Here is a 57,671-nt window from a genome sequence, read left to right as displayed (position 1 = left end):
CAATTGCGAGGACTTCCCCCTTGTTCACATGAAAGGAAACCCCACGGACAGCGTAGATATTCTGTTTTTTTGAATGAAAATGAACTTGCAGGTCATTAACTTCTAGTAATTTTTTCACATTTATCACCCTTTCATTGAGTAAAAGAGTTATTTTCTGAATTTCGGATCCAGTGCATCCCTCAGACCATCACCCAATACATTAAATGAAAACATCGTTAAAGAAATAAATAATGCGGGAAAAAACAACCTCCATATTTCACCTGTTAATAAAGTAACGAGACCTTCTGATGTCATCGTTCCCCAGCTCGCAAGCGGTACAGGAACACCTAGTCCAAGAAAGCTTAAAGTGGCTTCCGCAAAAATTGCACCAGGAACAGATAATGTCATGCTCACTATTATAGGGCCCATAGCATTTGGAATAAGGTGCTTAAACAAGACCCGAAAAAAACTCCCTCCTAATACTTGGGATGCCAATACAAATTCAGATTCTTTCAATCTCAGTATTTCACCGCGAACTAGACGCGCCATTCCAATCCATCCCGTTGCAGCCATGGCAATTATAATAGTGAGTAATCCAGGCTTTAATACGACCATCAATAAAATTGTCACCAGCAAATGAGGCAGTCCATAAAGTATATCTACGATTCTCATCATCACTTCATCAGTTTTTCCGCCTTTATACGCTGCGATTCCTCCCCATATAATTCCGATTATTAAATCCAAAACTACTGCTGTTATACCAATAAAAAGGGAAATCCTTGCTCCTATCCAGGTCCTGGAAAATAAATCTCTACCTAAATCATCCGTTCCAAACCAATAGTCAAATGATGGAGGGAGATTGGAATTTAGCAGATTTTGGTCTGAATACGAATAGGGAACCAACATTGGACCTATAATTGCCATTACAATCAAAACAATATTAATGGCAAGTCCAGTCATAGCAAGCTTGTTTTGTCTCAGAATGCTTATTGCATCTATCCAAAATGATTCACTAGGTTTACTATCGGCCTTTTCTTCTTTGTTTTTTTTCTTTAGAACAAAAAGATCGTCTGGCACTTGCTGCATCATCTATCCCCTCCTTTTGATAAGTTTTATTCTTGGATCGATCAGAACGTATGCAAGGTCGACTAATATAATAAAGAATATTAATATAGCACTATAAAAAACAGTCGTTCCCAAAATTAATGGATAATCTCTATCAGTGATGCCCTCAACAAAATATTTCCCCAAGCCTGGAATACCGAAGATTTGTTCTATGACAAAGCTTCCAGTCAATACTGTAGCTGTAATGGGACCAAGTATTGTTACAACTGGAATCATTGCATTACGAAGTACATGCTTAAAAATAAATCTGAAACCAGTCACTCCTTTAGCCATGGCAGTTTGAATATAATCCATCGAAAGTACTTCTAAAATACTTGATCTAGTAAGTCGTGCTATATAGGCCATCGGTGTAACAGCAAGAGCAATGCTTGGCAAAACGGAGTGTTTCCATGTACCCCATGTTGCGACAGGGAACCATTGCAGCTTTATAGCAAAAAAATTGATTAATATTGTAGCAAAAATGAAGCTGGGGACGGAAAGGCCAAGTATGGCAATAATCATAGAAAAATAGTCAATTGCACTATTGTGACGAAAAGCTGCGAGAATACCTAAAACGATTCCAAAGAATGCAGCTATGAGAATGGCTTGAATACCTATCATGGCCGAAACAGGAAATCCGTTAGCAATTAATTGGTTAACTGTCTGGTTATCCCATTTGATTGAAGGACCAAAGTCCATCAATAATGCTCCCTTTAGATATTTAAAATATTGAATAAACAAGGGATCATTAAGTCCATAATGCTCTTTTAAATTTTCAACTACCTGCTCTGGAATACGATTTTCACTTGTAAAAGGATCTCCGGGTATCGCGTACATCAATAAAAAGGTAAGCGAAATAATGACAAATAAAGTTAAGATAACACTAATAATTCTCCTGGTAATAAATTGCCGCATATTCCCCCTCCTTTATGATTTTAGGAAAAAACAACTGAAAAAGTGTACTCATTGTACACTCTTTCAGCATTCTAGCCGCTTAGCGTGCCACCATTTTTACTACTTAACACTTGCCTCCCGGAAATCAATTGCCTGAATTGTATACTGATAGACTCCTTCGATATAGTCCTTTTGCAAGTAAACTTTTGTACGGTAATAAAGTGGGGAAATTGCCATTTGGTCTATTAGAACCTTTTCTGCTTCGACCAAATACCCCGCTCGCTTCTCCAGGTTCAATTCCGCTTCTGCTTTTTCCATTAATTGATCGTAATCAGGAATAGAAATGTTGCTATAGTTATAGACATCCCCACTCATGAATTGTCCCATTAAATTGCTTGCATCATCATAGTCTGCGCCAGTACTGTACAAAGCTAATTGGTACTCACCGGCTTGAACATTTTGAACAAATACCTTACGTTCCATCGTTTGGAGCTCTGTATCAATTCCTAAGTTTTTCTTCCACATTTCCTGCATTGCTTGAGAAAGTTTATTGTAAGTATCGTCTGTATAAAAAAGCAGATTAATTTTTGGCAATGTAGAAAGTCCCAGTTCTTCGAGTCCTTCTTTCAGAAGTTGTTTTGCTGTGTCTAAATCATTATCCTTAAACAAGGAGTCTCCAGCTAATTCCCTGAATTCTCCTGCACCACTACTCAATCCTAATGGTATTAAACCAAGAGCGGGAACTTCTCCTCCCTGTGTCACTTTTTCGACCAAAAGTTTTCTATCAAGGGCAAGACCTAATGCTTTACGGATTTTTTCATTTTTAAAAATTCGATCCTCATGATTAAATCTTATATAAGCTAAACTTGCGCTTGGCGCTGTTTTTGCTTCACCTGAAGCGATTAATTTACTTCTTATTGAATTTGGGATATTGGCAGAAAAATCGAGCTCGTTCGATTGGTACATAGCATATTCAGTATTTTGTTCATTCACCATTACCCACTTTAACTTTTCAAGCTTAACTACATCATTGCCCCAATAATTTTCATTTGGAACCATAATTAATTCTTGGCCGTGTTTCCAACTCTCAATTTTAAAAGGTCCGTTAGAAACAAAGGTTTCAGCTTCAGAAGCCCACTCTGGATTTGCTTTATCCGTTTTTTCATGGATCGGTAATAATGTAAAGAAAGCAGTTAAACCTAAGAAAAAGGAAGTAGGTTTTTCTAAAGTAACCTCCAGTGTATACTCATCAATAGCCTTAACTCCCAGCTGTGCCGGATCCTTTAATGAACCTTCATTGTATGCTGCTCCATTTTTAATAAAGAATAAGTTACTGCCAAGAGGTGAAGCTACTTCTGGACGTAAAACCTTCTCCCACGAATAGACAAAATCCTTAGCAGTCACAGGGTCACCATTTGACCATTTAGCATTCTTATTAAAATAGAAAGTATAAACAGTTCCATCATCAGAAATGTCCCACTTTTCTGCGACACCAGGAACTATGTTTCCTTCTTTGTCCAATCGGACCAAACCCTCGAATAATTGATTTGAAATATCCCCTGCAGTCTGGTTATCAATCAAAGCTGGTTCAAGACTAGGCGGTTCACTTAACGCATTGACTGTGATAACTTGCTCTTTATTAGAACTGCTTGTTTTTTCTTCATTCTTTTCTTTATTTGCAGGAGTATTAACTTGACTATTATTACAGGCACTAAATACTAATATCAGTACACAAAGTAAGCTGAAAAATGATAAGCGTTTCCCATAATTAAGCATTGTGTTTCCCCCTATTATGTTCTAGACCCGAAACCTCATCAATCCAAGTAGACCTCTTGATATCTATAAGCAAAACCTCCTACTGTTCTCAATATACATTACCCCTCTATAGTATATGTGGGTGCATCATTAAAATAACTTTTAATAACCATTAAAGGATGGTCAAGAAAATATAAATAGAATTTTTAAAATTAGAATTGTAGGTTAATACATACAGCGATAAATAAGCTTATAAAAATTGATTCAGTTAATCCCTAAGTTTTTTTCTTCTATTTTTTTAAAGTGTTTTTTAAATTGATAAAACAAAAAAGCTCCCCTTGTATATAAATCAATCGCGATTGAAATCCATATTCCCGCTATCCCCATGCCGAAATGTATTCCAAAAATATAAACTCCGATTATCCTAATCACCCACATGCCAAGTGCGGTGCTGTACATCGGACTTTTTGTGTCGCCGGCCCCCTGAAGTGCACCTGCTAAAACTAAACCCACTGCCAATGCAGGCTGTGCAAAAGCATCAATTTTTAGCGCGGTTACAACCATGCTTCTAGCATGTAGGTCTGTAGTAAACCAGGAAGCAAACCATGGAGATAAAAAGAACAACACCAAGCCAATTAATGACATAAATCCAATTGCTAACCCCGTAGTTAAAAAACCAAATTCATATGCCTCCCTATACTGTCTAGCACCGATCCTTTGGCCAACAAGGGTAGTGGCTGCTATTGCAAGACCGTAACCCGGCATATATGAAAATGTTTCAATATTCCCTGCAATTGTGTGGGCAGCATACGTTTCTGCCCCTATTTTCACGATCAGGCCAAAATAAACCACCTGGCCAAGACGCATAATTAGTCTCTCAATTGCTGCAGGTGCAGATAATGTTAAGATAGCAAATAAATCTCCTTTGGAAGATTCGCCAAAGAAAGAAAAAGAAACCGGAGATTTTTTTATATGATGATACAACGCAGCTGACCCCAAAAGCCTTACAATGACAGTGGCCCACGCGGCTCCAGCTAGACCAAATCCATCCAACTTAAATATGCCAAAAATCAGGACATAATCTAGACCAATATGAATTAAGTTGATCCACCAGCTTACTTTCATAGGTGTTTTAGTATCCCCAGCAGCCCTTAATATGCTACCAAAATTGTACATCAATGAAATAAAGACAGATGGAATTCCAACAATCTGTAAATATATGGACCCATCTCTTAAAACATCTGATTCTGCGCCCATCATTTTAAGCAACGGCTCACTAAAAAAGACGGAAATGATACCGAAGATCATTCCCGCCAAAATAGAAATAAAAGTGGATTGCCTGGCAATCGATTTTGCTTTTTCGATGTCTCCTGATCCGATGCTCCTGGCAATTAGCGAAGAAGTTCCCACCCCTATTGCCATAAAAATAGCAATATAAACGGCTAAAACTGCATTCGCTATCCCAACAGCTGTCACTTCGTTTAAACCAAGTCTGGCAACAAACAGGGTATCCACAAAACCTACCACCATTTGTAAGGTATTCTCAACCATAGCTGGAATAGCTAAAGCTAAGATGGTGCTAACCTTTTGTTTCGTACTTTGTATACCCGCCGTCTCTTGTTGAGCCACCGAAAATCCCTCCCGGTTTTCTTTCTCTCTCACTTTTTCAGCAATCTCTGGAAGGTAACTAGGACCTCATCAATGACTTCAGTATCTCCTTCATTTATCCTTTCTAGGACGCAGCTTTTTAAATGTCCTTCAAGAAGAAGACTTGCAACGCTGTTTAAAGCAGATTGGATGGCGGATAATTGAGTTATCACATCGTCACAGTAGGTATCATTTTCAATTAATCTTTTAACCCCGCGAATTTGTCCTTCAATCCGATTTAGCCTTGAATCAAGGTTCTTTTTTATTTTTTCTGAATGATGGCTCTTTCTATGATTTGTAGAGCAACCAGTGGGTGGCAATACTTGTTCATTAGCCGCCTCTACACCCATGCCCATTCCCCCTTATACCTGACTTATATTTTCAATTAGCTCTTCCTTTCCGAATCTCTTTAAAAATTTATGGAAAGGCTCTCGTTTCTTTCCTTTTTCCCCATATACCCTAATAATTTCTTCGACTGTAGTATAAAGTTCTTCAGGATTTAGATTTTCCTTAAATAAGCTTCCTGCCTCGGCATCCTCTCCTTTTGTTTTTCCGCCAATATAAAGATTATATTGATTCCCATTTATTTTCATAACTCCAATATCATTAACCAAAGGCTCTCCACAGCCAACAGGACAGCCGGTGTATGCTGGTTTTAGGGTAAACGGAACAGGTTTTCCGGCAATTCTCTTATTAAGTTCGATTGCGACAGGCATTCCCTCTTCCTCTGCACCTTTACAAAAGTTGCAGGTTCTAAGGCTCTTTACAAAATTGCCGACTGGGTAGCAGTGTAACCCGACCGACTCAAAATCCGTAATAATTTCATCCTTTTTACTGTCAGGAATATCAATATAAAGCTGCTGGAAGGTTGTAAGCTCTAGCTCCTGGCCTTCCTCCATATATTTTGCAAGTATTCGAAGCTGATTAGCAGTCAGTTTGGACCCGAAATCAATGCCACCATTAACAGCGACTTTTATTTTCTTTTCGTTGTTCAATTTAAAACTCCCTTTCCTAAGAAGTTTTTTCAAGTAAATTACTATGGCAGTGACAAGATACTGCATGGCCTGCGCCTAGAGATTCTTGTTTAGGCATTTTACTGTTACAAATATCCTCCTGGTATGGACATCTTTTTACAAATGGGCATCCTGCTGTCTCTTCGGTTGCATCCACTTCACCATCTAGAATTAACTTTTCTCGATTTTGGATAAAGTAATTTAGATCTTTCACTACCGAAACTAGTGCCTTTGTGTAAGGATGTGAAGGCGACTGGATGATTTTCTTGGTGGGCCCGACCTCGATGATTTTACCCTGGTACATGACAGCAATGCGGTCACACATATAACTTGCTGTCGATAGGTCATGTGTAATCAGCATCATGGTCAAGCCCATTTTCTTCTTAAGTTCGAGAAGGAGGTTTAAAATACCTGCTCGGACAGAAACATCAAGCATAGAAGTAGGTTCATCAGCTGCAATAAACAGTGGTTCCAGAATCACAGCTCTTGCTATAGCAATCCTTTGCCTCTGCCCGCCACTAAGCTGATGTGGAAACCTCTCCATATAGTCTTCAGCCGGCCTCAGCTCAATTGATTCAATCGCCTCTTTGACCCTTCGGACTTTCTCATCATATGGCAGGTGTTTTTCGTGGGCATTGATTGGTTCCATTAAAATGTCCATTATTGTCATACCAGGATTGAGAGTATCATATGGATCCTGAAAAATCATTTGCATTTTGCTTCTCAGCTTGTTTGTCTCTGAATCAGTTAATTTACATAAATCTCTTCCTTCAAAAAGGATTTCCCCGCTGGTTTCCTTCATCAGGCGCATCACCATTCGCGCTGTTGTAGTTTTTCCACAGCCGCTTTCCCCGATGATCCCTAGAATTTCCCCTTTTTTAATCTCAAAGCTAACGTTATGGACGGCGTAAACATTTTGCAATTTCCGGTTTAAAATCGATCCAGTTTTCTTCACAAACGTTTTCTTCAAATCTCTTACTTTCAGTAAAATTGAATTATCCATTTTCCTCCTCCTCAAGAAAGCATGCGGAAAAGTGGCCATTTTTTACTTCCCTGAACTCAGGTGTTTCTTTTCTGCAGCGGTCAAAGGCAAACGCACATCGAGTATGAAACCTGCAACATTGTGGGATGTTTACTAGATTAGGGACACTGCCTGGTATCGAAATCACTTCCCGATCAGGATCGGACAGGTCAGGAGTCGCTTGTAATAAAGCCTTTGAATAAGGATGTCTTGTATCATTCAATATATCCTCTGTTGATGCAAGCTCAACAATTTTCCCTGCATACATGATTGCAATTTTGTCGCAAATAGCAGTAACCATCGGCAAATCATGTGAAATTAGGATTACTGATAAATCCATCTTTCTCTGAAGGTTTTTAATTAATGCTATCACCTGTGCCTGGGTTAATACATCTAGTCCTGTCGTTGATTCGTCGGAAATTACCAGTTTGGGAGAACAAGCAAGAGACATGGCAATGGCAACGCGCTGCTTCATCCCTCCGCTGAATTCGTGGGGATAGCTTTTCCATCGGTCACCATCGATACCGACAAGCTCAAGTAGGGTCTTCGTCCGTGCCAGTGCTTCTCTTTTGCTTACTCTTTCATGGAGCAAAATGGCTTCCATAATTTGATCGCCTATTGTATAAACGGGATTTAGTGCATTCATCGCACTTTGTGGTATGACAGAAAGATCCTTCCATCTTAAAGAATCTAGTTCAGAATCGGAGGCTTTAAGCAAATCCCTGCCATTTAAATGAACACTTCCAGCCACCACTTTTCCGGGAAACTCTATTAATCTTAGAATCGATTGGGCAACGGTCGTTTTCCCGCATCCCGACTCTCCAATCAGTCCAAGCATTTCTCCCTCTTCAACAGAGAATGAAACGTTTTCTACAGCACGGGCAATTCCCTTTTCGGTTTTAAAGAAAGTCGAGAGGTTCTCTACAGTTAATACAGCAGTCATATGCTAACGCCCCCTTCTCAGTCGCGGATTCATAACTTCTTCCAATGAATAGCCAGTAAAAGCAAATCCTATTACCAATGTGGTGATGAGTAAGCCAGGAGGAAGTATCCACCAGATCCATGCATCCGTCAAGAACGCTCCCCTTGCCTGGGCATAATATAAAATCGTTCCCCAGCTCTTTGTAAAAGGATCTCCTAGACCCAAAAAGCTTAGAGAGGCTTCAATTAAAATAGAATGACTTGCTGCTAATACAAATTGGGAAAGTGCAATTGGGATAACACCCGGCAAAATATGCCGGCCTAATATGACCTTAATATTTGTGCCGATTGATTTGGCGGCTTCGACATACCCTTTTGTTTTTAGCGTTAATACCTGTGATCTTATAACCCTTGCTGGACTCGCCCAAGAAATTAAGCTTATAACCAAAATGATATTCCAAAAACTTGGACCAATAAAGGCTGCCAATAAGATCATAAGAGGCAAAAATGGGATAACAAGAACAAGGTCTACTAATCTCATTAAAAGAGCATCTACTTTTCCGCCGTAATACCCTGATATTACACCGATAAGGCATCCAAGAAGAATCGAAATAAAGGCAGCAAGGACACCAATTAATAATGAAATTCTAGTCCCATACAGCAATTCACTTAAAATATCCTGTCCTACGTCATTGGTACCCAGGAGAAATTGACTGTTAGGTTTCGTAAATGGTGTTCCCACACGTTCAGTCGGGTCAAATGGTGCAAGTAAAGGAGCGAAAACAGCTATCGCCAAAAATATAATCAAAAGTCCTAATCCGACTATACCGATATTATTAGATGTAAGTACATGCCAATACTTTCTCCATTTTTTATTACCCATTTCGGCTTCCCACCTTCGGATCAAGTAAAGGGTATAGTAAATCCGCCAAGAAATTGGCAATGACAACACTGAAGGTAATAATCAGGAATGTCGCCTGAATCAGTGGGTAATCTCTGCTTAGGACCGATTCAAACATTAATCGTCCTACACCCGGGTATGCAAAGACCGTTTCTATTACAGTTGCCCCGCCCAAGGTAAACCCTAAACTAAGCATAAATACAGTAGCCACCGGAAGCAAAGCGTTTCTCATGGCATGCTTATACTTAATAACTTTTTCTTTTACGCCCTTTGCTTTGGCCATCATAATATAGTCTTCCCCAAGAACATTTAGCATCGAATATCTCATAATCATGAAGGTGCTTGTTACTGAGATTAATATAAGAGTTGTTAATGGTAATATAAGGTGTTTACTAATATCAATGAATCTATCCATACCCGAATAGTTCGACCAGGCACTTTCAGCTCCGAAAACAGGGAGCCATCCTAATTGAGCTGAAAAAATAGAAACTAAAATCATACCGACCCAGAAGGAAGGCATTGCACTTAGAAACATAAAAACTGTCAATAAATTCGCATCAGTTTTAGTCCCTCTGCGCCAGGCTGAAATGGCTCCAAACATTACTCCTAGAATGGTTGAGAGGACAAGACCGAGCCCTGTTAGAAGCATTGTCCAAGGTAAGCGCTCCATAATAATCTCTGAAATCGGTCTTTTTTGCTGATAGGAGAAACCGAATTCTCCTGTCAGAATATTTTTTATATAAGTTACGTATTGTTCAAATATGGAATCATTAAGTCCATGCTTTTCCAAGATTGCTTCTTTCTCAGCGCTGGACATTAATCCAACATCCTCACCTGCCAAAAATACGAGGGGATTGCCTGGCATAAGCCTAGGCAGAAGAAAGTTCAATGTCAGCATTAGGAAGATAACAATTGTGTATTGCAAAAGCTTGCCTGCCATAAATTTCCCCATTATTCTGCACCTCCTGCTAGTTTAGGAAAAAATCCCGTAAAAATTTTTACGGGATAGATCCTTTATTCCTTAAAAATCAAAATCATCCTTATCGTTCGTCTTCTTTTTCCTTTTTAATAAGAAGAAAACTATAGCTGCTATTACGATAAGTACGCCAAAAATTAAAATCCCGTTATTATTTTCTTTTACTGAATTGCTGTCATTAGACGTTTTTTCATCAGAAGATTTACTTTCCCCACCGGAATTACTGTTATTCCCAGCAGCATCTTCACTTCTTTCCCCAGAGACAAATGACAACTTATTGATTATCCCTTTTCCTGTTTGGAAAACAAAACCATCATATTTTTCAGGGTTATAAGCATTGACGATTTCCTGATAATAGAGAGTAATAATTGGTGCTTCATCTGCTACCATTAATTGCAGATCATTAATAAGCTCTTGTCGTTCCGTCTCATCAAATGTCGCTCTTAGTTGGTCCGACAGAGCATCAAATTCTTTGTTTTTATAACCACCGATATTTACAGCACCAATTGCAGGATCTGAATAAAACAACTCGACTATCCGATCAGGGAAAAGCTGCATCGTGTTTGACCAGCCGAATACTCCCATATCAAAGTTTCTTCCCTTGCTAACATCGTAGTCAGGCCACATTAAACTAATAATGGTTGTGTCTTCCATGGCTTTTACAGAATTTTTGATGCCTATCTCATTTATAGCTTCAGAAATCAGTTCTGCAACACGGATTCTAATTGGATTGTTAGAGTGGACTAGTGTTGTGAAATTTATTTCATTTCCTTTTTGGTCTTCCCTGAAACCGTCTCCATTGGTATCCTTGAAACCAGCATCATCAAGGATTTTCTTTGCTTTTTCGGGATCGTAAGAAGTTTTTACTTCACTATTGTATGAAGGTGATGATGGATGAATAAAACCTGGGCTGCCGACTTCTGCAAATCCTAAAAGCACGATATCAACCAAACTTTTTTTATCTATTGCAAGATCAATTGCCTGTCTGAAAGGCTTTTCTGTCATAGGATATTTTTCAGAATTCAGCTGGAATAATGTGGTGCTGAATCCAGCCCCACGTGAAATCTTTAAGGAGGGGTTAGACTCGAATTGGCTAACAAGCTCCGGAGATATATTTGATGAAATCGCATCAATTTCCCCAGATTTCAATGCATTGTAAAGTGCTGTAGTATCTTTGATGATTGGAAATATGATTTCTTGAATAGGCGGAGCTTCTTTAAAATAGTCCTTGTTAGCGGTCATTTTATAATATTGATCAGCTTTATGTTCACTTAAAATGTATGGCCCACTTCCTATTGCATTGGTTTCACTATCTGGCGCTGAGATTTTAGACCAAATATGCTCTGGTAAAATTGGTACATCTGCAAGAGGTTGAATCAAGAAGTTTGGATCGGGTTTTGTAAGAATCATTGTAAAGTCTGTTTCATTTTCAACAGTTAATGAGGCAACGTTTTTAAGAGGGTTGGTGAATCTTGATTTAGGATATTTACTAAAATAATCTACAGTAAACTTAACATCATCAGACGTAAGCATTTCTCCATCATGCCATTTAATATTATCGTTCAGCTTAAAACTGTACTCCAAACCGTTATCACTGACTTTATACTCTTTTACGAGCCACGGAACTGGTTTGTTATCCTTATCAAGTTGCAATAGTGTGTCGTACAGTAAGCTTACTAAGTCAAGACCTGGATAACCGGTTTGATAAGTATAAGGGTTTAACGTGCTTTCATCACTAAGAATTCCAATTTTTAAGGATTCTGCTTCTGATTTAGCAAAACCGTTTCCTGCAGAAGTAATAACAAAAAGAGCGATTATAATAAGTGATACTAATTTTCTCATTTTTTCCAGCTCCCTTATTTATTGTTAAACTATTAATTCCTTTAAGTGGAAATTCCCTTCTCTCCGATAGGCTTCCGCAAGAGCGAAATGACCATGAGTGGCAAGGCCATGATAAACATGAACAGCTTTATCTAGAACTTGATGTATAGCTCTTCCTTTTTCCTGAAAGTTGGTTAATTTGGAGAATCCAGGATACAGAAGTTCAGCTGCTTTCTGATCAAGCATTTCATCAAAATGCATGCCACTGAATTCCAATTGACTTTCAAGCATATCCATTGCACGTTCTTTTTTCTCCCATACTTCTGTAATGTCAACGACAGTATTAGGATGGTGCGGTGTCATGTAGTAAATGGTCGGAATCGGATGAGGGTCTAATCCTGGAAGTTCATCTAATGCAAAATCTCTGCTGGAAAGGGCGATGGACTCGAGTAGCAAAGTCATTGCCGGACGACGGTCGGGGTCCAAATCGTGAAAGGAATGTTCGGGATCTTGGGTAATGATGATGTCAGGTTTAACCTCTCTAATAATTTTTATAATTTTTTTCTTGGATTCAACGCTTAAATCAACGGTGCCATACTGGAAATTCAGAAATGTAATATCCTTTACTCCAAGTATTTCTGCTGCATTCCTAACCTGTGGTTGACTAGTTTCTCGGCACAGCATGATAGATGCAAATGATTCCCCACCATTTAGAACGTTCTTAGCAAGTGCACCTCCGCACTCCACAACTTCCATTCCATAGACCCCAAGAAATAAAACTTTCTGTCCTTTTGCCATTCTTTTCCCTCCTCATAAGTACTTTACCCCGCTACGGTATATTCCTGGAGTAATTAAAAATAATCTTACTACCATATTAACCTTTTGTAAATACTAAATATTTAGAATATTTTAATAATTATTCTTGAATAGAAATCTTTTTTTTAAGAATGGCTTGTCTTGGAGTGACATATGATGTACCAATTAAAGGAGGTCGAAGATGAATGAACGAATTTCACTATTTTGTAGTAGGGACGCTTTTACTTGTGACTCTCATTTCCATCATACTTTCATATCAATATAGAACAAAGATGCAGAGTATGACACCCATGGTTATATCTATGGCTATATCAATGAATATTGGTGTAACCTCTGGGATTCTTTTTGGGTTTATATATCAAGGAGATTTATTCCTTTCTTCCCTTATTTCCGTATTGATCGGAATTTCGGTAGGTGTTGCTGCAGGATTTGCATTTGGTATACTCCCAGTTATTGAGGGATCTATGGCTGGAATGATGGGCGGAATGATGGGTGCAATGCTTGGTGAAATGATTTCAAGACTCCAAGCAGTTTCTCTTCTAAATATATTTTTGACTATTACAGTCTCTACCTTATTCCTGTATTTAATTCTTTCCCAACAAAAAGCAACCGAAGATACTAGGGTTTTTACCAGTTGGCTTTTAAAGCCTATCTTTACACTCATTGTTTTAGTAGGATACTTTTATTTTGGCAACCAATTAAATAAAGAGTCGGTTATTTCAAAAGAATCACCAATACATGAGAATCATTCCCAAATTCCTACTGATAACAAGGATGAGCAATTAAACCGAATAAATATTCAAGTTAATCCCTCAAATTTTTCCTATTCTCCAAGTAGAATCAATTTGTCAAAAAACAAAAAAGTCTTGCTTACCTTTACTAATCACGACTCCATTGAGCATGATATCGTGATAGTAAAAATGCCGACATTGCCTAATACCGACCAGGAAAACATCTCATCCCATGGTTCACATGATTCACATGGAGATGGACTACATTTACATGCTAGTCCACATGAGGAGGGCAACATTTCTTTTACTCCTACTGAAACTGGTACATATGAGTTTTATTGTTCCCTGCCAGGGCATAGAGAGAATGGAATGGTCGGGATTATCGTAGTTGAGTAAGTAAGTTAATTCATTTTCAATTATGAATATAAGAACTTGATCTCACTAAATATTGATAAATGTGGTTTGACCCGTTGATGCGATACCAAAATTCTTTGCCTCATGCCTAAATTGAAATTAATAAATATGGAATTTACTTATTGGCTGATACACTAAGGGCCACTGCTATAGAAAATAAAACAGCCTTCCTTGTTTTTGAAGGGAACAAGGAAGGCATAAAAGGGTTATGACTACTTATTTTTTTCGATTAATGCGGTTGATCACCATCCACAGCAATAATCCGATTCCAAGCAATATAAGGAACAGCCAAAAAGCCTGACCGAACCAGAAACGCATATGATGGTACATCATTTGCCTTCCCATCATCATCCCCATGGAATTTGGCGGGAACCATATCATTCTGACTACGAAAAACAGGAAAAACAAACCTGTTATGGTGGCAAATGTCATTATGATAATCGGCAATAAACGCTTCATTTTTCATCACCACTATTCCATTTTATATCCAATACCCCAAACTGTCTTAACAATAGACTTATCCACTCCAGCTTTTTGCAACTTTTCACGAAGGTTCTTAATATGCGAATCCACAGTCCGGTCCTCACCCATGAATTCAATTCCCCAAATCAAATCCACAAGTTGTTCTCTTGATAAGACTTTTCCCCTGTGCTCGATTAGTGCTGTGAGAATGTCGAATTCAGTCTGTGTCAGGTTGATTCTCATCCCTTCATACATTGCTTCCCTCGAGATGAGGTCAATAACCATCCCCTGATACTTCAAGATGTTCTCTCCAGAATTGGAATGGCCGGTCCTCCTTAGGAGTGCTTTGACCCTTACTAGCAGCTCTGCTTCATCAAAAGGTTTGACAACGTAATCATCCGCCCCTGTTGATAAGCCCGTAACTTTGTCCTGGACAGTACCCTTAGCAGTAAGCATGATAATCGGCAAGTCAGACATTTTGCGGACATGCTGTATTGTCTCCCACCCGTCCATCATAGGCATCATTACATCCAGGATCATCAAATCGTAGTCATCCTTTCGAAGCATGTCAATTGCCTCCTGTCCGTCCTCTGCTTCCTCCACCTGATAGCCTTCCTGAAGCAGATAAAGTTTAACCAGCTTTCTCATTTGTGCCTCGTCGTCAACAATCAATATTTTGTTCATTCGACTCTCTCCTTGGAAGTTTTTAAGTAGATGGTAAAAACAGTTCCTTCATTCAGCTTACTGTTAACCTGAATCTGTCCACCATGGGCTTCGATAATTTGCTTCACCACATAGAGTCCAAGACCTGTTCCTCCAGTTTTCCTTCCCCTTGATCGTTCCACCCGGTAAAATCTATCCCAAATTCGGGAAAGTTCAGGCTCAGGTATTCCTTCCCCAGTATCACAGATTTCTACAACAACAAGGTCCTTTTTGGTCGAGGATCGAATGGTAATTTCGCCTTCAGTGCTGTATTTCACCGCGTTTTCAAGCAGGTTGTAGAAAACCTGCTCCATTCTCTCTTTATCTACTTTTGTTTTTGATAGTCCGTCCTCAAGTACAAGAGTGATCTTCAGTCCTTTTTTTACCACTTCAGGTCTTAGGTTCGTAGCTGTTTTATTAATTAGCTCATTTAGGTTGACCGGCCTTTTATCCAGTTCGAATTTCCCCACCTGAAGCTTGCTCATTTCAAACAGGTCATTAATCATGAAGGATAGCCGCTGTGCCTCTTTATTTATGATTGATAAGTACTCCTCTTTTTCTTCGTCGCTATTTGCCATTCCTTTTTTCAACACATCGCTGTACCCTTTGATGTATGTCAAGGGAGTCCGAAGTTCATGGGATACAGCAGCCAGGAATTCATTCCTGCTATCTTCAAAGTATTGAAGTTGTTCACCCAACTTCTGGATAGATATGCCAAGTTGGGCTACTTCATCCTCGCCTTTGACAGGAATCGTTTGCATATACTTTCCCAAGGACATTTTAGAAGTGGCTTCCTTCATTGCGAGCAATGGGCTGGTCAGTTTTTTTGACAAAATACCGATAAGCCCGAAAGCCAGGAGGATAATCCCAATACTGGCTATTGTGATAAGGGCATTCATGACAAAGACGATTTCTCGGAGGATGTTTGAAGGATAGTACATGTAAACATACCCTTCTTGATCGCCAATAACAGAGACTGAGATGATATAGCGATGGTCCCTCCAATCATCTTCTAGAATATAACTGCTTTTTTTCCTGTTTTCTCCAAGATGCTTCTTCATGTCATTGTCGGGGTCTTTTGAAGCAGCGATGATATTGTTTTCGGAATCTACAATAAGCACCTCAGTTGTGACTCCCTGTTCCATTTCAACCACATGGCCAATCGTTGCCCGGTCGAAGTTTTCTTCTAAAATACGGGCATGATTGTTTCCACGCGTGAGGACATCCTGCTTAATATAATCAATCAAGACATTTGTGAAAACACCATAGAGGACCAAACCAAGCAGTAGAAGGAAGCAGACAAATATCCCACTGAACAAAAGGCCCAATTTAAAAGATATATTCTTCAACCTAGAAGGCATATAAAATTCTCACCCTAACTCAATAACTACTTCATTTTATTTGTATTACTCATTATATAATAGATTAAAAAAATCAAGAAAATGTGGAGAAATCTGATAATCCTAGATTATCGGACGTCGTTCCTTATTCAAGTTGATTCAAGAATCAACTTAGACAAGTCATAAAGTATTGTTTATTCAAGACTAAAGTTCAATGGCTAAAGCATTTTAATAATTTAGCAACTGATAACCAATTATTTTTTTCCACTCTCTGTTTCCTTTAAAACGATCTAGTGAGGCAGAATTGTAGCAAGAATTGAGGCAGTATTTAGAAGAACTAAAATAGAAGAAAGAACATCTTAATTATCTTATATAACGGCCTTTTATTTACAAAGGGTAACTCGAAAAATAATCATATAAAAAAGGGTGTTCAGAAAGTCTAAAATATGACTTACCTGACACCCTGTTATTTTTAAGTTGTTTTATTCAATCGGTGATAGTTCATCCTCTGTTACCCATTTATGATTTTTTACTTCTTCACCATTTGTAGTCAGTGTGAAATCAACCATGTACACTGTTGTTTGTTCAGCAGAATCAATTTCAGCAGTTGCCCCGTCCATTCCCTCCATATGTTCAGCATTTATAGTAACTTCTGATCCAGGTTTAACTGTTTCTTGTCCGACTCCCTCTAACTCTTCATGAATCACCCATTTATGATCTTCCACTCTTTCTCCCCCGGTAGTCGGAGTATATGAAACAGTATAAACCGTTGTGTCATATGCCCCTACAATAGTTGATTCCGCACCTTTCATACCAGGCATATGATCGGATTCAATAATTGCTTTGCTCCCAACTTCATAAGCTGGTGAAGCCGCCTCTTTTAAACCTTCAGGAACTTCACCCGAACCGGACATATCCATATTGCCATGATCCATATCTTCCATATCTTCATCCATATTATCCTGGGTCTCTTCTGTATTGTTAGTACCCGTACTTTCATTTTTTTCTTCATTTGCATTTGCACATGCCCCTAGTAGTAATAAAAGAAATGTCAGCAATACAAATAGCATTAATCTTCTTGTATTAATTCTTAACATTCAATAAACTCCTCCTTTGGCATTTTAGATTATCTTACCCTGAATTAGTAATTAGACACATCAATTCCCTTAATCTTTTATTCCCCATCTGCGAACATTTATCTGAAAGTCAAAATTATTACTTAATAACTGCATAGAAGGCAATCATTTAAAAATTACTAATCAGTATGGTTTTTTCATAGGTAAGGGAAGAAACGAGAATGACTCAGTAAGTCACTCCCATTTCTTGTACTTTTTTCTAGACCTTTTCTAGCGAATAGGTTTCCATTTTCGTAAAAACAGTGTATTGCCAACTACTGAAACAGAACTGAAAGCCATAGCTCCTCCAGCGAGAATTGGGTTTAAAAGGCCGATTGCTGCAACCGGTATCAATATGACATTATACGCAAATGCCCAGAAAAGATTTTGTTTGATTTTTCTCATTGTAGATTTTGATAAGCTAATTGTATCAACTATTCCCATCAAATCACCTCGCATTAAGGTGATATCCGCAGCTTCCATAGCAACATCTGTACCTGTTCCAATGGCAATACCAACATGCGCAGCAGCTAGTGCTGGTGCATCATTGATACCATCCCCGACCATGGCTACAATTTTCCCTTCCTGCTTCAATTTTTCTACCTCGGCTGATTTGTCTTCTGGGAGAACTTCGGCAAGTACCCGATCAACCCCCACCTGATTGGCGATAGCCTCGGCTGTCAATTTATTATCGCCAGTTATCATAATAACTTCTATGCCCATTTTTTTAAGGTGTTTAATTGCTTTTGCAGATGTTTCCTTTACTGTATCAGCAACTGCGATTATACCGGCAAGGTTGTCATTAACTGCTATTAACATAGCAGTTTTCCCTTCACCTTCAAGTTTTTCCATTCGATTTAATGCAGTATCAATAACGATACTATTTTTGTGCATTAACTTTTTATTCCCTATAAATACCTTTTGATCATTTATGTCCACTTGAATTCCATGCCCTGGGATGGCATTAAAATTTTGAGCATCCTGGAGCTGAAGATTCTTCCCTTTTGCTCCATTAATAATTGCTTCTCCAAGTGGATGCTCTGATCCTTTTTCGGCAGAAGCAGCTAATTGCAATAATTCATTTTCACTGTATTCCCCAAATGTGATGATATCTGTTACATCGGGTTCTCCTTTAGTTATAGTACCGGTCTTATCCAGTACAACGGTAGTTACCCGCTGTGCTGTTTGAAGATGTTCAGCTCCTTTAATAAGGAGGCCATTTTCAGCACCTTTTCCAGTACCAACCATTACTGCAGTTGGTGTAGCCAAGCCTAATGCACAAGGACATGCAATAACCAGCACAGCAATAGTGCTGACAAGGGCAGGCGTAAATCCTGCCAGGAAATAAGTTATAGCAAAAGTACCTAATGCAATTAGTATGACAATCGGGACAAAGATTCCAGATATTTTATCGGCAAGTTTCTGAATAGGGGCTTTTGAGCCCTGAGCTTCTTCGACAAGTTTGATAATTTGAGCTAATGCAGTATCCTTTCCAACTTTGGTCGCTTTAAAGGTAAACGCCCCGTGTTTATTTACAGTTGCTCCAATAACTGTGTCGCCTTTTCCTTTTGTAACAGGCATACTTTCACCGGTAAGCATGGATTCATCAACTGTAGTATTTCCCTCGATTATTTCTCCATCTACTGGAACCTTTTCTCCTGCTCGAACAAAAATCAAGTCACCTGTTTGAACCTCTTCTAGTGGAATATCAAGTTCTTCTCCATTTCGTAGGACCTTTGCTGTTTTTGCTTGAAGTCCCATGAGCGTTTTAATCGCTTCTGATGTTTGTCCTTTTGCTCTTGTTTCAAGCAATTTACCCAAAACAATTAAGGTCATAACAATGGCAGCTGCTTCATAATATAAAAATTGCCCTGTACCTAATATCGTGACAATTAGACTGTAAAAATATGCTGCTGATGTCCCCAGTACAACTAAAACAGCCATGTTTGCACTGCCCCCACGAACCGCGTTGAAGGCATCACGGTAATAATGGCCACCTACATAGAATTGAACTGGAGTAGCAAGAAGGAATTGAACCCATGGACTCATATGAAAGAACATCCCATTTCCATATTCCATCGCAAAATCCGATATCATTTGAACTAAGAAAAACACAGATAAGATTGCTCCTACAGTAAATTTTCTGACCTGAGTTTTGTATTCCTTTTCCCTTGCACTGCGTTCATAATCATCATCCCGATCGCCTACTACCCTGGCATCATAGCCGACTTTTTTTACAGCTGCCATGATTTGCTCGATATTTGTATTTCCAGGAATATATTCAATAATTGCTTTTTCAGTTGCTAAATTGACAGCTGCACCAGTAACTCCTTCGACCTTTTCCAACGCTTTTTCAACACGAGTTGCACATGATGCACATGTCATTCCGATGATATCGAGTTGAACTTTTTCCTCTTGAACCCCATAGCCGGTCTTTTTTATTTTAGCAATGACATCATCAACAGTAGCAACATCAGGATCATATATAACAGAAGCTTTCTCTGTAGCGAGGTTCACATTAGCCTTTTGTACACCTGGAACTTTGGCAATGTTTTTCTCGATGCGTGTGGCACACGCAGCACATGTCATTCCAGTGATATTCAATGTGACGTTTTCTCCTGAAGGATTAGTTTGAGTCTTTGCTATAGATTTCTCATCCATTATTCTTCCTCCTTTTTAGATAGAAATAAGGATACATACTATATTTTTAAAAACTGTTATATACCCACACAGGGTATGTATTTTTTTAAAAAGAAAGGGTGTCCCATTAAGCACACCCTTCTTCATAATTAATTCACATCATAACCTTGATCATCAATAGTTTCCTTAATCTTATCCAGGGAAACTTCCGTTGGGCTGTATTCAACATCGACTTTTCCGCTTTCTAGATGAACTTTAACATTTGAAACTCCAGATAATTCTCCTACACTACCTTCAATCGCTTTGACACAATGTCCACACGACATACCTACTACATTTAATGTTACCTTTTCCATTTCTAACAGCTCCTTTACTTTTTTATTAACTTATGAATAGTAACGAGTACTTCATCTATTACATCGAAATCTCCTTGCTCCAGGCGGTCCACTACGCATCCCTTTAAATGTCCTTCTAAAAGAACTTTTGCCACGCTGTTCAACGCAGATTGGGTTGCTGATATTTGTGTAATAACATCATCACAATAAGTGTCTCTTTCGATTAACCCTTTTATGCCACGTATTTGACCTTCTATTCGGTTTAGTCGAACCACAAGCGAGTTTTTCACTTTATCCGAGTGATGACTTTTTCTTTCAAACGCGTAACAATTTACTTCATCAGCGATTAAAGTATTCGTTTTTATTTCAGGATGCATTTAGCTTCCCCCCTTCTACAATTAATATACTATACCCCAGTACCCTATGTAAATATAAATAAATTTAATTTTTGAAAAATATGTAATTAATGTGAACGCGAAACAAGAGAAGCATTGTAGTTGATTTCCAGTTTGCTTTGTTGGCATTGCCTGTCTACTACCTATGTATCATTTTGTACATAAAAAGGGGTTTATCATTTTAGTGTCATTAAGATATTTAGCAAGTTGAATACTCGATTCTGCGAATCCATTTCTTAAACATAGTTGCCATCTAAAAACACTGAAATGTCTTCTACAGATCTGCATAACCGGGTTTATTGTTCTATTACGGGACATAAAGAAAATGAATGATTGGCACTATTACGGAGAATTTAGGAAAAGCCATCCCTCGTTTATTATACAGGGGTGGCTTTTAGGTCATGCTTCACTCTTTTGACAGTATACTTCATGCAATTTTATATAATTTCCTATAACAGGTTACATTTCTATTTAAGATCACTTTTATCCTGACTTCCTACTGTTACCTTCTTCAACAATTTCTTCCCATGTTTTCCCACTATCACTACTTGTATATACATTTAGTAGGTCGGTTGCAAATGAGAGCTCTTTTTTGTTTTCACGGTTTACGGCAATATAAGAGATATTTCCCTCAAAGTATTGGGGCATATTTAAATTACTGAAACTACTATCACTGATATTAATTTGTAAGATTCGCTTGTCACCATTATTTGTTCCTGCAATTATTGTATCATCATCTGAAAATACAGCAGCACTCACACTTAAATCCGTTACTATCTGTTCAAACGAATCCCCATAGTTCTCAGAAAGATAGAGACCCTGATCTGTTCCAATTGCGAATGTTCCCTTTTTGGAAGGATGTGCCGCCATTACTAAAGGAGAGCCGGAAATCCCTTGCAAATTCATTAAATTCCAGGTTTCTCCCTGATTATTTGAGTAGTAAAATCCTTGTTTTTTCATTTTGGAATTAGGTTCAGATGCAAAGACATAGATTTCTTCTGTTTCGTACCCTACGGACAATGCATGGAAATCTGCCTCCCCATGCAAATCAACTACATCAACCGTCTGTCCATTGTCCTTGCTTTTTACAATTCCTAAGGGATTTTGAAGGTTAGAACCAGGTGCTGGGTGTCCACTGCTGTAAAATCCATCCTTAACGGGTGAATACCCCATATAATCATTTTTTGGTCCTTCTGGTATTGACCATGATCCATTAGAGTATACCTTTAAACCATCATGGACTGCTGCAATTAACTTTTCTCCATCTTCTGAATAGCTCAGACCATGCAAGTCAGAAAATGTCATTTTATTTCCTCCGTTATTAGGAAGAAGAATTATAATCACGAATAAACCCATTACTACTAGAAAGAGCCACCCTAAGCCAAACTTTTGCTCTTTGTTTTGTTTCTTCTTTTTAGTCATCGTTTCCTCCTGAAATTTATTATTCCTTTACTTTTGTTACTAATATCCCATAAAGCTGTGCATTTTTTATGAAGCACCGATATTGACAAACGGTTCTGATTTAACAAGAGGGAGATGGGCAAACTTTGAAGAATTGGGTTTCGATCTTCTGTCAAAAGTTCCGTAGGTGGATAGAGTTATAGACTCTATCACAATCGCAAAACTATCAATTTCCGTTTACTTCCTCAGCTTCCCAATAATATTCACTGAAAACTTCCGCAAATGCTTTAATAGAATGATCCAATTCAATGCTATTATTCTCTATTCCTCCAAACTCAAGCAGCATCGATTGGCTGGAAAGGTCCTGATTATATACTCCATTTCCATCATCTTTTGTCTTTACAAAAACACCTCTGCTGATTCCTGGGAATTTCTCTTCTAGCATTTTATTCAATTCTTTGGCTAAGGCAAGATTACTTTCATAGTTTTTATTTTCCCTCCCCACTATAAAAAATAATCTTGCAAACGGTTTTCCGTTGATCATTGTAGTTGTAAGCTTTTTAGGTTGGGAATCCCTGTGAATATCAATAAGATAACTAACAGATGATTCTTGTGCCATTACCTCTTTTACTGTCTCTCTTGAAAGCGTATATGAATCATTGTAATTCCAATTTTTCTTTTTTAATTCCTCTGTAACATTGGACGTGCTATGGCTTGCTCCAATGCCTTTCTTCATTAATTCGTCTCTTAGCTTTTTCCCCACTGCTATTATGTTTTTACTTTCATTTAAACTTACAGCTTCATTTGCGGTCTTCTTTCCAGGCAACGAGGGCAAAAAAGCTTCCCAGCTGTGGGAATGATAAATATATGCCACATCCTTTCCAGTTTTAAGGACAGGGGAAATCCCTTTTTCTTGTGAAACATTTTTTTTGCCTAGCTTCTGTTCTGCCATTTCTTTCTCTTTCAAAAGCACTTCTAACGGGGGAGCAGATTCCATTGGCATTGTGGTAATATCTGTCCCAATTCCTGCGATAGCAATTTCGGTATTAAAGTTGGAAAAACCCGGAACTTCTCGACCAAGAAATGTTCTAATGTCTTCTGGCCAAATATTTGTAAAAGTGAGAAATACTGCTCGGGAGATAGAGTGTGTTTCTTGTTCATTAATAAGTGATCTAAGCGAGCCTATTTCAGTTGCCATGAGACTTAGGATGATATTAGTATGTACCTTTTCGCTAGTAGCTGTAATAAAGGAAGAATTTATTTTTTCTTTAAAATCAAGAAAATTAAAGAAAAATATAATACTAATAATTAAGAAAAAAAGCGCGAAATAAATCGTGTGAACTCTAATTAAAAATATAGTATTTTGATGTCTTTTGTTCATTCGCTCACTCCGTTCTATAACTATCAACTTACTCGATTTATATGACCGGAAAGAGAATAATAGACTAGATTTCCATGTAGACTTTTAGGGTAAGGGCTTTGCCGGCATGTTGGAATTCAGACATCTTGAAGACAAAAAAACAGACACCAAGTGTCTGTTTTTTGGGTTACTATACCATTTGCCGGCATGCTTCTGCACATTTAAAGCAAGCCTCAGCACATTTTTGACAGTGTTCATGTGAATGCTTCTTGCATTCGTTTCCGCAAGCCTCGCAAATATCAGCACATAACTGGCAGATCTGTTTTACAAAAGGACTGTTTGATTGCATAGATTTGGCAGCGAAAGCACAAATGTCTGCGCATTCCCGATCCATTCTTATACATTCTGCCATCATTTTTAAGTCTTCTTCATGGAAACACGCATCATAACAAACATTACAAGCCTCCATACATTCAAGGCAAGCCTGAATACACTGTTCATAAGTTTGGTTATACATGTAATCTCCCTTTCTGTTTTTTTCCTTTCATTTGATAGGTTACCCATGCATTAAGTAAATAAACTGCATATAAAATGCATATTTTTCAAGATGCTCGCATTAACGCTCCGATTTATAAATAAAGTGATGATACAATCACAAAGCAAGTTATATCCAATTATCCCCAATAGAACTCTATTCTATTTTCCTTCTATTTTTGCTTTGGTAGACGCTTCGTATAAAAACAGCCCATTGCAGCATGAAAATAACTGTTACGGTTACTAAAAAAGGCTTTTGTACCCAATTATAACTGCCTAATCTAAAAAAGAAGAGGAAAAATGCAGTGTGCAATACTACTAGAATATAAAGTGTCCCACTTTTCTTTTGAAGGTAGTCCCAACTCCTTTTCCCTAATACTTTTATTGCATAATTATTTGATACTAAAGCAAGCAGAAATAAGTAAGCTAATCCCACAGCACCAACTAGGTTGGCGAGGGTGAAACCCGAATCAAACGAAAGCTGGCCAGTTTCTTGGTTCACCCCAATGATCAGTCTGATCGGTTCCCAGTAAAACCACCCCTGGAATAGTACATATACATGTAGTAAAGCCATGATAAAACACCAAATCCCTAACTCCCTTCTCCATGATAAAAAGCGAATAAATAGGTTATTTAATCTACTTAATGGACCGATCATAATGGTAATGAAGAGAAGAAGAAGAGATACATCGGCATAAGCTCTATTCCAAGCATGCATAGAACTCCATTCAGATCGACTACTTAAGAATAGGTAGACAAGAATACTGCTTGTCAATCCAACAACCATGTGCCTCATAAATAAGTTCATAAAAATTATTCCTTTCTATATTAACAGTCCTACATAATGATTTAAATTGAATGAGATGTGCAAGAAAATCTTAGAAAAAACGCCTTTTTTCTTTAACCTTAAATTTCAGACAAGCATATACACACTCTGGTACGAGCACGAAACAAAAGAAAATTAAAAAGCCAATTTATAGAGCAGGGCTTTTAAATCCCTTCCTGTTTTATCCAAATTTGCCACCTCCTATTTAAACAATCTTAACATTACTTTTTGCAGAAATTTCTAATTATTAATTTGATAAAATAAAACTTTACAAAAATTTCATGGTAACTCATACCCAAATAACTATTTCTAAAAAAACGACGAATTTTCATCCATAATTTCTGCAATTATTTGTATTATGATTTCCTTAAAAAAATTTCAGGAGGTATACAGCATGAAATTAAAGTTACTTTCAATTCTCATTTTCTCCACCCTTTTTATTGCTGCCTGTTCCAGTAGCAGTATGAGTGAAATGGATCATAAAAACATGGAAGAAGAACCTAGCTCTGAAGTAAAAGAAAATTTAGAAGGTCTACAAACTGCTAACGTTACTGAAACACTTACTGGCAATGAAATAAATATTATTGCCAAAGAAGCCAAGCATCAGCTAAGTGAGGATGTTAGTGTAAAAGCACTTACTTTCAATGGTTCTGTTCCCGGCTCCCAAATTCGGGTAAAGCAAGGAGAGAAATTAAAAATAAATCTTAAAAATGAACTGAATGAACCAATCTCTATACACTGGCATGGAATTACAGTGCCAAATGAAATGGATGGCATCCCAGGTGTGACACAAAATGCAGTCCAGCCAGGTGAAAGCTTCACCTATGAATTTACCCCTGAGGATCCGGGAACTTATATGTATCATACCCATCAAAATGCTGTTGAACAAATGGATAAAGGGCTTTATGGTTCATTTATTGTAGAGCCAAATGATAAGTCTTATGATCGTGATTATACCCTTATGCTAGACGAGTGGATGAGCAAGCCAGAAGAAGCTGAATCCAGTATGGAGGGAATGGACCACGGTAATATGGATTCAGACGAGGACAGTGATAAAGAAACTGATTCTGGTGGCATGGATCACGGCGATATGGGGTCAAATGAGAATGAAAGCATGGATGGAATGGAAGAAATGGGCCACGATATGAGTGCTTACGATATCTTTACGATAAATGGCAAAAGCGGTAACAGCATTGAACCATTAAAGGTCAAAGAAGGAGAAAAGGTCAGAATTCGTCTTGTCAATGTAGGGTATATGTCTCATAAAATTCACCTGCATGGCCATGACTTTAAAGTCGCAGCAATTGACGGACAAGAACTAAATAAACCAAAAGAATTGAAGGATCAAGTAATCTCAATAGCACCTGGTGAGAGATATGACATTGAGTTTACGGCAAACAACCCTGGAGAATGGTTCATAGAGTGCCACGGAGATATGGAAGGTTCAAGTGGAATGAATACAAAAATTCAATATGAAAACTCTACTGATTCAGCTGACAAATCTAACAAGTCCGAAGATTTACCTGAATTTTCCTTTATGAATTATGGCGGCTCTGAAAAGGGTGAATTTTCACTGGATCAAAAATATGATATTGAATATAAAATGGATTTAAACACAACGATGGATGGCAACGAAATGGCATATACGATTAACGGCAAAACTTTCCCAGAAACTGATAGTATAAATGTCGAGGAAGGCGATCTTGTTAAAGTAACACTGACCAACAATTCTATGATGGATGATCATCCTATGCACTTGCATGGTCACTTCTTCCAGGTTCTTAGCAAAAATGGAAAACCTGTACAAGGTGCTCCAATCATGAAAGATACGATTAATTTAAAACCTGGTGATGAATATGTCGTTGCATTTAAAGCAGACAATCCTGGTAACTGGCTATTCCATTGTCACGATTTGCATCATGCCACTGCAGGAATGGTGAATATGGTTAAATATGATGGGTTTAAAGTAAACTTCACTCCAGATCCTGATGCAAATAATAAACCTGAATAATAACCTCTTCCGTTAGAGCATTAAAATGTAGAATAAGAAACTGATTTCAAAGAGGAAGCCTACCCGGCTTCCTTTTTTTACTTTCAGTCCCTTCTTCAATCGGTATATATAGCCTTTCACCAATGTGTTTTTCCGATTTCCTCCCTAGTTGGAACCTAACTAGATTTAGTCCTCGCAACTTCTTCTAAACTTACCGGAGTTGTTGATATTGGCCTCTTTCTTTACGAAAGACTGATTTTTCAAGCCACTTTCCGGCAGTCGAAGTCAAATTGCGTTGGCTATCAGGCTAGCCTTTTGAATCGCTTAACAGTTGCTGCCAACAGCACGATTCTTTTATACTTGTCCATTCATCTCCCCGATTAGTTTACTTGTATTTACTGTCCATTTTACTAGCTTCCATGGTATACAAAGCCTCCTTTACTAAGGGGAACCCTTAATTCATTTTGATTCTATAAGTCAAATGTGTAGAAACAATCGAGTTTATGTGACGAATAATTGTATTCATTCATGCAAAAAGCCGCCCTCCAAGATAAGAGGCGCGGCATCCATCCATTACTTCATGATCGTGATCCCATTTGGGACTTCTCCAACCTGAATCGTTTGTTTTACTTCTTTCGCTTCAAGATCTATAATGCTTACCGTATCTTCGAACATATTGGTCACATACGCCGTCTTACTGTCACCGCTCAGCACCACACCATGCGCTCCTTTACCCGTTTCAATTGTGGAAACTGCTGCTTTTGATTTCAAATCTACAATCGTTATGCTATTAGAAGGATTACTCTCTGTTCCCTGGTTGGCCACGTAGGCAAATTGATCATTAGCATCAAGATATACTTGAGCCGGGCCAATACCGACTCCTACCTTCTCTATGTTTCCACTTTCAAGATCAACAATTGCCAGAGCATTTTCAGCATTGAGCGTTGTTACCAATGTCTTCCCATCAGCGCTTATTCCTGTCGTGACCGGAGCGGCACCTACCTGTATTTTGCGATCTTCTTTCATTGATTCGAGATTAATGACACTGACAGAATCCTCACCCATGTTCGCTATATAAGCATGCTTGCTGTCGCTTGATATCCTGAAGCCATGCGGGCCTTTCCCTGTTCCTATTGTATTGACCACAGTGTAGTCTTTGGTATCAATAACGGAAACATTATTGTCCTCATTGTTTGTGACAAGGGCGTATTTTCCATCCTCTGTATACACAACATGGGCCGGATGGCTGCCGACTTCTACTTCTTTAAGTAACTCATCCGTTTCAGTATCATAAAAAAGAGCAAAACCGTTCATTTTCATATCATGTCCTCCATCATCATGTCCGTCATCTCCAAGCTCTCCCATGCTCGGGACAATGGTGGCCGCAACTGATTTTCCATCAGGTGAAACCTGAATATTATGGACAACGCCTTCTGCTTGAATCGTTTTAACAACCTCATTGTTGATAGCATTTACCTTGCTTATTGTTCCCCCTTCATTGGCTGTAAAATAAAACTTGTCTACCTGAGCATTTTTTGATGCTTGTTCTGATTTTTCTTCGACTTGCTGCTTTTCCTTGGCAGTCGCCTCTGTAACATCTTTGGCAGGTTCGGTACCACACCCGGCAAGAAAGATACCTGCTGCTATCACTAAACTTATCCCTCTAAAATAAGATTTTCTCATGATCTGAATTCCTCCTTAATGTGATTACTCCGATAGCATAACCGGGTTCTCCTATCGGAAATGTGATGCACATCACAAAAAGAAAAATATCAAGAAACATTTTAACAATTTCTTGAAATTCATATTTACTGCAATATTTTAATCTACAATATACAATTCCAAAGTTTACAGACTTGGTAAGGTATGGACTTTTCATTGACACTCAGGCTCTTAATCCGCGCAAAAATAACTCGTAACTCATATGCCAGTTCGAGTGTCATTTAAACTTTTTAACCTCAAAACTGAAAGGTTAAAGTAAAAGGTGAGTTGGTTTTAAATAACATGTAAATTAATAATATTAACTTAGTAAACAGTGCAACAAAATAATAAAGATGGCACCCACTTATAGGTACCACCTCCAAGTAATTTAAGAAGAAAAATCAAAATAATTCCTCTTCAATAGTCTCGGCTTATCCATAAGCTCCTTAAAACTGATTGTATCTCCAATTATCTTGGTATCTATTAGAAACAATTGATCCTCAATCTCCTTAATTACCTTTTCTTCCTGGTATACCATCGTACAACCTTTGCAAATCACAGCCGGTGTCTCCGTGATTTCTATTGCCCTTGACCCATCTGGCAGCTCCCAATAAACCTTACTTACTCCTAAAATTGCTCTCCCTCCACACCACTCACAAATCTTGTTCATGATCAATCATTCCCCGCTGGTTCTTTTTCTAGGCCAATTTTGTTTGCTGAAGTTTGTTGTTGAGCTTTAAATTTCTTTTCTTTTAATTCATCTCGTTTTTCCCGCTTATCCTTTAAAGAAGAATGATCTGGATCTTCCTGATATTTTTGTCTTCTATCTAGGCGCTGAAGATCTTCTGGGACGAGATTGAATTTCTTATCATTCATCACAGCGGATATACCAACATTCGATTTATACTTTTCATATTCAGGATAAATAGTCTTGAAATAATCTTCTGCAGTTCCTGATACATAATTTTGAGGCTCTGGATAAGATGTGATGACACCTTCAAAGTTACGTAACACTACTTTGTCTGCACTTTGTGAAATCAGGTAATTAGGTTGTAGAGAAATCTTTCCTCCGCCACCTGGACTATCAACAACAAAGGTTGGAACAGCATATCCTGAGGTATGGCCGCGTAATCCTTCAATAATCTCAAGCCCTTTTGAAACTGGGGCACGGAAGTGGCTAATTCCTTCAGATAAATCGCACTGATAAATATAGTAGGGGCGTACCCTTATTTTTACTAGGTCATGCATTAGTTTCTTCATAATTGGAACACTATCATTTATTCCAGCTAGAATAACAGACTGATTGCCAATAGGAACACCTGCATTCGCCAACATCTCGCATGCTCTTTTAGAATCCTCTGTAATTTCTATTGACGTGTTAAAGTGAGTGTTCAACCAAATTGGGTGGTACTTTTTTAAGATTGAACATAAATTTTCTGTAATTCGCTGTGGAAATACTACTGGTGCACGGGTACCTATTCGAATAATTTCCACATGTTCAATCTCACGAAGTTTTTTTAGAATATACTCTAAAATTTGGTCGTTTATTAATAATCCATCTCCACCAGAAATTAAAACATCCCTTACCTCTTCAGTATTTCTAATATAATCAATTGCTGTATCTAATTGCTTTTTGGGTACTCCCATTCCAATTTGCCCTGAAAATCTTCTTCTCGTACAATATCTACAGTACATTGAACATTGATTCGTTACTAGAAATAAAACGCGATCTGGATATCGATGTGTTAGTCCCGGTGCTGGGGAATCTTCATCTTCGTAGAGTGGATCTTCTAAATCATATTTTGTTTTATAAGTCTCACTAGATATAGGCACAGACTGTTTGCGAATTGGACAATTTGGATCATCAGGATTCATTAGCGAGGCATAGTAGGGAGTTATATTAAGTGGAATTGTTTTTGTTGAGATTCGAACACCTTCCTCCTCTTCAGGTGTCAAATTAATAACTTTTTTCAAATCATCCAATGTTCGTACTGTATTGGTTAATTGCCAAAGCCAATTATTCCACTGTTCTTCAGTAACTCCTTTCCAAAGATCAATTTCCTTCCAATGTCTTTTGGGTTTATATAATGTTTGTTTCATAATTGCCCCTCCTCTATACATTTTCACTCACTATTCAATTTGCAATTTCCGTGCCAACTTGAATTGTTAATTCTAAATGTTGGTGACAAGGGGGTTTATCCGTTGAATACACTTATAGGCTTACGAAAACGCAAAAAAACTGCCAATTAACGGGCAGTTAAATTTCAATATGTTTTTTATTAGTTAGTGAACAGTTTGCACAGTATTTAAACTAATTCATAATTATTTATCGTAGTAATTTATTAAATGGGGAATTTAAAATCGACTAAATATTAATTGTTTTCTAACTGGGGTTAGACACCGCTATGGAACCCAACAAAGCCATATAAGGACGAGATGTAATATTAAAATCTCGTTGGTATTACTTATTTTTTCAATACAAAGTGCTGATTTCTTGGCATTCCCATGCCCAAAAATTGGCATTAGCGGCATTATCCCTGTAAATGGATAATTCTAGTTGTCCTAAATTGTTTAGAAAATTACTCAAACCTATCTTGCTTACTGTTAAATTCGATAAATAGGCGAATGGGATACCCTTCCAACTACATTACATACTCAAACTTTTTTGCTGCTCCTGAAATTATATGACTAATCATGTGGTGGTTAATTCATTAATTTGCATTTTCATTTTTCTTTAATTCAATTTTGACATTGTAGCCAAATTCCATAAACATCTGAATCAAATTAGATCCATCCAAAAGAGTCAGCGGCTTTCCTTTAGCAAATTCCCATGAATCGTTTCCATAATAACTTGTAGTAACTAATATTCCTTTTACTGCACCTTCATCTGCCATTATCCCATTCAACTCGCGAACTGCTGATATAGGAACCACTTGGTTGTAACGTTTTGCTTGAATGATAAATTTTCCGCCACGAATAGGGTCAGGGTCAAAAGCAACGGCGTCAATACCTCCATCACGGGTCGCTTTCGTTACTTTTACCTCAGCACCAACTGCGGAGAAATATTTTTCAAATAGTTCTCTTACTAAGTGCTCAAAATCTTCCCACGGCATAGCTGCTAAGTTGGGAATAGAATTAATCTCAGCTAAGATTTTTTTTGATTCTACAAATCGCTGATCTTCACGGTTAAGTTCAATTATTGGCCTTACTGGTGCTAACTGGTATAAAGCACCCGCGTTTAATCCCTTTAGACTTCGAAAACAATCTTTCGGTATTACCTTTTCTAGATTTAATGCTAAAAACTCATCCTTCATTGCTTGTAGGCTTACAATACAAGAGTGAAAATCTTGACCAGTTGAAGAATCAACCCCATGTATCCATCCATTAAATACAATAAGTTCAGTTGTATTACCATAATCAGCACTATAACACTCGTAAATATTTCGAAGTGTTAATTGGTAAATAATATCCTCGTAGTATTCTTCAAATTCTTTTTTCTTCATCTTTTTAGTAACAATTTCTTTACGAGCTTGTATAAATTTATATTCAATGATGTCTGGAACATTTCCTGGTAGGGGTAAATCAAAATCAATAACCAAAGCTTTTGCTTCAGATAGATATTGGATCTCAAAATTTTTATTTATTCCCTCTGGATAAACAGAAGAATCAATTACTGTACCAAAGTATTTTTCCACAAATGGAGTAATTGAATCCTCATATGCAAGTTTAAATTGTTTTACTGATTCGTTAATCTCCCTTTGTTCGTTAATAAATTCATTTTTTTCTCTTTGATATTCAGTGTAGGCATGATTATATTCCTTTTCTGCCTCATTCATCTTTTCAAGCCTCTTCTTCTTTAAAGATGGGAGAAAAAGCTCAAAAAATTTATCCTCTTTTGGAACATTTACCAACGCAATGAATTTTTCTAAGTTAGGTTCCTCAACTTCGTAAGTTTCCTTACTAAAAAGCTTGTCCCAATTAATAGAATGCTTTCTATTTAATGAGAACTGAAGAAGATTCCGATATTCTTCAATTAGCTCTAGAGATCTTTCGGTATCTGTAATCGCAGAGCACTTTAACTTTTCAATCCTTTTTTGGTTCTTAACTTTCTTTTCTTTATCTTTCCACCGCTGCTTTTGATTTTTAACTTTTTCTTCTAATTCCCAATGGGTCTTAGCTGTTATAACTTTATCTTCTTTTAGATAACGATTGGATATGTGAGTACGAAGCACTGATTAGATAACCTCCGTCATTTTCCAAGTTACTAAAAGTTTAACCATATATTTATAAAATAATAATTATAAAAACGTTACTTATTAAGCAAAAAAACATTAAGTATCCAATCTTTTACTTAAAGTTCATATGCCAAAAATTCTTGTTTGTTCCTTTTATTTATGGAGCTAACTATCAATGGCTATAAATGTAACCTATGCTCCTAATAAGTAAAGGAAAAAGAACAAACAAGATCAAATAATTAGTTTTCAACTTAATTATTTTATTAGTGCTACTTTTAAAACCGACTGTTTAATTAGAAAAGTAAAAAGCTGAAGTTACGAACGGTTATTTCACTGTCCCATAGCGAATCGTTATTTAATTTTAAAAAAGCCCCCCAAAAAGTAGAGAAGATCTTTCCTCTACTTATTTTCATTGATTGGCGAGCTTCAGTAATTTATGAATTTTTCAATGATCTTAAGTATAATTCCAGAAACCCTTTTGCCATTAGTTCTAAATTCGGATTATTTCTACATATTCTGGTGCAAGGTGGCTGGTTAGGACTGACATGGTTTGAGGTTTGATTCGCCTTTATCTTTATTTTCATGGTGACTTTTTTTCAGGTTTTATTATCTTTTCTTCCTCGTCTTTATATTTAAATCGTTCCTTTTCTTTTAGTTCCCATTTCTCCAATACTTTTAGAGCATTTAATTTTTTCTGTTCTAATGTTTGTGCTTTTGACTTACGCATCAAAAAACCCCCTATTACTTTAGTAATAAGAGGTTCTCTAGATCCTTGAAATAGTTTACGTGTATCATTAAATCATTATAAATACTTTAAATCTCCTTGCTATATAAGTCTATATTTTAAAACTTATAACTAATTGATTAAATTACTTTTAATTAGAAAAACCTCTTATTACTTCCTAGGATGTAATAAGAGGAATAAATATTTTAGGTATTAAAATGGATAGATTCTTTCTTTTCCAGGACTTTCACTTAAGTCATTTACAAATTCCTCGAGTAGTTCAAGTGAGGTATTTTTATAAATGCCTATAAAAGTTAATTTTGGTACCTTTCTTAGTAACGACTCTTCTTTATACACATATTTTACACTACCCTGAAAAGCATTTAATAATTCCTTTATTTGACCTACTGATGCATATGGTCTTGATTCAAGGAAGATTTCAAATCGGAAGAAATTTACATTTTTATCCACTCTAACATATACATGATTTTTATGGACAAAAGGAATTTCTTTCTCGGAATTATCAACGATAAAACCCTCAATAATTCGACAGATATCTCTTTTCAGTGTCCATGATACAATTTCTGAAAACGATTGCTTATTATCCATTATCAAATAATCGTATTCATCAAAATCTGCAACTACCAATTCACTGGTGTCAAAACCTTTCAAATATCTAATGGGTATATCTAAGACTACAGCAAGCTTCAGGAGGGTTGTCTGCAAGCCCTCTTCTATCATTAATTCATAATTCTTTATATTAATGTAATTACCAGATGTAATTTGCATATTTTCTCTTAGATACGGAACCGATAAGTCTTCAGAATCCAGATATGCCTTTAGTCTATAAGGCACAGGTAATCTTTCAATTAATTGATGCCAAATAAACGATTGCCTTCTTACAAACACCATGTGTTTCCACTTATAACCTCTACCAATCGGATGAAACCTTAAAAATTTTTCTAGCGTTATTTCCCCCAGCGCAAATTCATTTGCAGCTCTTACTTGATCAGTCTGGTACCCTTTCGGCTCTTTGGACATAGCTCATCACCAAAATAAGCATAGGTCCTTTTATCAAACAAAATCTCCAGTATCATAAAAACATGATAAATCTTCTCAAAAGTAATGATTAGGTTAATGCACTTAAAATATTTCATAACTATATCTTTATTATATATTGGATTCCTCGGTATTAGCTTAAAATGAAATCCAGTTAACAAACTTTATTTCAGCCCCCTTTAGCACTTTATTAAATTAAAGATAAATGGCATAGAAGTACAATTCTACGCTTATTTTCTTTAACAAAGTAAAGCGAAATTGAATTACATGTGTTTAAATTGGTGATACTGGAAATTAGTATGACTGGCCAGGAAAAATTAACAGAGCAGAAAGTTAATTTAATAGCACTTTGCGCAAGTATATTTTAGCACAATATTCTAAATATTTATATTGGAGATTTTAAATCATGAGTAATCTAACAGTTATTAAAAATGAAAATAATTTCGTAGTCCAAACTAATCCCGATTGTTTACCTGAAACCATAATTGCTTTTCTTGAAAGGAGCAATATTTCACCTGGTTATAAAAGAAACATTAGCAGGACTTTAAGATCTTTCGTAGCCGAATATGATATCAACCAATTGAACACTAAATTTCTGTCCATAGAACATTTTAATTCTTATAAAAACACTTTAGAAAAGAAAATAAAAATGGGTAATTTAAAGGCAAGCACTGCCCAGGGTTATCTAAACATTATAAATTTACTATCAAAGCATTTATTTAGAGACAAACAGATCAACTTTATTTTCAAAGCAACCTTAATTGAGAAATCAATAAAAACTAAAGCTAAAAAAAACGTTCCACCTGTTATTAATTCTTTTCTTGAAGATTTATCTTTTCAAAATTACAGCCAACTAAAAAACTATAGAAAAGATATTTTGTACTTCTTTAAATTTTTAGCCGAAGAATTTAAAAGTTTTCCAGCACCAGACTTGCTCCAAGATCAAGATGTAAAAAAAATAGATAAAGAACATATTGATTCATATCATAAATTCTTAGGGAGAAGAGTTTCATTAAATGAAATTTCAACAAGTAGGGCTTTGAATTTACTAAGGTGCTTAAAATTATTCCTTCAATATATTCGAAGACTGAACTTCATAAGTTTCAAATATTCTATACCTGGCAAATTTCAAATTCAGCATACACGAAATAATGAGTATGTTAATACCAAAGAAACCATGAAGTTAATAGATGCTATTTTAAATTATTCAAGGCTACCTGAAAGAAATTTAAGTGTATTTTTAATTATTCTTGATACTGGATGTAGGCCTATAGAAATCACTAATATGAAACTCCAAGATGTATCTACCTCAGAATCAACTATAGTGATCAGAAGTAAAAAATCAGGTCAGAGAAAGCTAAAGTTAAGTAACCTGGTAATGAAAGTACTAAGAAAATATCTAAAATACAGAGAAAAATTAGATTATAATGGGAAAACTTTATTTTTATCAACAAGTAACGAACCGCTCACTGTTAATGCAATAGGTCAAATTTATGCTGCAGCAAATAAAAAAGTATTCGGAGAAGTAAAGTATACAGCGAAAACTTATAGGCATGCATTTGCTACAAATGCACTAGAAAATAAAAATGACCTTGAAAAAGTATCCATGGCGCTGGGACACGCCCGCTTAGATTCAACTTACTATTATCTTGAAAAAAGCATTCAAAGGCTTAAAAGAAATACTCTTCAATACAACCCTGAAACAGTACTAAAGGAGGAAAGTTAACGTGCCCTTAAAGATACAATCCAATATAGATTATGAACAGGTATGTAATGAGTTAGGGATTACTATGGAGACTTTAATGTCACTAACAAGTGCATATACAACGCAAAAAAACTCGGAAAAGGTTACTTTTTTAAAGGTAGCCGATGATTTTATAGAAAATTTAACGTTGCAAGTCAAAAATAAAAAAAGAAGTAAAACTACACTGGTAACATACCTTAATTTCATAAATAGAATTAAAGAATATGTTAACAAAATTGATCCAAATTTAGCTTTGGACCAGTTCAATGAAGTGTTGCTTCTAAAATTCTATTCTACTTTGAAGTCAAGGAGAAGAACCAATAGTCAAACCAACGAGGAAAAGGAAGTTGACAAAACAGAAAACGAAGAGAAAGAAAAATTATCGGATTATACAATGAACAAATATACTGCAATTATTAGAAAGCTATTTAAGTATGCATATATTGTTGAATATGTTGACAAAGACCTATCAGTTAGATTTGATTTTAATAAAACTAAATTACTACCCAGGTATTTTAACAATGAACAGGTTAAGTCAATATTAAAACAGGCTTATAGGAGAACATACGGTTACCGTTGGTATTCTATGATATATTTTATGTTACTTACTGGGTGCAGAATTAGTGAAACAACTAACATTAAAATCAAGGATATTCATTTTGATAATGACATTATCTTTGTAAAAGGTAAAGGTAACAAAACAAGGATTATCACATTATACCCAGAGACTAAAAAACACTTAATTAGCTATTTAGATGATACTGGCTTAACTAATAAGGAAAATTGCAATGGTTTTTTATTTTCACGGGACGAGGATAATGTCAGAAAGAAGCGGATTTCTAATAGGTCTCTTCAATATCAAATAAGTAATATTTTTAAAGATGCAAATATTAATGAAAGTTACTTTACGACTCATTCGTTCAGGCATACATTTGCTGTGAATTGCTTAAAAGCCGGAATGGAAATTCAATTCCTTTCTCAGTTACTGGGGCACACAAATCCGGCAACTACTTCAATTTATACTCAACTTCTTCCTATTGATTTAAAGGAACAAGTAATGAAAAATTATCCATTCCCTATGGAAGCTCTGCTAAAAGAAATTTTATAAAAGGAGTCATAAGTTAGAAATGGAACCATATGTTAAGGAAATTGATAAATTTCTTTTATGCAAAGATTTTACTGATAGTACTAAAAAAGCTTATAAAGACAAACTTGAGCAATTTGGTCAATATCTATCCGACTTAACCGAACAAAAATATGGTGAGCTGCATTTAGAACAAATATTTGAACTGATTGATGTAAACGGTAAAACTGTACGGTTTCTACCCATTAATTCTACTTTATTAGATCAGTTCTTATTTTCGAGGACTGATAAAGGGTATTCTTGGCTTTCAACATGTCACGCTGCACTTAAAAGTTTCTTTAAATATTTATTTATGAACTATGCTTTTGATGACGTAATGTTGGAAATTGAATTTAAATTAAAAAATTATAAACCATCGAGGATACCACCGAGAATACTCAATCGGCATGAAGTTATCAGGCTTTTAAGAAGTATAATCAAACATAGTAGTAATTTAAAAAGAGATTTACTACTTTTCACTCTATTATTATCAACTGGCTCTAGAAAAAATGAAATATTGAACGCCACTGTTGAAAACATAGATTTCGACAATGATCTAATCTTTCTAAAAGAAACAAAAAACAAGCGATCACACTATATAATTTTAAGACACGGTGTTGGTAAGCTAATACAAAAATATTGCGTAGAAAATCAACTATCACATAGTGATAAACTTTTTCCCGACTTATCATACGATTCCGTAAATACACTACTAAATTCATACCTAACTTTTGCGAACCTTCCAAAAGTTAAGGTTCATTCCATGAGACATAGTTTTGGAACTATGATGTTTGAATCCGGTGCTTTAATAACAACCATTCAACAATTGTTAAATCACATTGCTCTATCATCCACTAGAACTTATATTGAACCAAACTACATTAGAAACTTTGAGTTATTCATACCAGAAAACGAGGAAATATACAATAACATCAAATTACCTTGGTGAACTAGGCTGTAGGTATCTCAAAGAGACGAGATGCCTACATTTTTCATTTATCGTTAACTTATTTTTGAATATTTTAAGTAGCTATTTTTTGTATTCAAATTCAAGTTGAAACGGGTAGTATCTTCTCTGTTTATTCAGCGTGGATTTCACCAATAATTCTTCTGGAATAACTCTTGTATAAAATATTTTTTTTATAAATGTTTTAAGAGTTTGATTTACTTCTACAGTATTCATATTCTTTAGGTTTTCTATCGAATGAATAACGCCTTGTATATTTTTTGTTATATTTTCAAATGATGGGTTATTAATTTCATTTAATGAATCCTTTTTCTCTTTCTCTAAGTTCTGCTGTAGAGTTAATAACTCTTGCTTCTTATCTCTTATCTGTTCAGTTGTAAAGATTCCCTCAACAGCAAAGTCTATTAGTCGCTTCTGTTGGCTTAAAACCTCCTTTAACTTCTTTTCAACCTTTACAAGCCTTTCAGTTAATTGATTTTTTAATTTGGTCTCATCGTTTAGCTGAATCAGCCTGAGGCTTTCCGTCAATTTATTTTTATATTCTTGTAGTTCATCGTACACTTCATTTTCTACGAATTCTAATTTAATTCCGCAGTTTTGGCACTTTTCTCCACCAATTAGTAAATATTCACAGCGTTTTATAGTATAAGTACTTGTATTTTTATTATCTTTCCTAATTGTCATTTTCCTGCCACAAACGCCACAAAAAATCAGATCTTTTAACATAGTATATCCTGTTTTGATTGCGGGTTTTTCTCTATGTTGTCTTGCATTCTTTGCTCTTTCAAGACAATCCTGATTAGCTCTTTCCCAATCTTCAGGTGATATAATCCAAGGGTGAGCTTTATCCACTACAATGGTTTCTACTATTTCATACACAAACTTACCATCTTTCTTTTTCCTTTTCCTATCATTAAATACAATGGTTCCTTTATACACTGGATTTTTTATTATTCTTTTTATGGTAGGTAATTCAAAGTGATTGTTCTTTTTTGTTTTATACCCTTCTTGATTTAAAATTTCCCTTATTTTAAAACTGCCTAAACCACTTGAATGTAAGTCAAATATATACCTAACAATTTTAGCTTCCTTATCATTTATCTCCAGCTTCTTGGTTTCATTATTTCTTACATACCCAAATGGGACATTTCCACTAACATGTAAGCCTGCTTTGGACATCTGAATTTTGTTTATTTTACTACGCTTGCCAATAACACCATGTTCATGGCTAGCGATTAAACTTCCTAAATCAAACATTAATCGGTCATTTTCATTATTTGCAAGATCGTATTCATAAAATGGAGTAATAATGGGTTTATCAAAATCTATGCAATATTGTTTAACCGTTTGAGAAATGAGTCCATTTCTTGATAAGCGTGACAGCTCAATACATAAGATCGCATCATAATTTTCAATATTATTAAATAGCCTCTGAAGTTCTATCCTGTCTTCAATGTTAGATTTACCACCACTAATTACTTCACCATAAATATCATATGTACAATTAATAGCCTTGGCATGTTCCACCAGAATCTCCCTATGGTTCTTTAATGTTTCTTCGTTTTCATTTCTTTTCTCCTGGCTGATTCTTAAATAGATTGCTACATGTTTGTGAAAGCTTGTTTTTTCCATAAAAAAAACCTCTTATGCCTTTTTATTAAAAAAGTATAAGCAGGTGAAATTGTTTTTATACTTCCTATAAAAAATACTGTCGGGACTGCATAACCTGAAGTATGTCCCCTTAAGCCTTCAATAATTTCAAGACCCTTTGTGACCGGGGCACGGAAATGGCCGATGCCTTCAGACAGGTCACATTGGTAAATATAATAAGGGCGGACACGGATTTTAACGAGGTCATGCATGAGCTTTTTCATAATCGGGACACTGTCATTGATTCCTGCAAGTATGACGGATTGGTTGCCAACAGGGACCCCAGCGTTGGCAAGCATTTCACAGGCTCGCTTTGAGTCTTCAGTAATTTCGATTGATGTATTGAAATGTGTATTCAGCCAGATTGGGTGGTATTTTTTGAGGATTGAACAAAGATTCTCTGTAATTCGCTGCGGGAAAACAACTGGTGCCCGAGTTCCAATCCTGATGATTTCAACATGGTCGATTTCTCTCAGGTTCTTTAAGATATATTCAAGAATATTATCATTGATCAGAAGACCATCTCCGCCAGATATCAATACATCCCGGACTTCTGGAGTATTCCGGATGTAGTTGATTGCGGCATCAAGCTGTTTCTTCGCAACCCCCATGCCGATTTGTCCCGAAAATCTTCTCCTTGTGCAATAGCGGCAATACATCGAGCATTGATTGGTCACGAGGAAAAGCACCCTGTCAGGATATCTGTGCGTCAAACCAGGTACAGGTGAATCTTCATCTTCATGAAGTGGATCTTCAAGATCATATTTTGTTTTGTGAATTTCCTTGGAGATAGGCACTGACTGCATCCTGATCGGACAGCGCGGGTCGTCTGGATTCATTAATGAAGCGTAGTAAGGTGTTATATTCAGCGGGATTGTTTTCGTCGAAATCCTGACACCCTCTTCTTCTTCGGGTGTAAGATTAATAACCTTCTTTAAATCATCCAGTGTCCTGATTGTATTTGTAAGCTGCCATAGCCAGTCATTCCATTGTTCCTCAGTAACATCCTTCCATAGCTCTATATCCTTCCAGTGTCTTGAAGGCTTATATAAAGTCTGTTTCATCCCAATTCCCCCTAGCTATTTTTATAGCTTTTTATAATGCAAGTTCCGTGCCAAAAGTGACGGATTATTCAGAATTCAGTCAATCCAGTCTCATGCAGGGGTTTGAGAATAATCAGCGAAATATAATCGCAAAAAAAAGAAAATAACCTGCTGAAAATTCGGCAGATTAGAATGTCATAGATTTAGTTTTTTTATTTTATATTGTAGCGTTTGTCTTGGAATGTCGAGGAGGACGGCTGCTTTCTGGACATTGCCGCCAGAAGCATCCAGCGCATCATTGATTAATTGGATTTCAAGCTCTTTAAGATGGTCTCTCAAAACAAATGAAGTACGTGTTTCTTCAGTCTGATGTGTCTGGATGTTTTTCATCATCATTGGCAGGTCCTGCCCGGTCAGCATACTGCCTTCACATACATTCATCATGTATTCAATAGTATGCTTAAGTTCTCTGACATTGCCAGGCCACGGGTGTTTATAGAAAATGGTTTTTACATGATCATCAAGTCCGGAGACATGCTTCCTCAGCTGCTTATTATATTGGTTAATGAAGATATCAGATAAATATAGGATGTCTTCTTTCCTTTGCCTTAGGGGCATCAGTTCGAATGTCAGTACATTCAAACGGTAAAACAGATCCGTCCGCAGCTGGTTTGCTTCCATTGCCTGGGCAGGGTAAACGTTCATCGCAGAAATTACCCTGACGTTGACAGAAATGACATGGGTACTTCCGATTCTTCTGACAGCACCATCCTCCAGGACACGAAGAAGCTTGGCCTGCAGGTCGAAGGGCATCGAATTAAGCTCATCAAGAAAAAGTGTTCCACCATTAGCCAACTCGAATAAACCTGGCCTGTCCACTGCTCCAGTATAGCTTCCCTTTGATGTGCCAAACAAGATGCTTTCAAGCAGGTTTTCTGGAATTGCCGCACAGTTTTGCGCAATGAAAGGTCCAACTGCCCGACTGGAGGCGTTATGGATGGATTGGACGAAAAGCTCCTTGCCGGTCCCGCTTTCCCCATACACTAGAATCGGAGAATCAGATTTTGCAAGTTTCTCTGCCTTCTTTTTAATCGTCTTAAAATGCTTATTGCTTGTAATCAAGTCTCTGAACGTATAGCCAGCTTGCTGTTTAACGGTTTTCCCGCCACGATGCTTTTGACTCTTTTGAATCTCGACCAGGCGTTCAGAAAGCTGTTTGATTTGAGTATAATCCTTTGCAATTTCAACTGCGCCAATCAAGTCTCCCTGCACAAAGATTGGCAGTGTCGAGTTGACAGTGTCAATTTTCCGCCCGTGCAAATTGACGAAGGACTGAGTTTCATTATAGATTGGTTTCTTCGTTTCAATTACTTTCAATAGAGTGCTGGACTGGTTGTTCAGTGAAGGGAACACAGCAAGGAGCGGCTTTCCAATCACCTCATTGATGTCCAATCCATCGTGCCTGGCAGCTACTTCATTATAGAAAATGGTAATACCGTCTGTATTCACTACATGGATTGCTTCGTCAATGCACTTCAATATTGCGCTTAAGATTTCTTCGGTCACATTGGATACTGAATTCATCTCATCACACTCCCATATTGAGTATATGACAGAGTGCCGAAAAACTGTCTTTTCACTGCCCAAATTTTGGCGATTTTGCCAAATCTTTTACCCAAACGTTCATGTTTTCAATTTTATCATAGATAAACACATTATTCACCAGTCTGCCCCGGTATACATAACCCAGTTGATGCAAGGCTGCGTTCATGCCGAACGATAAAGCCCTGGCTATGGAGTAAGAACAATATATGCCATTTTCGATCAGTTCCTCCTCAAGGCGGGCCAGCAGCACCTTCATTAACCCGTGCTTCCTGTGCTCTTTTAATGTTGCACAATCAGTCATCTCTGCATTTTTATAAAAAGAGTCCACTTCTGCTGATGCCGCGCTTACAATCTGACCATCATGGACAAATCCGTAATAAATAGTTCCTTCTTTCATCGTTTTGACGATATACTCTGGATTATTTAACGGTGTGGGATAAATTTGGAAAACTGCTTTGTATAATTCAGACAAGCCTTCTGCATCTCTTTCGTCCATCTTTTTCATAACGTAATCCTTTGGAGGCGTAATGTTCTGTGCTGGCTCTGCCAGATGGTAAACACTTTTAATGATTCCATCCTCTTGAAGCCAATGCGGCGAAGTCCTTCTTTCGTCGCTGAAAAACTTCGAAAAGAACACACAGTCAGAGCCTAGGAAGAATCCATCAATACTTGCTTCAAAACTGAAACCTCGTTCGATCAGCTGTGTAAAATGTTCCTTCCTTGCCTTGATGATTAATTTGTCTGCTTTTTCGCTCTCCACAAGCTTTTCAGCTTGATCCAAAATATGTGGCAAGCTGCCCAAATAATTTTCCACCCTGACCCGCTTATTCTGTGGATCAAGATAAACAGTTAGATTATAGTTTTTTTCTGATAAGGTCATTTTTTTGCCTAAATGCATGTTCATTCCCCCAATTCTTGATATAAGAATTAAATCGTATGAAAAGCCTGGCTTTGGGCCAGGCTTACGGTCAATCCAGTTTGATTGAAACAAGTTTCAGTTCGGTCATTTCTTCTAAAGCGTATTTAATCCCTTCTCTGCCGGTTCCACTCATTTTGACGCCGCCATATGGCATATGGTCTACCCGGAAAGTTGGTATTTCATTGATCATCACACCGCCGACATGGAGGTTTTTTGCAGCTTGCATCGCTTTTTGAAGATCATTCGTATAGACTCCTGCCTGCAACCCGTACTTTGAATCATTAGCCTTGGCTATCGCATCAGCGAAATCATCAAAAGTGTTGATATGAACAACCGGTGCGAACACTTCCTCACAGGAAATTTTATCAGTGAGCTGCGCATTGAGCAGCACAGTTGGCTTCAATATTTGTCTTTCACTATCTCCGCCATATACCAGCTCCGCTCCGTTTTCCACCGCGCCCTGGATCCAGGCTTTTGCCCTGGTCACATCATTTCCGCTGATCATGGCAGCTAAATCTGTTTGCTCATCCAGTGGATCTCCCACCTTCAGTTTACCAGCTTCTTCAATAAACAAAGAAACAAATTCAGCAGCGATCGCTTCGTGTACGAAAATCCTCTGGATAGAGATGCAAACCTGCCCCTGATTAGAAAAGGCTCCCGTAACGATTCTGGGCATTACCTTTTTTAGATCAGTTCCTTCATCAACAATCAAGGCCGAATTAGAACCTAGTTCCAGAGTTACTCGTTTCAACCCGGCATTTTCGCGTATATGCTTCCCAACTTCAGGACTTCCCGTAAATGTGACCATCTTCACCCGGTCATCGGCAATCAGCACATCACCAACACTTTTCCCGCTGCCAGTCACTACATTCAGCGCACCCGCAGGGAGTCCTGCTTCATAGAAATAGGAAGCAATTTTATAGGCTGATAATGGGGTCTGGCTGGCTGGCTTAAGGACTATCGTATTTCCGGCAGCGATTGCCGGCCCTACTTTATGGGCAACAAGGTTCATCGGGAAGTTGAAAGGAGTGATTGCAGCTATTACTCCCAGCGGCTCTCTTACCGTATAGGCGACTCTCCCCTCGCCTCCAGGAGCCGCGTCCATCGGGATTGTTTCACCGTGAAGCCTCCTTGCTTCTTCTGATGCAAATCTATAGGTCATGATGGTACGGTCGACTTCACCACGAGCAGCCTTCAATGGTTTGGAGGATTCCTCCGCGATCAGGCGGGCACATTCCTCCCTGTCCTCCTGGATTAATTCAGCCACTCTCCGCAGGATGTCGGAACGCTTATGTGCATCCATCTCTGCCATCGTCACTGCTGCCCCGGCAGCTGAATCAATCGCTTTAATCACCTCTTCTTTGCTTGCCTCTGCTACATCAGCAATTTTTTCTCCATTAAAAGGATTAAAAAGCGGACGATATTTACCACTTTTAACACCTTCGCCATTAATCCATAAATTCTGTCTCATTGTTTCCCCCTCCTACCGCTGGCAGCATTCAGTGATTGCAGATTCAAGCACATCGAATCCTTCCTCAATTTGATCCTCTGTTATGACCAGAGGAGCTAAAAGCCTGATTACATTTCCATAAAGACCAGCGCTCATTAAAATTAATCCTCGCTGATGTGCTTTTGCAAGTATTTCTCGAACGATTTGTCCGTTTGGCCGATCAGTCTCATCGAAAAATTCGATCGCACACATAGCACCTAAGGAACGGATATCGCCTACTTCCGGAAAACTGTCCGTAAGCTTGCCGAACCTTTGCAGGAACTTCTCTCCGAACAGGTTCGCTCTATCAAGCAGATTTTGCTCTTCTATCATTTTAACGACTTCTATTGCCGCTACACAACCGAGAGGACTTCCGCCAAAGGTCCCTCCAATTTCCCCAATACCTGCAGAGTCCATAATTTCAGCTCTTCCCGTGACTGCACTGATTGGCAGCCCTGCAGCAATCGATTTTGACATTGTCATCAAATCTGGGACCACATCGTAGTGCTCCATCGCAAACATCTTCCCTGTCCTGCCGAAACCGGTTTGGATTTCATCTGCAATAAAGAGGATCCCATACTGTTCACAAATTCTCTTCACTCCTTGAACAAAGGTTTTGGATGGAATATTAAATCCGCCTTCACCCTGAATCGGTTCCATTATGACAGCCGCAATTTCGGTGCCAGGAACCTCGCTAAGGAAAAATGTCTCAAATTTTTTCAGCATATAGGCATCAAGTTCTTCAGGTGCCATGCCTTTTTCTTGAGAATACACTGGGTATGGCCATTTATAGGTTTCCGGAGCGAACGGTCCGAACTGGTACTTGTATGGTTTGACCTTGCTCGTCAGCGACATTGCCATATAGGTCCTTCCGTGAAAACCTCGTTCAAAAGAAATGATTCCTTTTCGGCCTGAATATTTCCTTGCTATCTTTATCGCATTTTCTACTGCCTCTGCGCCGCTGCTCAGAAAGAATGTTTTTTTATCATGAGTCCCTGGAGTAATGTTGTTTAGAATTTCCGCAAGTTCTATATATGGTTCATACATCATCACATGGAAGCACGGGTGCAGATAGCGGTCGATCTGCTCATGAAGTGCTTTCACTACATTACTTGGACAGTGGCCAACATTCAGTGTTCCGATCGCGCCCGCAAAATCGATGAATGTATTTCCATCCACATCCGTCAATAAGGCACCTTCTCCTCTTTCCGCAAACGACTTGATTGTGTTGAACGGGCCCACAGGAATATTTTTTTCTTTCCGCTCTAACAATGCCTGTGCCTTTGGGCCTGGTATAGCTGTGTTAATCTTTATATCAGCCATTTGTTCGATTCCCCCTTTTTTCTCTAATAGCTGACCTCACACCACTTAAGCAAAGCAAGTGCAATGATCTCAGCCGCTTCAAAAACATCTTCAAGCTTTATATATTCGTTCGCCTGATGTGCCGTTTCCGTTACCCCGGGTCCAAAAACAACTACAGGAACTCCACCGATCTTGGAGAGGATACCGCCGTCCGTTGCCCATGGGGATGCCTCGATTAATGGAGATTTTTCCTTAACGTTCATAAAGCTTTCTGAAAGGACATGAATCAGTTCATGTTCAGGATCCAGGTCGCCTGGCAGCCAGCTTGCACCGAACCATTCAAGTTCAGGTTCATTTTCTCTCAGCCATGGGTCTGCCCTACAGACTTCGGCAATGGCCTCAAACATTTCTTGCTTTGCCTCATCCTGTGTTTCATTGGGGGCCACCCCCATCCTGCCCTCAATTACAGCTAAATCCGGTACAGATGATGGCCAGTCTCCAGCATGGATCTTTCCGATATTAATAGGAATCGGGATTGGGATGCTTTCAAAAAACGGATCAGTGATTCTTTCATTTCTCTGAGACTCCAAGATTCTCAGTCTATCAATGACCAGCATCGCTTTCTCAATCGCATTGACACCTTCATACCTCGTTCCGCCATGCGCCCCTTTTCCTTTCACTGAAATCCTGAACCACATTGATCCCTGCTGTTTTGGAAACAGCTTCATATTAGTCGGCTCAGGGATGATGGCTGCATCCGCTTTATAACCTCTCAGGACAGCGGCAAGTGTTCCCGCACCACCGCTTTCTTCTTCGATCACACTTTGAAAAATGACATCGCCCTTTAGCTTGAGTCCCGAATTTTTTATTGCCTCCATCGCCATTAGCAGTGAAGTTGTGCCGCCCTTCATATCTGTCGAGCCTCTGCCAAATAACTTGCCGCATTCGATATGGCCGCTGAACGGGTCCCTTTCCCAATCTTTTGCGTCGCCTGCGGGAACAACATCAATATGTCCATTCAGGATCATAGACTTTCCTCCACCTGTTCCCCTCATGATCCCTACAGCATTTGGGTTCCCATTGAAGTCTTTTCGATCTGAACAAAAAGCAGGGTGAACAGTCAGTCCGTTATCCCCGATTTCCCAGATATCCATTTCAAGTCCCAGCTCGCGGCATTTTTCAATAATGACTGCCTGCGCTCCGCTTTCATCCCCTCTAGTACTCGGTTCCTGAACTAATTTTTGCAAAAGCCGCGTCCCTCTAATCCTGCTTTCTTTAATGTAATTCCTCACCTTTTGCTCAGGAGTTTGCACGATATCAGCCCCTTTTAATATTCGATAATCCGGATATTTTCGTCGATTGTAAAATCGCATGCAGTCTTTCCGGTAACTTCAGTGATTGTATGTGGCGCAAAAAGTTCAGACAATATCATTGAACCGTCAATTATTTTAAAAACTGCGAGGTCGGTGATGACCATATCAACACATTTAGAAGCGGTTAGTGGCAGGGTACACGATTGAACGATTTTAGAAGCTCCGTTTTTATCACTGTGGTTCATCAATACGGCAACTTTTCTGGCTTTTTGTGCCAGCTCCATTGCCCCTCCCATGCCCGGAACCTTCTTGCCGGGGACAATCCAGTTCGCAAGGTCCCCTTTTTGGCTAACCTGCAAGGATCCTAGAATAGTAAGATCCACTCTGCCTCTGCGAATCATACCGAAGGCTACAGCACTATCACAATAAGAGGAACCCGCCATGACAGTGACTGGGAATCCACCAGCATTACACAGGTTTTCATCCTCATAACCTTTTTCCGGCGACTTCCCCATCCCGACAATTCCGTTTTCAGCATGGAACATGACTCTCGTATTTTCGGGAAGGTGGTTCGGTACCAGGGAGGGAATTCCTATGCCCAGGTTAACAACCATGCCCGGAGAGATTTCTTCGGCGGCTCGTATGGCCATTCTGTTTCTGACATCTATTCCCATGCCCATTTCCAATTCACCCCTCCAGAAGGAATTACCATATCCACGAATACACCAGGCGTGACGATTTCTTCAGGATCCAGGCTGCCAAGGGGCACGATTTCCTCTGCCTCCGCGATGGTGAATTTTCCGGCCATCGCCACTAGCGGGTTCGTATTCCTGGCACTTTTATCAAAGACAAGATTTCCATATGGATCTGCCTTTTTTGCATAAACGATTGAAACTTCGGCTGTTAACGCAGTTTCAATCAAATAATCTTTGCCGTTCAATGTCATTCTTTGTTTGCCTTTTGCAACAAACTCATGATCCACTCCTACATCTGTCAAAATGGCTCCCAGTCCCATTCCTCCCGCACGAATCCGTTCTGTAAGAGTTCCCTGCGGCGAGAATTCAACCTCCAGTTCTCCCTTGGTCATCAGATTGCCTGCTACTGGGTTGGACCCAATATGGGAGGCGATGACTTTCTTTGCTTTCCCGCGGCTGACAATTTTGCCAATGCCGATCTCGGGAAAACCTGTATCATTCCCAATCAGCACAAGATTTTTTATATCTTTTTCAAGAATGCCGTCAATCAGGTCAGGGGGAGAGCCTACTCCGCCAAATCCGCCAAACATCAAAGTCATTCCGTCATAAAAATACTCCATTGCCTGCTCAAGCGTCGCTATTTTTCCAAACGGATTATCCATCTACTTCTCAACTCCATCTTCAAAAGGAAATCCCAGTATTCTATACACATCCATGAATGTTGCCTTCAGCAATGCTATTAATTCATCAATCTCCCGCCTGGTGATGGTCAGCGGCGGGGAGATAATTATTGCATCCCCTGAAAGACCATCCAGGCCGGCGCCTGCAGGATACAGCAATATCCCATGATCTCTGCCCGACTTTACCACTATTTCAGTTAGTTTCATACTTCGTTCAAACGGGAGTTTCGCACCTGGCAATCTGACAAATTCCAGACCGAGAAGCAAGCCTTTGCCCCGGACATCCCCTATAAAATCAAACTGATTTTTCAACTTATCAAGTTTATTTTTCAGGTACACAGACTTTGATTCGACTTCACTTAAAACTTGATTGTTCTCAAGGTATTCCATGACCGCCAGTGCGGCAGCGCAGGATTGTGGGTTCGCGCTAAGAGTATGACCGCTCATAATTGATTTGGAGCCATTCAGAATAGGTTCCATGACATGGTCACTGACAACTGTTGCCGCAATCGGGGCATAACCTGCTCCCATTCCCTTACCTAGCGCGACAATATCGGGAAAGATGTTCCAGTGTTCTGATGCCAGCATCGTCCCTGTACGGCCAAAACCCGTCATGACCTCATCCGCAATGAATAATATATTGTTTTCGTCACAAATCTTTTTAATTGTTTCGTAATAGCCTTCTGGGGGTGAAATCGCCCCTCCAGCCGCACCAATAACCGGTTCTGCAATAAATCCGGCGATATGGTCTGAACCGATCCGCTTTATTGCTCCCTCAAGCTCCATCGCACATAAAAAACCACACTCAGGCGCTGTGCTTTGATATGGACAGCGATAGCAATATGGAGGTGAAATCGATGGGAATTCTTCAAGCAATGGAACAAACCTCGCTCTTCTTCCCGGATGTCCTGACATAGATAGTGCACCCAGAGTGATTCCATGGTAGCTGATCCATCTTGATAAAATTTTTGTTTTTGTCTTAATCCCTTTCTCTTGCCAATACTGAATCGCAATTTTCAGCGCGGTTTCTGTAGCCTCTGAACCACTATTTACAAAGAAACTCCAATTCAAATCTCCCGGCAAAGCATCAGCGAGTTTTTCCGCCAGCTTTTCAGCTGCCTCACTAGTGAACTGGGAGCGATAGACAAAAGACACCCGTTTGGACTGTTCATGCATTGCCAGGATAATTTCAGGAACTCCGTGTCCGATATTTGCTGTGACAGCCCCGGATGCAGCATCAAGATATTTCTTGCCATCTTTGTCAAAAAGAAAGACACCTTTTCCATAGTCAATCTCTGGATAGCTTTCATCCAAGGCAGGTTTAATCAAGTAGGACGGCTTCATAAATTCACTCCATTCACCGCAATTAAAATTAAATGGACATTCAGTAAATTGTATGAAATGAAAAGGGGAATCTTTCTTGAAGATGTAAAAAATAAGTGGTACTAGCACGGGATTAGGGAAGGATCTGATACATTTTCGTAAATGAGGAAGCCTGCAGCTCTGACAAATTCTGCTCTTCCATCGGCTGTTTTGTCCGACAAATTCCAGGCATAAAAAAAGGACACCTATAAAAGGTGCCATCAGAAGTTTATATCCTCATTCTTTTTGTTCGATAAAGATCTCGGTTTGGCCACCTGCTGCCTTTACTGTTGCAACTGCCCCAATAGGCAGTGTGGCAAGAGGCTGGACATGCCCGAAGTTGACGTTTGCAATGATTGGGATATTCCGCAGCTCTTCCTTACTTGAAATAATCTTCCTTAGAGCTTCTTCCGTAATATTGGAGTTCTTTTGGAAACGGCCAATCAACAGAGCTTTTATTGAGTCAGCATCTGGAAGATGAAGCAGCGATTGCAGGTCCCTGTCGAAGCTTCTGGAGTGGCTTTCTTCGTCATCCTCAATGAACAGGATGCTATCCTTGAGGGGAAGGCATGAATTCTGTACCCTGAAGAAGGTTCATCGTACAAAGATTGCCGCCGATCAGCCTTCCCTCTGCTTCGCCTTCCTGAAAAATCGAGTAGGAGCTTTGTTCATGGAATGTCCGATTTTCCTGGTCGAGATACCAGGCGTCATCAGACCATGTACTTGATGGAACGATTTCATAAGGCGCATCATTGGTGACTGCCTGCAAGAACGATTCCATCGTATATTCAAGTCCATGCTTTACGCCGAAGCTCGAAAAAAGGGGCCCAGAATAAGTAACGAGACCTGTTTTTTGATAAATAGCTAACTGCAGCGCTGTAATGTCACTGTACCCGCAAAAAACCTTCGGATTAGCAGCAATCAGGTCAAAGTCTATATATTTTAGCAGCTGGTTAGAATTATAGCCGCCAAGTGCAGTAAGGATCCCTTTTACATTTGGATCTGCAAATGCATCATGCAGGTCCTCGATTCTTTCTGCAATGGAAGAGCTGAAAAACTCATCATGGGCATCTGCGTTCTTTCCGAATGTCACATTGAAGCCCAGTTTGGTCAACCTTTCAACAGCCAAATCAACCTGAGCTTCCTTTAAAATGATCATGCTGGTCGCAGGCGCAATTACTCTTATTTCATCCCCTGGCACTAATTTAGGTGCAAACATACTTTCCCCGCCTCTTCTGTATTTAGGTTTATTTTATCAAAGAAGTGGAAGTGTGTATGCATCTTTAAACTAGCGCTGGCTCTGTTTTCCGGCCAACCCTGGACTTTTCGATGATATCGGTGGCAATCCATACACCGCATGCGCTCGCCTGTGCCAGGCCTCTCGTGATTCCGGCTCCGTCCCCGCCAACATACAGGCCGCTGATTTCGGTTTCAAACCTGTCATTCAACTTCGGCCTTGCGGAGTAGAATTTCGCTTCAACACCATAAAACAAAGTATGGTCTGAAGCAAGACCAGGAGTTACCTGGTTGAGCGCTTCCGTCATTTCAATCAAACTTTTCAGCGTATTATATGGAAGGACTAGCCCAAGATCCCCGGGAACAGCTTCCTTCAAAGTCGGTTCCAGGAATCCTTCTTTGATCCTTTTTTCAGTGGACCTTCTCCCTTTTAAAATATCACCATACTTCTGTACAATCAGGCCGCCATTTGAAAGACTGTTTGCCAGCCTGGAGATTTCATGGGCATATTCATTGGGCTTATCAAATGGCTCAGAAAAAGTATGGGACACAAGCAAGGCGAAATTGGTATTGCTGCTTCCCAGATTAGGATCTTTGTACGCGTGGCCATTAGCAAGCATGATTCCGGAGTGGTTTTCGACTACAACATGTCCGGATGGATTACTGCAGAACGTTCTCACACTGGTTCCTACGGATGTATTGAAGATGAATTTCCCTTCATATAAATGCTCATTTATTTCCTCCATGACGACATTTGAAGTTTCAACACGGACTCCAATATCGACCTGGTTATTGATCATCTTAAGCCTTCTTTTTTTCAATAGCTGCGTCAGCCATTTGGAGCCGTCACGGCCCGGGGCAACTACAATTTTATCGGCAAAAATCTGCTGGCCATTCCTAAGTTCAACACCTGTGACTTTATGGCCTTCAGGCGTTTTTTCTGTAATCAAATCCTCGATTTCCGTCTTGAACGCCATATCGACTTTATCTTTTAAGTACTCAAATATATTTTTCAAGATTTCAAGATTCTGTTCCGTCCCAAGATGGCGGACCTGTGCTCTCAGCAGTTTCAATCCTGCGGCATAGCCTCTTCTCTCAATTTCCCTTACCTTATCTGTCATTGGATCTGTAATGCTTTCTGTAGCTCCATGCTTGAGGTTAATTCCATCCACGTATTTAATAAGCTCGACAACTTTTGAATCAGGAAGGTAATCCGTCATCCATCCGCCGAATTCGCTTGTAATATTGAATTTTCCATCTGAATAGGCTCCGGCACCGCCAAATCCGTTCGTTATTGAACATGCAGGAAGGCAGCCGGCATAATCCTTCTTCCCTGCTGCTGGCGGGCATTTCTCAATCTTTTTCTGTAAAATCGGGCAGTTCCTGCGATAAATATCATGGCCCTTATCAACAAGCAGCACTTTTGCTTCAGGCATTTTTAACGATAATTCATAACAAGTAAATATACCTGCCGGACCTGCTCCAACGACAATCACATCATAGTTTGTATTCATACAGCATCCCCCGCCAATCTGTTTTTTGCTTAACACTTGGTAAATATAACAAAATACAGCGATGTCGTCAACTTAAATAGCGAACTATATTTCATAACAAACAATTAATTGTTCGTGTTTTATCGAATCAAAATAAGAGGCTGCCTGTCACCAGGCAACCTCTTAGACTTTTCGAGAATTAAATTGTTTTTACCAGTTATAGCTGCAGCATGCGCCAATGATGATTAACAAGATAAACAGAACAACGATCAATGCAAAACCGCCGTATCCGTATCCTGTGCCAACACCAGCCACACCTGCATAAGGATAACCTCCGCCACAGAAAGTGCCATGCATTGGTGCTGTTCCCATCGGTGATGTTACAGGCATTGGGGCATTATCATATCCGTACATTAAAAACCACTCCTCGTTTGTTTTTGAATTGCTTTCCCTTTACGGTATGATATGGGTACTTGACCCGTTTGTGCATTAGCCCATTTTTAAAAAAATATCGATTCAATCAAAGAAATGAATTACAGTCTTCGCGCTGAAAAATTTCTTTTCACAGTTCCTGTACTAGCAGTTACAATTAGCTTAAAGGCTTACTTTCCGGAGGGATACCAACACGAATGAAATCCAGCGCTAAAAAAGTATTCAGTATAGTTTTTCTTGCCGCCGCAGTTATTTCCTTTTTAGCGATACAGTCAGAACATTACCTTTCCGAAGATTTATCAGTATATGAAAAAATTGAAGCAGGTTCATCATTCAATTATTTGGTCATCGGTGACAGCATTGGCCGGGGTGCTGGGGCAGAAAATAAAAATTTGCGATGGTACAGCCAGCTTGAAGTGCTTTTAAAGGATTTCAGCGGGACCCGGGCACGCAGGAATATGCTCGTCCAAAGCGGCGCAACCGCCTTTGAAGGAATTTACAAACTTCAAAAGGCTCCAAAATTCCGGGATATTGATCTCATCTTCATCGTTTTTGGTGAAAATGACCGCAAATACATGGATTCCGAACAGTTTACTTTTTTTTATGAAAAATTGATCCGTAATGCCAAGGAGCGTTACCCAGGATCCGAAGTCATTACCATCATTGAAAGTCCCTTAAAACAGGAACAATTTGCTGATGCAATTAAACGAGTATCCGCCCATTACGGAGCAAAGCCGCTGGACATGCGCATTCCATTTAAGAAATCGGGGATGCTCACAGAGCAGCTTACGACGGATACTGTACATCCTAATGGTAAGGGATACCAGTTGTATGCTGCTTCAATTCTTGAACTGATCAAGAATAATATTGAAACAGATGCCGAGATTGCCAGTCTGCCAAAGCCATTGACCAGGGAGCAGACCTTATCCTTTTATGAAAAAAAGAACTTATCTGGAAGCAAGGGATTCGTCATCGAAAATGGAATAAATATCAGTAAAAGAAATGGCGACTATCTAGAGTACGAGTTCAAAGGCTCCATCCTTGGGGTAAAAGCTATTCGCAGTCAGTATGGCGGAAATCTGAGGGTGTATATTGACGGGGAATATATCAGGACAATTTCCACCTGGTGGCCTTTCACACGTGAAAGGTATCTATATATCGCGAGCGGCCTGGATAAAGGACAACACAATGTCCGGTTTGAAACAGTCGAAAAAACGTCTCCAAACAATAGCAGTGAACAGCAAATTATCCAGATTTCTTCGATTATCGTCGCGAAGGATAAGAAAAAACAATCATAGAAAAACCCTGTAAAAAAGTGTATGATACTTCCATATGTTTTGAATAAGGAGTTTACCATGAAAAGTGTATTGAAGAACTTCATTAACGGGATCCTGACAATAGTCCCGATTATTCTCGTTATCTATGTCATTTATAAAGTATTCATGTTTTTAGACAGTCTTCTTGGAAATGTACTGAAACCATATTTACAAGAAAGGTACATTCCTGGCATCGGCCTTCTGACAACCCTGATCCTGATTACCATTCTGGGATGGCTGTCAACCCGGTTCATCACTGGAAGTATCATTAAGCTAATTGACAAGCTTCTGGAAAAGACTCCTTTTGTAAAAACGGTTTATTCGGTTATAAAGGATACAATCCATTCCTTCCTTGGTGAGAAAAAGTCATTTTCGAAGGTTGCTTTGGTTACAATACCCGGTACCCATATGAAGAGTCTCGGCTTCATCACAACAGATGACCTGAAGGCGTTCCATAAGCCATTGTCAGAGTATGTTGCTGTCTACGTGCCTCAAACGTTTCAGGTGGCAGGTTTCACCTTCTTGATTCCCAAAACTGACGTTGAAATCATTGATGTAAAACCTGAAGATGCAATGAAATTCATCCTTTCAGGCGGAATGACCTCCACTAATGGCCAAAAACCTGTCAATGAAAACAGCCGCTGAATCAGCGGCTGTTTTTCATTGACGAACAATCCCTTTAGGTCTTTCCGAGTATACTCACTTACCTATTCAAAAGTCACTTCCAGGATGGGTGTCGTGCCCTTTTCAACATTTCCTTCTGTTAAGACCTTCAATGATGCAGCCTGATCCGTGTTGGTGATAATAATCGGTGTTACTGTACTCTTTGCTTTTTCGCTGATAACGGAAAGGTCAAAGGTTACCAGTTTATCGCCTACCTTAACTTTGTCGCCTTGTGCTACATGTGTTTCGAATCCTTCACCCTTAAGAGAAACAGTTTCCAATCCAATATGGATCAATAGCTCTGCTCCGTTTTTCGCTCTTATTCCGACCGCGTGCTTAGTCGGGAAAACCTGAATGATTTCACCTTCGACTGGCGACACAACAACCCCCTCTGATGGTTCAATCGCTACTCCGTCTCCCATCATTTTTTCTGAAAAGACAGGATCAGGAACAGCACTTAAATTTACTGCATTCCCGGTAATGGGTGATAGCAGCTGGATTGTTTTAACCTGCTCTTCTTTTTTTCCGAATAACTTTTTAAACAAACGAATCATTCCTTCCATTCTTAGAACTATGATTAATCCTGGAACAGCTTAAGGTACTCTCCATACCCTTCCTCTTCCATTTTTTCTTTCGGTACAAACCTCAATGCAGCGGAATTAATGCAATATCGCAGGCCATTCTCTCCGGGACCATCATCAAACACATGGCCCAGATGGGAATCTGCTGTTTTACTGCGCACTTCAGTCCTGACCATGAAATGGCTAAGGTCTTGTTTTTCGGTTACTTCTTCCTCCATGATCGGCTTGGTGAAACTTGGCCAGCCGCATCCCGCATCATATTTATCCCGGGAACTAAATAAAGGCTTGCCAGAGACAATATCAACATATATCCCTTCTCGCAGATCATTCCAATACTCATTCCTGAATGGCGGTTCTGTTCCATTATTTTGTGTAACTTCATATTGCATGGGTGTCAATCTTTTCTTTAACTCCTCTGGATTTTTCTTCATCATTCCTTTTCCCCCCAATGATTCCTGATAAAAGCTTTGCGCCCTGAACCGATTTGATAAGCATTGTATCTTTCAGGGTTTTTCTTATAATAATCCTGATGGTATGTCTCTGCGGGATAAAACGTTTTGGCCGGCAAGATCTGGGTAACGATAGGTTTCGTGAAAACCCCGCTATCTGCAAGCTTTTGTTTTGATTCTTCAGCCAGCTGTCTTTGTTCTTCATTATGATAAAAAATCGCGGTTTGGTATGATTGACCCCTGTCGTAAAACTGGCCTCCTGGGTCGGTCGGATCTATTTGCTGCCAGTATAACTCGAGCAGCTTCTCATAAGGAAAGATTTCCGGATTGTATGTGATTTGCACGGCTTCATAATGTCCGGTGGTCTCGCTGCAAACCTGCTCATATGTAGGATTTTCAGTCGTGCCTCCAGTATAGCCGGAAACAACGCTGACAATGCCAGGCTGCTCATCGAACGGCTTGACCATGCACCAGAAACATCCTCCGGCAAATGTCGCAAGCTCATGATTACCTTTTTCCATAGTGACACCTCTTCTTTCAAACTTTAGATAAATCGATAAATCGATGAAACACTCTACTCAAATACTTATTCCCTATTCTATAACTTTTAAAGCAAAAAACACATTCAGAACACTTCAAGAAAAAAAGCGTAAGCGCCTCGTTCAGCCCCGACAAGCGCTGGAGGGCTGACCGGTGAAGTCGTTCTTTGACTTCATTGGGCAGACCGAAATCGAAAAGTATAGCCGACTGTCCAGAAACGCAGAAACTGGAGACTTCGACAAAGAAGCGCTTTTTGC

The 57,671-nt window shown here is 38.7% G+C and carries 51 protein-coding genes and 2 pseudogenes (1 of these 53 running past the window's edge); 7 read left to right on the top strand and 46 right to left on the bottom strand.

All coding sequences use genetic code 11. From position 1 onward, the window contains the following. The 13 genes from J7I80_RS10025 to J7I80_RS09965 all read right to left on the bottom strand — a co-directional run. Positions 1-118 carry the 5' portion of an ABC transporter ATP-binding protein gene (locus tag J7I80_RS10025; RefSeq protein ID WP_214738078.1) on the bottom strand. The gene continues 899 nt to the left of window position 1, outside the view, so the window shows 118 of its 1,017 coding nt (coding positions 1-118); it begins with the start codon at positions 116-118; the stop codon falls past the left edge of the window. 29 nt (positions 119-147) lie between these two features. Continuing rightward, positions 148-1,065 (bottom strand): ABC transporter permease, encoded by a 918-nt coding sequence (locus tag J7I80_RS10020; protein ID WP_214738090.1) that lies wholly within the window; start codon positions 1,063-1,065, stop codon positions 148-150. 3 nt (positions 1,066-1,068) lie between these two features. Further along, complete coding sequence (locus tag J7I80_RS10015) at positions 1,069-1,998, bottom strand: ABC transporter permease (protein ID WP_214738076.1); 930 nt, start codon at positions 1,996-1,998, stop codon at positions 1,069-1,071. Between the two features lie 99 nt (positions 1,999-2,097). Beyond that, a complete protein-coding gene (locus J7I80_RS10010; protein ID WP_214738074.1) occupies positions 2,098-3,753 on the bottom strand; it encodes a peptide ABC transporter substrate-binding protein in 1,656 nt (551 codons plus the stop codon). Positions 3,754-3,996: 243 nt separating this feature from the next. Then, on the bottom strand, positions 3,997-5,361 hold the full coding sequence (locus J7I80_RS10005; protein WP_483297695.1) for an MATE family efflux transporter: 1,365 nt from the start codon (positions 5,359-5,361) through the stop codon (positions 3,997-3,999). A gap of 29 nt (positions 5,362-5,390) precedes the next feature. Beyond that, entirely contained in the window at positions 5,391-5,729 is a 339-nt protein-coding gene (locus J7I80_RS10000; protein WP_192472109.1) for a metal-sensitive transcriptional regulator, read from the bottom strand. Positions 5,730-5,741: 12 nt separating this feature from the next. Then, positions 5,742-6,440, bottom strand: a complete 699-nt coding sequence (locus J7I80_RS09995) for an NAD(P)/FAD-dependent oxidoreductase (protein ID WP_214738072.1) — start codon at positions 6,438-6,440, stop codon at positions 5,742-5,744. Then, positions 6,391-7,395 (bottom strand): ABC transporter ATP-binding protein, encoded by a 1,005-nt coding sequence (locus tag J7I80_RS09990; protein ID WP_214738070.1) that lies wholly within the window; start codon positions 7,393-7,395, stop codon positions 6,391-6,393. The genes J7I80_RS09995 and J7I80_RS09990 overlap by 50 nt, the downstream gene beginning before the upstream one ends. Further along, entirely contained in the window at positions 7,388-8,356 is a 969-nt protein-coding gene (locus J7I80_RS09985; protein WP_214738068.1) for an ABC transporter ATP-binding protein, read from the bottom strand. The genes J7I80_RS09990 and J7I80_RS09985 overlap by 8 nt, the downstream gene beginning before the upstream one ends. A 3-nt stretch (positions 8,357-8,359) precedes the next feature. Beyond that, positions 8,360-9,217 carry an ABC transporter permease gene (locus J7I80_RS09980; RefSeq protein ID WP_214738066.1) on the bottom strand — a complete coding sequence of 286 codons (858 nt, stop codon included), beginning with the start codon at positions 9,215-9,217 and terminating at the stop codon, positions 8,360-8,362. Continuing rightward, positions 9,210-10,187 carry an ABC transporter permease gene (locus tag J7I80_RS09975; RefSeq protein ID WP_214705842.1) on the bottom strand — a complete coding sequence of 326 codons (978 nt, stop codon included), beginning with the start codon at positions 10,185-10,187 and terminating at the stop codon, positions 9,210-9,212. Before J7I80_RS09975 ends, J7I80_RS09980 begins: the two co-directional genes overlap by 8 nt. 69 nt (positions 10,188-10,256) lie before the next feature. After that, on the bottom strand, positions 10,257-12,053 hold the full coding sequence (locus J7I80_RS09970; RefSeq protein ID WP_214738064.1) for an ABC transporter substrate-binding protein: 1,797 nt from the start codon (positions 12,051-12,053) through the stop codon (positions 10,257-10,259). A 24-nt stretch (positions 12,054-12,077) separates the two neighbouring features. Continuing rightward, entirely contained in the window at positions 12,078-12,830 is a 753-nt protein-coding gene (locus tag J7I80_RS09965; protein ID WP_214738061.1) for a PIG-L deacetylase family protein, read from the bottom strand. A 203-nt stretch (positions 12,831-13,033) separates the two neighbouring features. Between J7I80_RS09965 and J7I80_RS09960 the strand changes: the two genes are divergently transcribed. After that, the gene (locus J7I80_RS09960; protein WP_214738059.1) at positions 13,034-13,975 is read left to right on the top strand and encodes a plastocyanin/azurin family copper-binding protein; all 942 of its coding nucleotides are present in this window, start codon (positions 13,034-13,036) and stop codon (positions 13,973-13,975) included. A 234-nt stretch (positions 13,976-14,209) separates the two neighbouring features. Here J7I80_RS09960 and J7I80_RS09955 read toward each other — a convergent pair whose 3' ends face one another. From J7I80_RS09955 to J7I80_RS09905, 11 genes are all read right to left on the bottom strand, one after another. Further along, positions 14,210-14,452 carry a hypothetical protein gene (locus J7I80_RS09955; protein WP_214705839.1) on the bottom strand — a complete coding sequence of 81 codons (243 nt, stop codon included), beginning with the start codon at positions 14,450-14,452 and terminating at the stop codon, positions 14,210-14,212. A gap of 12 nt (positions 14,453-14,464) precedes the next feature. Then, positions 14,465-15,139 carry a response regulator transcription factor gene (locus tag J7I80_RS09950; protein ID WP_214738057.1) on the bottom strand — a complete coding sequence of 225 codons (675 nt, stop codon included), beginning with the start codon at positions 15,137-15,139 and terminating at the stop codon, positions 14,465-14,467. Further along, positions 15,136-16,518, bottom strand: coding sequence for a sensor histidine kinase (locus tag J7I80_RS09945; RefSeq protein WP_251027694.1), 1,383 nt, complete (start codon positions 16,516-16,518; stop codon positions 15,136-15,138). The genes J7I80_RS09950 and J7I80_RS09945 overlap by 4 nt, the downstream gene beginning before the upstream one ends. Before the next feature lie 461 nt (positions 16,519-16,979). Next, positions 16,980-17,594 (bottom strand): YdhK family protein, encoded by a 615-nt coding sequence (locus tag J7I80_RS09940; RefSeq protein ID WP_214738054.1) that lies wholly within the window; start codon positions 17,592-17,594, stop codon positions 16,980-16,982. Positions 17,595-17,843: 249 nt separating this feature from the next. Beyond that, positions 17,844-20,273 carry a heavy metal translocating P-type ATPase gene (locus tag J7I80_RS09935; protein ID WP_214738052.1) on the bottom strand — a complete coding sequence of 810 codons (2,430 nt, stop codon included), beginning with the start codon at positions 20,271-20,273 and terminating at the stop codon, positions 17,844-17,846. Positions 20,274-20,401: 128 nt separating this feature from the next. Next, positions 20,402-20,608: a copper chaperone CopZ gene (gene copZ, locus J7I80_RS09930; protein WP_214738050.1), complete on the bottom strand. Its 207-nt coding sequence runs from the start codon at positions 20,606-20,608 to the stop codon at positions 20,402-20,404. A 14-nt stretch (positions 20,609-20,622) separates the two neighbouring features. Beyond that, complete coding sequence (locus J7I80_RS09925; protein ID WP_214738049.1) at positions 20,623-20,964, bottom strand: metal-sensitive transcriptional regulator; 342 nt, start codon at positions 20,962-20,964, stop codon at positions 20,623-20,625. 501 nt (positions 20,965-21,465) lie between these two features. Then, a complete protein-coding gene (locus J7I80_RS09920; RefSeq protein ID WP_214738048.1) occupies positions 21,466-22,404 on the bottom strand; it encodes a F510_1955 family glycosylhydrolase in 939 nt (312 codons plus the stop codon). Positions 22,405-22,609: 205 nt separating this feature from the next. After that, positions 22,610-23,764 carry a stage II sporulation protein P gene (gene spoIIP / locus J7I80_RS09915; protein WP_214738046.1) on the bottom strand — a complete coding sequence of 385 codons (1,155 nt, stop codon included), beginning with the start codon at positions 23,762-23,764 and terminating at the stop codon, positions 22,610-22,612. Positions 23,765-23,933: 169 nt separating this feature from the next. Beyond that, a complete protein-coding gene (locus tag J7I80_RS09910) occupies positions 23,934-24,260 on the bottom strand; it encodes a four-helix bundle copper-binding protein (RefSeq protein ID WP_214738044.1) in 327 nt (108 codons plus the stop codon). 174 nt (positions 24,261-24,434) lie between these two features. Then, a complete protein-coding gene (locus J7I80_RS09905; protein ID WP_214738042.1) occupies positions 24,435-25,085 on the bottom strand; it encodes a ferric reductase-like transmembrane domain-containing protein in 651 nt (216 codons plus the stop codon). A 412-nt stretch (positions 25,086-25,497) separates the two neighbouring features. On the opposite strand from J7I80_RS09905, the gene J7I80_RS09900 reads away from it, so the two are divergent. Then, the gene (locus J7I80_RS09900; protein WP_214738040.1) at positions 25,498-27,114 is read left to right on the top strand and encodes a multicopper oxidase family protein; all 1,617 of its coding nucleotides are present in this window, start codon (positions 25,498-25,500) and stop codon (positions 27,112-27,114) included. 552 nt (positions 27,115-27,666) lie between these two features. Here J7I80_RS09900 and J7I80_RS09895 read toward each other — a convergent pair. The 6 genes from J7I80_RS09895 to J7I80_RS09870 form a co-directional block, all read right to left on the bottom strand. Further along, the gene (locus tag J7I80_RS09895) at positions 27,667-28,776 is read right to left on the bottom strand and encodes a YncE family protein (protein ID WP_214738038.1); all 1,110 of its coding nucleotides are present in this window, start codon (positions 28,774-28,776) and stop codon (positions 27,667-27,669) included. Between the two features lie 406 nt (positions 28,777-29,182). After that, a complete protein-coding gene (locus tag J7I80_RS09890; protein ID WP_214738036.1) occupies positions 29,183-29,464 on the bottom strand; it encodes a YokU family protein in 282 nt (93 codons plus the stop codon). A 2-nt stretch (positions 29,465-29,466) separates the two neighbouring features. Further along, positions 29,467-30,894, bottom strand: a complete 1,428-nt coding sequence (gene kamA, locus J7I80_RS09885) for a lysine 2,3-aminomutase (RefSeq protein WP_214738034.1) — start codon at positions 30,892-30,894, stop codon at positions 29,467-29,469. 611 nt (positions 30,895-31,505) lie between these two features. Continuing rightward, complete coding sequence (locus J7I80_RS23655) at positions 31,506-33,026, bottom strand: restriction endonuclease (RefSeq protein WP_214738032.1); 1,521 nt, start codon at positions 33,024-33,026, stop codon at positions 31,506-31,508. A 583-nt stretch (positions 33,027-33,609) separates the two neighbouring features. Then, entirely contained in the window at positions 33,610-33,756 is a 147-nt protein-coding gene (locus J7I80_RS09875; RefSeq protein ID WP_158651563.1) for a hypothetical protein, read from the bottom strand. A gap of 210 nt (positions 33,757-33,966) precedes the next feature. Continuing rightward, positions 33,967-34,794, bottom strand: coding sequence for a hypothetical protein (locus J7I80_RS09870; RefSeq protein ID WP_214738030.1), 828 nt, complete (start codon positions 34,792-34,794; stop codon positions 33,967-33,969). Positions 34,795-35,218: 424 nt separating this feature from the next. On the opposite strand from J7I80_RS09870, the gene J7I80_RS09865 reads away from it, so the two are divergent. Genes J7I80_RS09865 through J7I80_RS09855 form a run of 3 tightly spaced genes read left to right on the top strand, consistent with a single transcriptional unit; the run spans position 35,219 to position 38,628 of the window. Then, the gene (locus tag J7I80_RS09865) at positions 35,219-36,538 is read left to right on the top strand and encodes a tyrosine-type recombinase/integrase (protein WP_214738028.1); all 1,320 of its coding nucleotides are present in this window, start codon (positions 35,219-35,221) and stop codon (positions 36,536-36,538) included. 1 nt (position 36,539) lies between these two features. Beyond that, entirely contained in the window at positions 36,540-37,664 is a 1,125-nt protein-coding gene (locus J7I80_RS09860) for a tyrosine-type recombinase/integrase (RefSeq protein WP_214738025.1), read from the top strand. Between the two features lie 19 nt (positions 37,665-37,683). After that, positions 37,684-38,628, top strand: a complete 945-nt coding sequence (locus tag J7I80_RS09855; protein ID WP_214738023.1) for a tyrosine-type recombinase/integrase — start codon at positions 37,684-37,686, stop codon at positions 38,626-38,628. Positions 38,629-38,709: 81 nt separating this feature from the next. On the opposite strand, the gene J7I80_RS09850 is transcribed toward J7I80_RS09855, so the two are convergent. The 13 genes and pseudogenes from J7I80_RS09850 to J7I80_RS23735 all read right to left on the bottom strand — a co-directional run bounded on the left by J7I80_RS09850 (position 38,710) and on the right by J7I80_RS23735 (position 53,748). Next, complete coding sequence (locus tag J7I80_RS09850; RefSeq protein WP_214738021.1) at positions 38,710-40,278, bottom strand: recombinase family protein; 1,569 nt, start codon at positions 40,276-40,278, stop codon at positions 38,710-38,712. A 77-nt stretch (positions 40,279-40,355) separates the two neighbouring features. Continuing rightward, a pseudogene (gene kamA / locus J7I80_RS09845) lies at positions 40,356-41,360 on the bottom strand (lysine 2,3-aminomutase); the annotation flags it as partial. A 174-nt stretch (positions 41,361-41,534) separates the two neighbouring features. Beyond that, positions 41,535-42,923 carry a sigma-54 interaction domain-containing protein gene (locus tag J7I80_RS09840; RefSeq protein ID WP_214738019.1) on the bottom strand — a complete coding sequence of 463 codons (1,389 nt, stop codon included), beginning with the start codon at positions 42,921-42,923 and terminating at the stop codon, positions 41,535-41,537. A gap of 52 nt (positions 42,924-42,975) precedes the next feature. After that, complete coding sequence (ablB, locus tag J7I80_RS09835) at positions 42,976-43,842, bottom strand: putative beta-lysine N-acetyltransferase (RefSeq protein ID WP_353050099.1); 867 nt, start codon at positions 43,840-43,842, stop codon at positions 42,976-42,978. Between the two features lie 70 nt (positions 43,843-43,912). After that, positions 43,913-45,334, bottom strand: coding sequence for an aldehyde dehydrogenase family protein (locus J7I80_RS09830; protein ID WP_214738015.1), 1,422 nt, complete (start codon positions 45,332-45,334; stop codon positions 43,913-43,915). Positions 45,335-45,346: 12 nt separating this feature from the next. After that, positions 45,347-46,675 carry a 4-aminobutyrate--2-oxoglutarate transaminase gene (gene gabT, locus J7I80_RS09825; protein WP_214738013.1) on the bottom strand — a complete coding sequence of 443 codons (1,329 nt, stop codon included), beginning with the start codon at positions 46,673-46,675 and terminating at the stop codon, positions 45,347-45,349. Positions 46,676-46,698: 23 nt separating this feature from the next. After that, positions 46,699-47,967 (bottom strand): peptidase, encoded by a 1,269-nt coding sequence (locus J7I80_RS09820; protein WP_353050098.1) that lies wholly within the window; start codon positions 47,965-47,967, stop codon positions 46,699-46,701. Positions 47,968-47,981: 14 nt separating this feature from the next. Beyond that, on the bottom strand, positions 47,982-48,647 hold the full coding sequence (locus J7I80_RS09815; RefSeq protein ID WP_214738009.1) for a 3-oxoacid CoA-transferase subunit B: 666 nt from the start codon (positions 48,645-48,647) through the stop codon (positions 47,982-47,984). Beyond that, the gene (locus J7I80_RS09810; RefSeq protein WP_214738007.1) at positions 48,632-49,324 is read right to left on the bottom strand and encodes a CoA transferase subunit A; all 693 of its coding nucleotides are present in this window, start codon (positions 49,322-49,324) and stop codon (positions 48,632-48,634) included. Before J7I80_RS09810 ends, J7I80_RS09815 begins: the two co-directional genes overlap by 16 nt. Next, complete coding sequence (locus J7I80_RS09805) at positions 49,325-50,686, bottom strand: aspartate aminotransferase family protein (RefSeq protein ID WP_214738005.1); 1,362 nt, start codon at positions 50,684-50,686, stop codon at positions 49,325-49,327. 255 nt (positions 50,687-50,941) lie between these two features. Beyond that, a pseudogene (locus J7I80_RS09800) lies at positions 50,942-51,923 on the bottom strand (S66 family peptidase). 64 nt (positions 51,924-51,987) lie between these two features. Further along, a complete protein-coding gene (locus tag J7I80_RS09795; protein ID WP_214738003.1) occupies positions 51,988-53,454 on the bottom strand; it encodes an NAD(P)/FAD-dependent oxidoreductase in 1,467 nt (488 codons plus the stop codon). 189 nt (positions 53,455-53,643) lie between these two features. Beyond that, positions 53,644-53,748 (bottom strand): YjcZ family sporulation protein, encoded by a 105-nt coding sequence (locus J7I80_RS23735; protein WP_483297696.1) that lies wholly within the window; start codon positions 53,746-53,748, stop codon positions 53,644-53,646. 314 nt (positions 53,749-54,062) lie between these two features. Between J7I80_RS23735 and J7I80_RS09785 the strand changes: the two genes are divergently transcribed. After that, on the top strand, positions 54,063-55,163 hold the full coding sequence (locus tag J7I80_RS09785; protein ID WP_214738001.1) for an SGNH/GDSL hydrolase family protein: 1,101 nt from the start codon (positions 54,063-54,065) through the stop codon (positions 55,161-55,163). Positions 55,164-55,220: 57 nt separating this feature from the next. Beyond that, the gene (locus J7I80_RS09780; protein ID WP_214737999.1) at positions 55,221-55,826 is read left to right on the top strand and encodes a DUF502 domain-containing protein; all 606 of its coding nucleotides are present in this window, start codon (positions 55,221-55,223) and stop codon (positions 55,824-55,826) included. A 62-nt stretch (positions 55,827-55,888) separates the two neighbouring features. Here J7I80_RS09780 and J7I80_RS09775 read toward each other — a convergent pair whose 3' ends face one another. Genes J7I80_RS09775 through msrA form a run of 3 tightly spaced genes read right to left on the bottom strand, consistent with a single transcriptional unit; the run spans position 55,889 to position 57,395 of the window. Next, positions 55,889-56,389, bottom strand: a complete 501-nt coding sequence (locus J7I80_RS09775) for a PTS sugar transporter subunit IIA (RefSeq protein ID WP_214737997.1) — start codon at positions 56,387-56,389, stop codon at positions 55,889-55,891. 32 nt (positions 56,390-56,421) lie between these two features. Continuing rightward, a complete protein-coding gene (msrB, locus tag J7I80_RS09770) occupies positions 56,422-56,856 on the bottom strand; it encodes a peptide-methionine (R)-S-oxide reductase MsrB (protein WP_214738082.1) in 435 nt (144 codons plus the stop codon). Beyond that, complete coding sequence (msrA, locus tag J7I80_RS09765; RefSeq protein ID WP_214737995.1) at positions 56,856-57,395, bottom strand: peptide-methionine (S)-S-oxide reductase MsrA; 540 nt, start codon at positions 57,393-57,395, stop codon at positions 56,856-56,858. Before msrA ends, msrB begins: the two co-directional genes overlap by 1 nt. Between the last annotated feature and the right edge of the window lie 276 nt (positions 57,396-57,671).

The organism is Bacillus sp. ISL-41, assembly GCF_018613235.1.
GTDB lineage: Bacteria > Bacillota > Bacilli > Bacillales > Cytobacillaceae > Mesobacillus.
This window is presented reverse-complemented; position numbering and strand designations above follow the sequence as displayed.

Excerpts from the sequence above, each read along its gene's own strand:
- J7I80_RS10020 (WP_214738090.1), bottom strand. The coding sequence starts at position 1,065 with ATGCAGCAAGTGCCAGACGATCTTTTTGTTCTAAAGAAAAAAAACAAA.
- J7I80_RS10015 (WP_214738076.1), bottom strand. The coding sequence starts at position 1,998 with ATGCGGCAATTTATTACCAGGAGAATTATTAGTGTTATCTTAACTTTA.
- J7I80_RS10010 (WP_214738074.1), bottom strand. The coding sequence starts at position 3,753 with ATGCTTAATTATGGGAAACGCTTATCATTTTTCAGCTTACTTTGTGTA.
- J7I80_RS10000 (WP_192472109.1), bottom strand. The coding sequence starts at position 5,729 with ATGGGTGTAGAGGCGGCTAATGAACAAGTATTGCCACCCACTGGTTGC.
- J7I80_RS09995 (WP_214738072.1), bottom strand. The coding sequence starts at position 6,440 with ATGCAGTATCTTGTCACTGCCATAGTAATTTACTTGAAAAAACTTCTT.
- J7I80_RS09990 (WP_214738070.1), bottom strand. The coding sequence starts at position 7,395 with ATGGATAATTCAATTTTACTGAAAGTAAGAGATTTGAAGAAAACGTTT.
- J7I80_RS09985 (WP_214738068.1), bottom strand. The coding sequence starts at position 8,356 with ATGACTGCTGTATTAACTGTAGAGAACCTCTCGACTTTCTTTAAAACC.
- J7I80_RS09980 (WP_214738066.1), bottom strand. The coding sequence starts at position 9,217 with ATGGGTAATAAAAAATGGAGAAAGTATTGGCATGTACTTACATCTAAT.
- J7I80_RS09975 (WP_214705842.1), bottom strand. The coding sequence starts at position 10,187 with ATGGGGAAATTTATGGCAGGCAAGCTTTTGCAATACACAATTGTTATC.
- J7I80_RS09970 (WP_214738064.1), bottom strand. The coding sequence starts at position 12,053 with ATGAGAAAATTAGTATCACTTATTATAATCGCTCTTTTTGTTATTACT.
- J7I80_RS09965 (WP_214738061.1), bottom strand. The coding sequence starts at position 12,830 with ATGGCAAAAGGACAGAAAGTTTTATTTCTTGGGGTCTATGGAATGGAA.
- J7I80_RS09960 (WP_214738059.1), top strand. The coding sequence starts at position 13,034 with ATGAACGAATTTCACTATTTTGTAGTAGGGACGCTTTTACTTGTGACT.
- J7I80_RS09955 (WP_214705839.1), bottom strand. The coding sequence starts at position 14,452 with ATGAAGCGTTTATTGCCGATTATCATAATGACATTTGCCACCATAACA.
- J7I80_RS09950 (WP_214738057.1), bottom strand. The coding sequence starts at position 15,139 with ATGAACAAAATATTGATTGTTGACGACGAGGCACAAATGAGAAAGCTG.
- J7I80_RS09945 (WP_251027694.1), bottom strand. The coding sequence starts at position 16,518 with ATGCCTTCTAGGTTGAAGAATATATCTTTTAAATTGGGCCTTTTGTTC.
- J7I80_RS09940 (WP_214738054.1), bottom strand. The coding sequence starts at position 17,594 with ATGTTAAGAATTAATACAAGAAGATTAATGCTATTTGTATTGCTGACA.
- J7I80_RS09935 (WP_214738052.1), bottom strand. The coding sequence starts at position 20,273 with ATGGATGAGAAATCTATAGCAAAGACTCAAACTAATCCTTCAGGAGAA.
- copZ (WP_214738050.1), bottom strand. The coding sequence starts at position 20,608 with ATGGAAAAGGTAACATTAAATGTAGTAGGTATGTCGTGTGGACATTGT.
- J7I80_RS09925 (WP_214738049.1), bottom strand. The coding sequence starts at position 20,964 with ATGCATCCTGAAATAAAAACGAATACTTTAATCGCTGATGAAGTAAAT.
- J7I80_RS09920 (WP_214738048.1), bottom strand. The coding sequence starts at position 22,404 with ATGACTAAAAAGAAGAAACAAAACAAAGAGCAAAAGTTTGGCTTAGGG.
- spoIIP (WP_214738046.1), bottom strand. The coding sequence starts at position 23,764 with ATGAACAAAAGACATCAAAATACTATATTTTTAATTAGAGTTCACACG.
- J7I80_RS09910 (WP_214738044.1), bottom strand. The coding sequence starts at position 24,260 with ATGTATAACCAAACTTATGAACAGTGTATTCAGGCTTGCCTTGAATGT.
- J7I80_RS09905 (WP_214738042.1), bottom strand. The coding sequence starts at position 25,085 with ATGAACTTATTTATGAGGCACATGGTTGTTGGATTGACAAGCAGTATT.
- J7I80_RS09900 (WP_214738040.1), top strand. The coding sequence starts at position 25,498 with ATGAAATTAAAGTTACTTTCAATTCTCATTTTCTCCACCCTTTTTATT.
- J7I80_RS09895 (WP_214738038.1), bottom strand. The coding sequence starts at position 28,776 with ATGAGAAAATCTTATTTTAGAGGGATAAGTTTAGTGATAGCAGCAGGT.
- J7I80_RS09890 (WP_214738036.1), bottom strand. The coding sequence starts at position 29,464 with ATGAACAAGATTTGTGAGTGGTGTGGAGGGAGAGCAATTTTAGGAGTA.
- kamA (WP_214738034.1), bottom strand. The coding sequence starts at position 30,894 with ATGAAACAAACATTATATAAACCCAAAAGACATTGGAAGGAAATTGAT.
- J7I80_RS09875 (WP_158651563.1), bottom strand. The coding sequence starts at position 33,756 with ATGCGTAAGTCAAAAGCACAAACATTAGAACAGAAAAAATTAAATGCT.
- J7I80_RS09870 (WP_214738030.1), bottom strand. The coding sequence starts at position 34,794 with ATGTCCAAAGAGCCGAAAGGGTACCAGACTGATCAAGTAAGAGCTGCA.
- J7I80_RS09865 (WP_214738028.1), top strand. The coding sequence starts at position 35,219 with ATGAGTAATCTAACAGTTATTAAAAATGAAAATAATTTCGTAGTCCAA.
- J7I80_RS09855 (WP_214738023.1), top strand. The coding sequence starts at position 37,684 with ATGGAACCATATGTTAAGGAAATTGATAAATTTCTTTTATGCAAAGAT.
- J7I80_RS09850 (WP_214738021.1), bottom strand. The coding sequence starts at position 40,278 with ATGGAAAAAACAAGCTTTCACAAACATGTAGCAATCTATTTAAGAATC.
- J7I80_RS09840 (WP_214738019.1), bottom strand. The coding sequence starts at position 42,923 with ATGAATTCAGTATCCAATGTGACCGAAGAAATCTTAAGCGCAATATTG.
- ablB (WP_353050099.1), bottom strand. The coding sequence starts at position 43,842 with ATGCATTTAGGCAAAAAAATGACCTTATCAGAAAAAAACTATAATCTA.
- J7I80_RS09830 (WP_214738015.1), bottom strand. The coding sequence starts at position 45,334 with ATGAGACAGAATTTATGGATTAATGGCGAAGGTGTTAAAAGTGGTAAA.
- gabT (WP_214738013.1), bottom strand. The coding sequence starts at position 46,675 with ATGGCTGATATAAAGATTAACACAGCTATACCAGGCCCAAAGGCACAG.
- J7I80_RS09815 (WP_214738009.1), bottom strand. The coding sequence starts at position 48,647 with ATGGGCATGGGAATAGATGTCAGAAACAGAATGGCCATACGAGCCGCC.
- J7I80_RS09810 (WP_214738007.1), bottom strand. The coding sequence starts at position 49,324 with ATGGATAATCCGTTTGGAAAAATAGCGACGCTTGAGCAGGCAATGGAG.
- J7I80_RS09805 (WP_214738005.1), bottom strand. The coding sequence starts at position 50,686 with ATGAAGCCGTCCTACTTGATTAAACCTGCCTTGGATGAAAGCTATCCA.
- J7I80_RS09795 (WP_214738003.1), bottom strand. The coding sequence starts at position 53,454 with ATGAATACAAACTATGATGTGATTGTCGTTGGAGCAGGTCCGGCAGGT.
- J7I80_RS09785 (WP_214738001.1), top strand. The coding sequence starts at position 54,063 with ATGAAATCCAGCGCTAAAAAAGTATTCAGTATAGTTTTTCTTGCCGCC.
- J7I80_RS09780 (WP_214737999.1), top strand. The coding sequence starts at position 55,221 with ATGAAAAGTGTATTGAAGAACTTCATTAACGGGATCCTGACAATAGTC.
- msrB (WP_214738082.1), bottom strand. The coding sequence starts at position 56,856 with ATGAAGAAAAATCCAGAGGAGTTAAAGAAAAGATTGACACCCATGCAA.
- msrA (WP_214737995.1), bottom strand. The coding sequence starts at position 57,395 with ATGGAAAAAGGTAATCATGAGCTTGCGACATTTGCCGGAGGATGTTTC.